This window comes from Pseudomonas sp. GP01-A4, from assembly GCF_058780865.1.
In genome coordinates this window covers 1-57291 of record NZ_JBYSWF010000051.1, presented here as the reverse complement: position 1 = coordinate 57291, position 57291 = coordinate 1, and the positions used below count along the sequence as shown (strand labels likewise).

The following is a 57291-nucleotide window of genomic DNA, read 5'->3' as shown; positions in this document are numbered from 1 at the left end:
GGCCTGGGTGGGTTGCTGGGCCACGGGTTCGAGCTGGTCGAGGGTTTCCTTGATCTTCAGCAGTTCGTTGCCGTCGCGGGCGCGGAAGTAGCGGCCGCCGGTGGCCTCGGCGATGGCCTTGAGGGCCGGTTCGTCGAGGTCGAGGCTCGGGTTGACGCCGAGGATGCCCAGGGAGCCGGTTTGCTCGGGGTCTGCGCCGATGCCGATCGGGTAGATTTTCACGCCTTCTTCGGCGGCCAGGCGGGCGGCGGTCAGCGGGTCGATTTCGCCGGCATTGTTGGCGCCGTCGGTGACCAGGATCAGCACCCGGCTTTGCGCCGGACGCTGGCGCAGGCGCTTGAGGGCCAGGCCGATGGCGTCGCCAATCGCGGTGTTTTTACCGGCGATGCCAATCCGTGCCTCATCCAGCCAGGTGCGCACGGTGCGCCGGTCAAAGGTCAGCGGCGCTTGCAGATAGGCCTGGCTGCCGAACAGGATTAATCCCACGCGATCACCTTCGCGGCCCTCCAGGAAATCTCCCAGCAGGTGCTTGACCAGGCTCAGGCGGCTGACGTCTTCGTCTTGCCATTGCATGTCGGGGAAGTCCATCGAGCCGGAAACGTCCACCGCCACCAGCAAGTCGCGGCCGCTGGCTGCAATCGGCAAGGGTTCGCCGAGCCATTCCGGGCGGGCGGCGGCGGTCAACAGCAGCAGCCACAGGAACACAAACGGTGCTTGCTGGCGCCAGCCCGGCAGGTTGACCCGCGCGCGGCGGCGGGCCAGGCCTTCGAGGTCGCTGAGGAAGCTGACTTTCAGCGCCGGTTCGCCGCTGTCGGCCACCGGCAGGATGAGGCGCAGCAACCAGGGCAATGGCAACAGGGCAAAGATCCACGGCCAGGCGAACTCAAACATGTTTGCGAATCCAGGTATCGACAGCCTGGGTCAGACCGGCGATGGCCTTGTCGTCGAGTTTGCATTCGGGCTTGTAGGCGCCTTCCACCAGCACCATCCAGCGGGTCAGGCCGGCGGCGGGGCAGCGGTTGTCGAGGAACGCCAGCCACTTGCGGCCATTGAGGGTGTGGCTCTGGCTGTAGGGGTAGTCGTTGCGGCACAGGCGCTTGAGCAGGCCGTTGAGCTGTTGCAGCCAGGCACCGGCCGGTGCGCCGTCGTAGGGTTTGGGCATCAGGGCCAGTTCGGCGAGGGCGGCGATGCGCAACGGGTCCAGGGGGTGTTCGGCACGGGCCAATGGGCGCTTGGCTGGCAGGAAACGGCGCAGCCACCACAGGCCCCAGCCCGCCAACGGGATGATCAGCAGCAACAGCCACCAACCCGGCGCCGGCGGCCAGAAGCCGATCACTGGCGGGGCGATCAGGGGTTGCAGTTGGTCGAGGCTGCTCATTGCTTTTTAACCGGGCGTTGCGGGTTCAGGTATTCGCGCAGTTGCTCGACCATTTCACCCTGGGTACTCAAGGGCATCAACAGCACCCGCAGCTTTTGCGCGAGCAGTTCCCAGCGTGCGCTGCGGGCTTCGGCCTGGGCCTTGTAGGCCTGGCGCAGATCAAAATTCAGGGTGTCCAGTTCCAGCTGTGCGCCGCGCTCGGCGAAGCGCAGCAGCCCGGCGGCGGGCAGGGCGTGGTCCAGCGGGTCGGACACCGGCAACAGCAGCAGGTCGCAATGCCGCGACAACAGGCTCAGCTGTTGCTCGGCGCCTTCGGTCAGGGCGCGCTCGTCACAGATCACAATCACCAGGCTGCCCGGGCGCAATACTTCCCGGGCTCGGCGCAAGGCCATGCCGAGGGCGTCGGCTTCGGGGCGGCGTTCGGTGTTGAGGCTCTGGTTGACCCGTACCAACCGGTTGAGCAATTGCAGCAGGCTTTGCTTGCTGCGCCGGGGTTTGATTTCGTAGTGCTCGCTGTCACCGAACACCAGCCCGCCGACCCGGTCGTTATGGCCCAGCGCTGCCCAGCCGATCAGGCTCGCCGCCTGGGCCGCCAGCACCGATTTGAACATCTGCCCCGAGCCGAAAAACAAGCGGCAGCTTTGCTCCACCATGATGAAGATCGGCCGTTCGCGCTCTTCATGAAACAGCTTGGTGTGTGGCTCCTGGGTGCGTGCAGTGACGCGCCAGTCGATGGTGCGCACATCGTCGCCGGCCTGATACACCCGCACCTGGTCGAAGTCGACCCCGCGCCCGCGCAGTTTCGAGTGGTGCAGGCCGATCAGCGGGCTGCGCTGGCTCGGCGTGGAAAATAGCTGCACTTCCCGCACGCGATGACGCATCTCGATCAATTCGCTCAGGGTGACACGGGTTCCATCGCCAGCGTTCATGGACGTCAAGCGACGGCAACGACGTCGAGAATGCGTTGCACCACGCGGTCCTGGTCGATGCCGGCCGCTTCGGCCTCGAACGACAGAATGATGCGGTGGCGCAGCACGTCGAACAGCACCGCCTGGATGTCTTCCGGGCTGACGAAATCGCGGCCGGCCAGCCAGGCGTGGGCCCGGGCGCAGCGGTCCAGCGCAATCGAGCCACGAGGGCTGGCGCCATAGGCAATCCATTCGGCCATTTCCGGGTCGAACTTGGCCGGTGTGCGAGTGGCCATGACCAGTTGCACCAGGTATTCCTCCACCGCATCGGCCATGTACAGGCCGAGGATTTCCTTACGCGCGGCGAAGATCGCCTGCTGGCTGACGCGCCGCTCGGGCTTGGTTTCACCGTTGAGGGCTTCGCCACGGGCCTGCTGCAGGATGCGGCGCTCGACGGCGGCATCGGGGAAGCCGATTTTCACGTGCATCAGGAAACGGTCGAGCTGGGCTTCGGGCAGCGGGTAGGTGCCTTCCTGCTCGATCGGGTTTTGCGTGGCCATCACCAGGAACAATGGCGACAACTCGTAAGTGCTGCGCCCCACGCTGACCTGGCGCTCGGCCATGGCTTCGAGCAATGCCGACTGCACCTTGGCCGGGGCACGGTTGATTTCGTCCGCCAGCACCAGGTTGTGGAAGATCGGGCCTTGCTGGAACACGAAACTGCCGGTTTCCGGGCGATAGATCTCGGTGCCGGTGATGTCGGCGGGCAGCAGGTCGGGGGTGAACTGGATGCGATGGAACTGTGCCTCGATCCCTTCGGCAAGCTCCTTGATGGCCTTGGTCTTGGCCAGCCCGGGAGCGCCTTCAACCAGCATATGGCCATCGGCGAGCAGGGCAATGAGCAAGCGCTCGATGAGTTTTTCCTGGCCGAGAATCTGCGTTGAAAGAAAGGTTCGCAGCGCAAGCAGCGCTTCACGATGTTCCATCGATGACGGTTCCTGGAGAGGTGAGACTGGGCATTGCGAAAAATGCCAGGCCTGGGGGCGTTACTTTAATGCATCGGAGGGGGTGGAGACTAACGGCGCGGGGGGTATTTTTCGGGAAATGTGGGAAATGTCTGAGGTTTTTTCCGATAGGCGCCTGCCTTTGTGGCGAGGGAGCTTGCTCCCGCTGGGTTGCGCAGCAGCCCCAGCAAGGCTGCCGAGTTTTTCCAGGCAGAACGCAGTTGGCTGGATTGGGGCCGCTTCGCAGCCCAGCGGGAGCAAGCTCCCTCGCCACATTGTGCGGATTTGGCAACTAGGCCCGGATATAGGTCCCGGTGCCCTTGAGAATGTTCTGCAGGGTTTCTTCCACTTCGGCCAGATCCGACTCGGCGGTGCCGTGGGTGATTGCCAATTGATCGTGGCCGCCCAATGCATCGGCATCCGCCGCGCCAATCTCCACCAACAGTGTCGTGGCACTCAGGGTGATCTTCAGCCCGTCCAGGGTCGACGGCTCGTAATCCCAGGTGACTTCCACCTCGTCCTCGTCCGGATAACGGGTCACCATGAACATCTCGCCCTTGTCGCCGTGGCAGCAGAGCATGGCCATGTTGTCTTCTTCGTCATCGCACGGGTTGACGATCAGGTGGGCGGTAGTGAGTTGCAATGGCATGGTTAATCCTGTCTGGGGGAGGGCGAAGCAGGGCAATTGTGCCATTGCGGCGAATTTTGTGCTGCATCGTGTATGAGGGGCTCCTAGCTGTTGCCGGTTTGGTTTTCCAGATCAAAGTCACTTAACAGCGTCAAGATCGACGTTTTGTTAGCCAACTCGCTCCAAGGGCCTTGATCAATGATTGCTCCGTTTGACATGACAATAACCTGATCAAAACGGTGCAGGTGGCGGACATCATGTGTGACGCATATCAATCCGCGTTTGCCGAAGATATCGAACAGCAGATCCCACACAGGCGTAGCCAGTTTTTGTTCAATGGACGCGCTGGGTTCATCGAATAAATTGAATTCCCCGGGCCTGTTGACGAGGCGCAGCAGGGACAGACGCTTTGCTTCGCCTCCTGAAATATTGGACGCGTTTTCGCTGAGGCTGCGGTTTAAAACGATTTCTTCCAGGTTCAGTTGCTCAATTGCGTGGTTCAAGTGTGGGGAGGGGGGGATTCCAAACAGTACGGAGTGATCAAAGTAGCCTTCCAGGAACTGGGGCGACTGGGGGCAATACCTCAGGTACCTCAAATGCGCTTGGGCACTCAGTTCGCAAATGGGCTTGTCGTCGATAAGCAACCTGCTTGTCAGTGAGGGGTTCAAGCCTGCCAGCACTTCCAGCAAGGTAGATTTCCCCGCTCCACTTGGCCCAGTGATGGCAACTGACTGACTTTGGGTAAATTCGATGGCTGTCTTGATGGTCAAGCGGATGGAGCTGGTGTCAGTCACGATGCAGGGATTAAGTATTAACGTTGATTTGGGCTTTAGCGGTATTTCGAGTTGGCCGTTGTCGTCGCCAAAATTTGGTAACGACAGTAGGTGCAGGAGTCGGCGCTGGTCTGCGAGAAATTGATCCAGTACCCGGTAGCCTTCTGTAAGCGCAGTAATGTTGATTAAGAAGCTGCCAGCGATTGAGAATGTCGCAACTAATTGCCCAAGACTAATAACGGGTTGTCCTGAAAGCTGATCCAATACCCCCCAGCCAAGTAGCCCTCCGGTGGCAAGGCTGATGAATAGGATCTTTATACCGTTTAAAAAACCGCCGGAGCTTGTAACTGTTACCGCGGCATTGGCGTATTGGGTGAAAGCTTCATTCAAAGGGTGTGTGGCAGTATGTTCTGCTCCTTCCAGTTTTATAGACTTCCCCGATTTTAAAGTGTTGAACAGAATGGCACCCAGCTCATCTTCTTGTTCGTTGATCCTGTCAATGTGCTTTCTCCGCCATCTTATGATTTTGTGGGCTGTAAAAAGATAGATAGCACTCAGGCCGATCACAGCGAGGAACACTCCGCTACCACCCATATACAAAAAGGCTCCCCCAACAATTAGCAACTCCAGGCACATAGGAAATGCGACAGTGACGAAAAACGTAAGCAATTTTTCGTGAGCCGTGATTCCGCGTTCCACAGACTTTATGAAGTGGCCAATGCGCCATGAGCTAAAGTGATGAAAGTCTTTGTGCAGTAATTGCCCAATCCAATTGATCGAAGCATCTCTTACGATTTGTTGGATTAGCTTGGATAATAGGAATATTTGCGCAGGGTTTACTAAGGCCTGAATGCATCCGGCCAGAATGAAGCCTGCAATCAGTATGAATAAGGTGTTCATTGTTGGCTGGTTGTTGCTAAGTGCGTCTACGACTTCTCCTAGCAGTAAAGGTGGCGCGAGCGCTATAACTTTAAGCCCTATTGTGGTAAGGACGGTAGACGTAAGCAGAGCTGTATGCTGTTTGCATGCTATTTTAACAAGTGTTTGCATTTGGTCGCCTATAGGCATTCTTCGCTGCATTCATACTTATAGTGTAGGGGTGGGGCAGCTGAGTAGAGTGTGCTGGGGCGCTACCAAGTTTCCACTTCTAATAATGTTGAAGCGCTCAAGGCTGGGGATGTAGATTTGTATAACGCTACAGCCGTTGGCAAACTTGGTGAGTGTTCTGAAGAATATTTTCTTTTCGTCATTGGAAAGGCTGTTTTGTAATATTTGCAGCTGATGCGGAACGCTTGCTGAGAATTGTTTGTGTTGATGTTTAATGAGGGGCAGTCTCAAGTTCTTTATTGAGGAGAACTCAATGAGAGGTTTGAGCTTTTCTGAGCTAGACAGCAGCTCCAGGGTTTTCTTGTCCAGCTCCTCTCCTGCAGAGTCATACAGTTCGTTTGCTTGGAATTGCTCCGTCACCGCTCGCTGCAAAGCTACGTTAACGTCCAGCGAGCAACCTGAGCCAACAGATGCAATATGTAGATCGCCTGCGCCCGCTCTGGGGAAAGCTGCTGCAAAATAAACGCCTAAAAAATCTTTAATGACCACGATCTGGAGACGTTGGGCAGATTTTATTGCATACGGATTGTTATGTAGTGCCATCGCAAGGAGGGATGTGGACGGGGAGTATAAATTTATGGGTGGGCCGATTTTGCAAATTGCCATATAAAAAAGCGATAGAATGTGTCGCTCAATGACTTCGAGAATGCCGTGCAAGAGGGCCTCGTCTTCCGTACATCCGAATGCCATACCTGAATTGGATGAGTAGCGGGCTAGAAAATTTAAGTGAGAGTTTCCTTTGGGATGTTTGTTTTTGGCGATGGCTGGGCAGAGGAGCGCGTGTGGGACTAATAATTTTTCCTTTTTATCAAGGGTTGTGAGCGTTAAGCATTCAAGAGGCTCCTTGATTTGAGAGCAGTTGAAGAGTAAGCCATCGATTTTTGCTGGCGCTTGTGCAGCAACTGCCTTGCAGTGACACGTCGTAATACCAAGGGCGATTGGTTGGCCCGCGATAAGGTGTTCTAAGCTTTCAGCGAGTGCTCCAATAAGTGATTCGGGCCCTTTGCCTGCGCCCGATGCGACTAGTTGGCTATTTGCGTCGTACAGTTCCGTTGTCGCTACTAGGTTTTCTTTGTTTGCATACTGCGTAATCGCAGTTAGGCCAAGGTTATGAATGGTCTCTTTTATTTTTGATAGAGCATTGGTTGGGCTTAGTTCTCGCTCTGACATGCTTGCCTCGTTATTTTTGAATGCCGAAAGGATTTCCTTTCGGCATTTTTTAGCGGGTGCTTCATTTGTATGGAATGTCAGTTTGTGAGTGTGGCGAAGAAGTGGACCTCGGTCGCTAGTAAGCTTTCGGATGCGCCTGCGTTTTGCGGAAAGCCAGTCGGGATGGTTATTTCGGAGCGTTTATTACCCATTTCAATCACCTCGTTTCTATTTTGAATGAGAGGCACTCGATAGTGAGTTCCCCACTTGCGCGTAATTTCGCAAGTGATCAATTAATAGCAGTGGCCCTACCTCGATTCAATTGGTGTGAAGGCGCGAGCGTCCTGTGTTTGTGTAGGAATTATCTCGTCGGGGCGTGGGATGATAGTTGTCTATGTTTGATTTTTTGGCTTAGCTGCGGTTGTACGCAGCTGTTTCAATGGTTTGTGATGTTTATGGTTTTGTGAGAGGTAGGCAAACTAAGAGCGGTTCGACAAATCACTCATTTAGCTTTTGATGTGATTGGGAGTTCAGCCTCTCTATTGGGAAGGGGGCGACCACCGAGAATTTACCCTGATGATTCACTTTCTCAGGAGGCGTGCGGCATGCTGGCGAAAATGCGGCGAATTTTGTGCTGCATCGTGTGTCAGACCTTGAGGCATGACCTGGCGGGCAATATCAGTCATTTCCGGTACTCGGCGCCCCGGGATTTCTCCGAAAACACCCGGTTGCCCAAGTCGCAACCCGCCGGCAGCGTGCCGATGACCGAATATGTCGCAGCGTCGCAAGCAGCTTGCTTCCTACACTCGTTAAGCTGCGCAACGGATGTGCCTCGCCAGGAGTCTGACCTGCCCGTCGTACCGTCACCTGGCAAGGTGCGCATCTTATGGAAGTTGAATGTGACCTCATTGTCTTGTCCAGCTTCACCCACCTGTCACTCTGAATTCGTTACTGTAGACCGCGAACAGAGCTGACGGTCTCCCCGCAAGGGGATAACACGCGACGCTTCCATCAATAACAAGCCCAAGCGGAGTACCACAGATGGCGTTCTTCACCGCAGCCAGCAAAGCCGACTTCCAGCACCAACTGCAAGCGGCACTGGCGCAGCACATCAGTGAACAGGCACTGCCACAAGTGGCGCTGTTCGCTGAACAATTCTTCGGCATCATTTCCCTGGATGAACTGACCCAGCGTCGCTTGTCCGACCTGGCCGGTTGCACCCTGTCTGCCTGGCGCCTGCTTGAGCGCTTTGATCACAACCAACCGCAAGTGCGGGTCTACAACCCCGATTACGAACGTCATGGCTGGCAATCGACCCACACCGCGGTCGAAGTGCTGCACCACGACCTGCCATTCCTGGTGGACTCGGTGCGTACCGAGCTGAACCGCCGTGGCTACAGCATCCACACCCTGCAAACCACCGTACTCAGCGTGCGTCGTGGCAAGAAGGGCGAACTGCTGGAAATCCTGCCCAAAGGCACCCAGGGCGAAGACGTTCAGCAAGAATCGCTGATGTACCTGGAAATCGACCGTTGCGCCAACGCCGCCGAGCTGAGTGTCCTGAGCAAGGAACTTGAGCAGGTACTGGGCGAAGTGCGCGTTGCAGTCGCCGATTTCGAACCGATGAAAGCCAAGGTCCAGGAGCTGCTGGCCGGTATCGACGCCAGCCCGTACGTGATCGACGGCGAAGAAAAAGCCGAGATCAAGAGCTTCCTGGAGTGGCTGGTGGGCAACCACTTCACCTTCCTCGGCTACGAAGAGTTCGTGGTACGTGACGAGGCGGACGGCGGTCATATCGAATATGACGCCAACTCGTTCCTCGGTCTGACCAAACTGCTGCGCCCGGGCCTGACTACCGACGAGCTGCGCATCGAAGACTACGCGGTGAACTACCTGCGTGAGCCGGCCGTGCTGTCGTTCGCCAAGGCTGCACACCCAAGCCGCGTGCACCGCCCGGCCTACCCGGACTACGTGTCGATCCGCCAGATCGACGCCGACGGCAAGGTCATCAAGGAATGCCGCTTCATGGGCCTCTACACCTCCTCGGTGTACGGCGAAAGCGTGCGGGTGATTCCTTACATCCGTCGCAAGGTGACGGAAATCGAGCGTCGCTCGGGCTTCCAGGCCAAGGCGCACTTGGGCAAGGAACTGGCTCAGGTGGTCGAGGTGCTGCCCCGTGATGACCTGTTCCAGACCCCGGTGGACGAGCTGTTCAGCACCGTGATGTCGATCGTGCAGATCCAGGAACGCAACAAGATCCGCGTGTTCCTGCGCAAAGACCCGTACGGCCGTTTCTGCTACTGCCTGGCCTACGTGCCGCGGGACATCTATTCCACCGAAGTGCGCCAGAAGATCCAGCAAGTGCTGATGGATCGCCTGAAAGCCTCGGACTGCGAGTTCTGGACGTTCTTCTCCGAGTCCGTACTGGCTCGCGTGCAGTTGATCCTGCGGGTAGACCCGAAGAACCGCCTGGACATCGACCCGCTGCAACTGGAAAAAGAAGTGGTGCAGGCCTGCCGCAGCTGGCAGGACGACTACTCCAGCCTGGTGGTGGAAAGCTTCGGCGAAGCCCATGGCACCAACGTGCTGGCTGATTTCCCGAAAGGTTTCCCGGCCGGCTACCGCGAGCGTTTCGCCGCGCATTCGGCCGTGGTCGACATGCAGCACTTGCTCAGCCTGACCGAAGCCAACCCGCTGGTGATGAGTTTCTACCAGCCGCTGGGCCAGGTTTCCGGCCAGCGCGAGCTGCATTGCAAGCTGTATCACGCCGATACGCCGCTGGCGCTGTCCGATGTGCTGCCGATCCTGGAAAACCTCGGCCTGCGTGTCCTGGGTGAATTCCCGTACCGCCTGCGTCATGCCAATGGCCGCGAGTTCTGGATTCACGATTTCGCGTTCATCGCCGCCGAAGGCGTGAACCTCGATATCCAGCAATTGAACGACACCCTGCAGGACGCATTCGTGCATATCGTGCACGGCGATGCCGAAAACGATGCGTTCAACCGCCTGGTGCTGACGGCCGGCCTGCCATGGCGCGACGTGGCGCTGCTGCGTGCCTACGCCCGTTACCTGAAGCAGATTCGCCTGGGCTTCGACCTGGGTTACATCGCCAGTACCCTGAACAACCACACCGACATCGCCCGCGAGTTGACCCGGTTGTTCAAGACCCGTTTCTACCTGGCGCGCAAGCTCACCGCCGAAGACCTCGAAGACAAGCAGCAACGCCTGGAACAAGCGATCCTCACGGCCCTGGACGACGTTCAGGTGCTCAACGAAGACCGCATCCTGCGTCGCTACCTGGACCTGATCAAGGCCACCCTGCGGACCAACTTCTACCAGGCTGACGCCAACGGCCAGAACAAGTCGTACTTCAGCTTCAAGTTCAACCCGCACGCGATTCCTGAGCTGCCCAAACCAGTGCCGAAGTTTGAAATCTTCGTCTACTCGCCACGGGTTGAAGGCGTGCACCTGCGCTTTGGTAACGTCGCTCGCGGCGGCCTGCGCTGGTCTGACCGTGAAGAAGACTTCCGCACTGAAGTATTGGGCCTGGTAAAAGCCCAGCAAGTGAAAAACTCGGTAATCGTGCCGGTGGGCGCCAAGGGCGGTTTCCTGCCGCGTCGTCTGCCATTGGGCGGCAGCCGGGACGAGATCGCGGCCGAGGGCATCGCCTGCTACCGCATCTTCATTTCCGGCCTGTTGGACATTACCGACAACCTGAAAGACGGCGCCCTGGTGCCACCGTTGAACGTGGTGCGCCACGACAACGATGACCCGTACCTGGTAGTAGCAGCGGACAAGGGCACTGCGACCTTCTCCGACATCGCCAACGGCATCGCCATCGACTACGGCTTCTGGCTGGGTGATGCGTTCGCTTCCGGCGGTTCTGCCGGTTACGACCACAAGAAAATGGGCATCACCGCCAAGGGCGCGTGGGTGGGGGTGCAGCGTCACTTCCGTGAGCGCGGCATCAACGTCCAGCAAGACAGCATCACCGTAGTGGGCGTGGGCGACATGGCCGGCGACGTGTTCGGCAACGGCCTGTTGATGTCCGACAAGCTGCAACTGGTCGCGGCCTTCAACCACCTGCACATCTTCATCGATCCAAACCCGAACCCGGCCAACAGCTTCGCTGAACGTCAGCGCCTGTTCGACCTGCCGCGCTCGGCCTGGACCGACTACGACACCAGCATCATGTCCGAAGGCGGCGGTATCTTCTCGCGCAGCGCGAAGAGCATTGCCATCTCGCCACAGATGAAAGAACGCTTCGACATCCAGGCCGACAAGCTGACCCCGACCGAACTGCTGAATGCCTTGCTCAAGGCACCGGTGGACCTGTTGTGGAACGGCGGTATCGGTACTTACGTCAAGGCCAGCACCGAGAGCCACGCCGATGTGGGCGACAAGGCCAACGACGCCCTGCGCGTCAATGGCAACGAGCTGCGCTGCAAGGTGGTGGGCGAGGGCGGTAACCTCGGCATGACTCAGCTGGGTCGTGTGGAATTCGGCCTCAATGGCGGCGGTTCCAACACTGACTTCATCGACAACGCCGGTGGTGTGGACTGCTCCGACCACGAAGTGAACATCAAGATCCTGCTCAACGAAGTGGTGCAGGCCGGTGACATGACCGACAAGCAGCGCAACCAGTTGCTGGCGAGCATGACCGACGAAGTCGGCAGCCTGGTGTTGGGCAACAACTACAAGCAAACCCAGGCCCTGTCCCTGGCTGCCCGCAAAGCCTTCGAGCGCGTGGCCGAGTACAAGCGCCTGATGAGCGACCTGGAAGGCCGTGGCAAGCTGGACCGTGCCATCGAGTACCTGCCGACCGAGGAGCAGCTCAACGAGCGCGCCGCTGCGGGCAAGGGCCTGACCCGTCCGGAGCTGTCGGTACTGATCTCCTACAGCAAGATCGACCTCAAGGAAGCGTTGCTCAAATCCCTGGTGCCGGATGACGACTACCTGACCCGTGACATGGAGACCGCTTTCCCGCCGAGCCTGGTGGCGAAGTTCTCCGAAGCCATGCGTCGCCACCGTCTGAAGCGCGAGATCGTCAGCACCCAGATCGCCAACGACCTGGTCAACCACATGGGCATCACCTTCGTTCAGCGCCTCAAAGAGTCCACCGGCATGAGCCCGGCGAACGTGGCGGGCGCCTACGTGATCGTGCGAGACATCTTCCACCTCCCGCACTGGTTCCGTCAGATCGAAGCCCTGGACCACCAGGTCTCGGCCGACGTGCAACTGGAGCTGATGGACGAGCTGATGCGCCTGGGCCGCCGTGCCACGCGCTGGTTCCTGCGCAGCCGTCGCAACGAACAGGATGCGGGGCGTGATGTTGCGCACTTCGGTCCACACCTTGCCGCGCTGGGCCTCAAGCTCGACGAACTGCTGGAAGGCCCGACCCGCGAAGGTTGGCAGAACCGTTACCAGGCTTACGTCGAAGCCGGTGTGCCGGAGTTGTTGGCGCGCATGGTTGCAGGCACTACCCACCTGTACACCCTGCTGCCAATCATCGAAGCCGCCGACGTGACAGGCCAGAGTGCGGCAGACGTCGCGAAGGCTTACTTCGCCGTCGGCAGCGCCCTGGACTTGCCGTGGTACCTGCAGCAGATCAGCAGCCTGCCCGTGGGCAACAACTGGCAGGCCCAGGCCCGCGAAGCCTTCCGCGATGACGTGGATTGGCAGCAACGGGCGATCACCATTTCCGTACTGCAAATGGCCGATGCGCCAGAAGACATGGAAGCCCGCGTGGCCCTGTGGCTTGAGCAGCACCAGGACATGGCTGATCGCTGGCGCACCATGATGGTGGAGATTCGTGCTGCAGTCGGCACGGACTACGCCATGTACGCGGTAGCCAACCGTGAGTTGCTGGACCTGGCGATGAGCGGTCAATCGGTGCTGTAACTGGCTTGATTGAGCGGTAAAACCAAAAGCCCGGTATCGAAAGATATCGGGCTTTTTTGCATTTGATTATCGGCGTGTTATCTCAACTTGTGGCGAGGGAGCTTGCTCCCGCTGGGCTGCGCAGCAGTCCCGTTTTTGGGGCCGCTGCGCGTCCCAGCGGGAGCAAGCTCCCTCGCCACAGGTTAAAACAGTGTGATCAATTGCTGCGTAGTAGCTTGGCTTCCAGATGATCCAGATGCCGGGTCATCAAGTTGACGGCTTTGCCGGCATCGCCATGCTCCACCGCATCCACAATCGCCCTATGTTCCTGCCATGCGCAATACGTGCAAGCCTTGGCCTCAAACTGCGCAATCGCCAATGAGGTCAGCGGCACCAGGCTGTTGAGAAACTGTGCCAGCGGCGCGTTGCCCGCAATTGCCGCCAATTGCAGGTGAAATTCCCCGGAAAGGCGAATCGCCGGCCCGCGCTCGTCACGCTCGATGCAGTCGCGCTCCCGTGCGATCAACTCCCGCAGTTGGCGGATCTGCGCCGGTTTCGCCTGGGCACACGCCAACTGCACCACGGTGATTTCCGTCAGGCGTCGCGCCTCGAGAATCTGCTGGGTCTGTTGTGCATCCGGTGCCGCCACCTGGGCGCGGTGGTTGGGCCGCAGGATGATCACTTGCTGGTGCGACAGCCGCGCCAGCACCCGGCGAATCACGCTGCGGCTGACGCCAAAACTTTGCCCGAGGCTCTCCTCGGTAAAACGGCTGGCGGGGGCGATGCGTTGCTCAAGAATGGCGTCGAACAGTGCCGGGTAGATGTCGTCCACCGAGAGTTTCGGCTTGCCCACCAGGCGCAACGGCGTAAAGGGGAAAGGGGTGTGCAGGGCGTGAGCGGTCATGCGCGGTCTCCTGGAAGTCAGCTACCCAGATGGTCATCCGGGATGTTCAAGCGAATGCCCATGCGCAAGCCTTCCTGCAGGATATGCCGGCGCATTTCGGCGCTGGCCAGGGCGCTGTTCTTGTTGCGGATCGCCCGCACCACGGCGTCGTTTTCCTGCAAGCGTTCCGCCAGGTGTTCGGGGGAGTTGCGCAGTACCTGGGCGCTTTGCTTGAGGGCGTTGCTGGTTTGTTGCACCACGTTCTGGAAGATCGGGTTGGAGGTCAGGGCGAACAGTTCTTCGTGGAACGCGATGTAGGCGTTCATCCCGGCTTCGCTGTCGCCGGCGTCGAGGGCTTCGCGCATGTCCATCAGGGTCAGGCGCAGTTGCCCGACTTCCTTGCTGCTGATGGATTGCGCCACTAAACCTACGATAAAGGGCTCGAGGGTGTAGCGCAGTTGCAGGATGTCTTCGAGGCTGGCGTCCGCCACGCCGCTGTCCTGGGCCTGGGATTCGCTGAGGGTGGTTTCCAGCACCACCACGCCCTTGCCGGGCATGGAGCGTACCAGGCCGAGGGTTTCCAGCACGATCACCGCTTCGCGCAGGCTCGGGCGGCTGATGCCCATTTGCTCGGCCAGTTCACGCTGGCCGGGCAGCATCTCGCCGCGCCGCCACTGACCCCTCGCCAGGGCGGCGCGCAGTTTTTCTACCACTGAATTGACGACGGTTGACGAGGTGATCACGTGTGGCTCCCTTTAAATTGGACTGTCTGCTTCGTGTGGCGAGGGAGCTTGCTCCCGCTGGACTGCGCAGCAGGCCCATTTTTTGGGGCCGCTTCGCGCCCCAGCGGGAGCAAGCTCCCTCGCCACAGGGGGTGAGTCTGTCTCATCAGAACTCTTGGTGGGCGGGCAGCACCGGCTTCTTGGCCTGGAAGGCATACCCTTGTTGCCCGTCCAGCACCTTGTTGGCGCGCTGGATATCGATGTCTTTTTCCCAGCGGGCGATGGCAACGGTGGCGACGCAGTTGCCGATCAGGTTGGTCAGCGCCCGGCCAATGCCCATGAACCAGTCCACCGCCAGCACCAGCACCAGGCCCACCACCGGAATCGCCGGGATTGCGGTGAGTGTCGCCGCCAGAATCACCAGTGCCGAACCCGGAATCCCGTGGGCGCCCTTGGAGGTGATCAGCGACACCAGCAGGATGGTCAGCAGGTCGGTCATCGACAGCGGTGTGCCGGTGGCATTGGCGATAAACACGATGGCCAGGGTCAGGTAGATCGAGAAACCGTCGAGGTTGAACGAGTACCCGGTCGGAATCACCAGGCCCACGGTGGAGCTGCCAATGCCAAGGTGTTCCAGTTTACGCATGATCTGTGGCAACACGGCATCGGAGGACGCGGTGCCCATCACGATCAACAGTTCTTCCCGCAGGTACTTGAGCAGCGGCATCATCCGCAGGCCCGACAGGCGCATCACCAGCCCCAGAATCACCGCGACGAACAGGAAGCACGTAAGGTAGAACAGGCCCACCAGGCTGCCCAGGTGTTGCAGGGAATCCAGGCCATACGTGCTGGTGGTGAAGGCGATGGCGCCGAACACGCCGATGGGCGCCAGGCGCACGATCATGCCCATGATGCGGAAGATCACGTGGCTCAGCTCGTTGATCAACCGCGAGATGCCGGAAGCGGCTTCGCCCACCAGGTTCAGTGCGCTGCCGAACAACACCGAGAACAACAGCACTTGCAGCACGTTGTTGTCCGCGAAGGCGCCGATCACCGAGTTGGGGATCAGGTCCATCAGGAACTGGCTGGTGCCCTTGATGTGTTGGCCGCGGTCTGCCAGTTCATTCAGGCCGGCAGACGACAGTTGCTCCAGGTGGATATTGGCGCCGGTGCCGATCCCGGTGCTGAAGGCCATGATCAGGCCGATCACCAGGGCCACGGTGGTCAGTGCTTCGAAGTAGATCACCGACTTGAGGCCGATGCGCCCGACTTTCTTCAAGTCGCCGGCACCGGAAATACCGCTGACCACCACGCAGAATACGATCAGGCCAATCAGCATTTTGATCAGCTTGATGAAGCCGTCACCCAGGGGTTTGAGTTGCGAGGAGAATTCAGGGAGGGCGAGGCCGCAGATTATGCCGATCACCAGGCCAATCACGACTTGCAGGAAAATCGAACGCGAGCACCATCTGAGCATGGGAAGGATCTCTATTCGGTGCCCTGGTGGGTCCAGGGCTTAATTGTTGTGGTCTGACCGGTATGTCCAGTGCGGGGCCAGTCTACGCTCGGTTTTTTTCAAGTCGCAAGTAAATATTACGCGGATGGCAGGTCCCGGTCTGACCAGTTGGTCCGCAAGGTTCGTGCTTGAGCGGTTGGCGGCCCGGAATTTTTTTCGCTTATCATCCCGGGCTTGGTTCACAGGGTGAGTTATGGATATTCCAGGATTGATCACGGACGCGGCGGGCGTCACCAGCTGTACGTGGCGCACGGCGGCGCCGGAGTACCCGGATTACCACGACCACGAATGGGGCGTGCCGGTGGCCGATGACATTGCGCTGTACGAGAAGATTTGCCTGGAAGGTTTTCAGGCGGGCATGGCGTGGATCACCATCCTGCGCAAGCGCGAGGCGTTTCGCCGGGCGTTCGAGGGCTTTGATTTTCGCCGGGTGGCGCAGTACACCGAGCAGGACATCGAGCGATTGATGGCCGACCCGGGCATCGTGCGCAATCGCGCCAAGATCGTGTCCACCATCAACAACGCCCGGCGCGCCTGTGAGCTGGTGGATGAGACCGGTTCGCTGGCGGCGTGGCTGTGGTCGTTTGAACCGGCCGCCGATGAGCGCCCGGCGGTGGTGGACATGGCGTACTGGACGGCCAACCCCACGTCAGCCGCGTCAACACGTTTGTCCAAGGCCCTGAAGAAACGTGGCTGGAGCTATGTGGGCCCGACCACGATGTATGCGTTCATGCAGGCGATGGGCATGGTCAACGACCACCTTGAAGGCTGTACCTGCCGGCCTCGAATCGAACACCTGCGCCACCACTTCAAACGACCCTGAGCCACTGACTGTGCGCGGTTATAACTGTGGGCGCCGGCAAGCCAGCTCCCACAGGAGGGTGCGGTGGCGCGGGTTAGTGGGGCAGCGGCGTGAGCACGTCGGCCTTGTCATCCATCACCATCACTACCAGCAGTTTCGCCGGTTGGGTCTGGCTGGCATTGCTGGATTCAAAGTGCCGCGAGCCGGCGGGCTCGTAGAACGATTGGCCGACCTTGTAGGTGATCGCCTTCTCATCGTTGACCCGCGAGGTGATTGCACCTTCCAGCACATAGGCCACGGCCGTGCCGGTGTGGCTATGGGGCACGGTGGCCTGGCCCGGGGCGTAGTCCACGGTGAGCATCACGGTTTTCTTGCCGGGGACGTTGGCCAGGGCGTGTTCCTGCAACACGTTGATCTTTTCCTGGTTGTACACCGGGTCGTGGGCAAAGGCGCTTAACGAGGCCAGCAGCAGGGTGGTGCCGAGCAGTACTTTCATGGTGAGGCTCCGAGTGAGTCGAGACCCGTTCACCCTAGGCCCCGATCCGGATTTGACCAATAGCCAATCCGGCGGAAATTCCCTCAGCCAATCTGTCGCAGGATATCCCGCACCACGTCCAGTGCCGGGTCAATGTCCAGGGTTTCGATCGCGCCAAACCCGATCTTCAGTCCCTCGCGTACCGGTGTGTCGTGGAAAAACACGCTCAGCGGATAGAGCCCCACGTCAGCCTCCCGTGCCAATTGGGTAAGCTGCGGAATATTCACCGGCACCTTGCACAGTGCGGCCAGATGGAACCCGGCCACGGTGGGCACCACGTCGAACCACGGCGAGAGGTCCCCCGCCAGGCGCTGCAGAATCCGTTCCCGGCGCCCGGCATATACCCCATGGCAGCGGCGAATGTGCTTGAGCAGGTAGCCTTCGCTGATGAACTTGGCCAGGGCCCATTGCGGCAGGGTGGAGCTGTGCTGGTCGGTGAGTTGCTTGGCCTTGAGCACCGCGCCGAAAATCGCCGGCGGCAACACCGTGTAGCCCAGGCGCAACTCCGGCAGCAGGGTTTTCGAGAAGGTCCCGACGTAGGCGACCACGCCGCGGGTGTCCATGCTTTGCAGGGAGTCGGTGGGGCGGCCCTCGTAGCGGAATTCGCTGTCGTAGTCATCCTCGATCACGATGGCGCCCAACGCCAGCGCACGTGCCAGCAACGCCTCACGGCGCGGCACGCTCATGGGCATGCCCAGGGGGAACTGATGCGACGGTGTCACGTAGATCAGCCGCGTGCCGTCGGGAATCAAGTCGACCCGCAGGCCGTGTTCGTCCACCGGCACGCCCACCACGGTCGCCCCCATGGCGTCGAACATCAGTCGCACCGGGGTGTAGCCGGGGTCTTCCATGGCGACGACGGTGCCCGGTTCCAGCACCACGCGGGCGATCAGGTCGAGCGCCTGCTGGGCGCCGTTGGTGACTACGATGTCGTCTTCGCTGCACCTGACCCCACGGGAAAATGCGATATGCCCGGCGATTGCACTGCGCAGGGCCGGCAAGCCTTCTGGCCGGCTGTAGAAGCCGCTGTCCTGTGAGATACGGCGCAAGGCATCGAGGGTGCAGCGCCGCCATTCATCCTGGGGGAACTGGCTGCGGGCGGTGGCACCGCCGATAAAGTCCCGGCTCGGGCGGGTTTCACGGTTGGGGTGACCCATGGGCGCGGGAAGGGCCTGCCACTTGGCCAGGTTGGCGGCGCAGGCAAGGTCGGCGGCACTTTGCAGGTGTTCGCGGCGCGTGGCCCAGGCGTTGACGAACGTGCCACGGCCGATCCTGCCGACCAACAACCCTTCGTAGGTCAGCGCCGCGTAGGTGTCTGAGACTGTCTTGCGCGACACGCCCAGTTGCAGGGCCAGCAAGCGGCTGGGAGGCAATTGCGACCCGGCCACCAGTTGTCCCGACTCAATGGCCGTGCGCAATTGCTGGTAAAGCTGTTCGGCCAGGTCCTTGCGGCCCTTGATAACGACGTGCAGTTCCATGTTTCATCCAGAGGCAAGCAATCACCCGCAAGATTACCGCAAGTCACCCGCCAGCCGAATCAGGACAGGAAACCACCGTCCACATTCAGCGATACACCGGTGGTGTAGCTCGACGCATCGCTGGCCAGGTACAGCACCGCGCCGGCCATCTCGCTCGGGTCGGCCACGCGCTTGAGGGGGATCTGCGCCAGGGCCATTTTCAGGATCGAGTCGTTCTTCACCAGTGCCGAGGCGAACTTGGTGTCGGTCAGGCCCGGCAGCAGTGCGTTGCAACGAATGCCGAACGGCGCGCATTCCTTGGCGAAGACTTTGGTCATGTTGATCACGGCGGCCTTGGTCACCGAGTAGATGCCCTGGAACACACCCGGCGAAATCCCGTTGATCGAGGCCACGTTGATGATGCTGCCACCGCCGTTTTCGCGCATCAGCTTGCCGGCTTCCACGGACATGAAGAAGTAGCCGCGAATGTTCACGTCGACGGTCTTCTGGAACGCGCCCAGGTCGGTGTCCAGCACGTTGCAGAACTGCGGGTTGGTGGCGGCGTTGTTGACCAGGATATCCAGGCGGCCGAACTGTTCGCGGATCGCGGCAAACACGTTGGTGATCTGTTCCATTTCGCCGATATGGCAGGCAATTGCCGTGGCCTTGCCGCCGTCGGCGATGATCGCGTCGGCCACGTGCTGGCAGCCGTCGATCTTGCGGCTCGACACGATCACGTGGGCGCCTTGCTGGGCCAGCAACTTGGCGATGGCCTCACCGATACCGCGGCTGGCGCCGGAAACGAAAGCGATCTTGCCGTCGAGGTCGAACAGTTGGGTCTTGGACATGGTTTTTCCTTGAAGAGGGTCAGAGGGAAGACTGTTTGATGACATTCAGGCTCATCTGCTCAAGCAGCTTGTTCATGTGAATGAACTGCGCAAAGCGTTTGTCCTGGGTCTGGCCATGGAAGAAGCGGTAGTAGATCTGCTGCACGATGCCGGCCAAGCGGAACAGGCCGTAGGTGTAGTAGAAGTCGAAATTGTCGATCTGGATCCCGGAGCGTTCGGCGTAGTAGTCGACGAACTGGCGGCGGGTAAGCATGCCGGGGGCGTTGCTCGGCTGGCGGCGCATCAGTTGCACCGGGGCCGGGTCGGCCGCTTCGATCCAGTAGGCGAGGGTGTTGCCCAGGTCCATCAGCGGGTCGCCGAGGGTGGTCAGTTCCCAGTCCAGCACGCCGATGATCTGCATCGGGTTATGCGGGTCGAGGATCACGTTGTCGAAGCGGTAGTCGTTGTGGACGATGCTCGAGGTGGGGTGGTCGGCCGGCATCTTGTCGTTGAGCCAGGCACGTACCGCTTCCCAGCTTGGGGCGTCGGGGGTCAGGGCTTTTTCGTAGCGGTCGCTCCAGCCGCGAATCTGCCGCTCCACGTAACCTTCGGGCTTGCCCAGGTCGGCCAGGCCGCAGGCGCTGTAGTCGACCTGGTGCAGCTCGACGAACTTGTCGATAAAGCTTTTGCACAAGGCTTCGGTTTTCGCCGCGTCCAGGCCCAGTTCCGGCGGCAGGTCCGAGCGCAGGATGATCCCGTTGACCCGCTCCATCACGTAGAACTCGGCACCGATCACTGACTCATCGGTGCAGTGCACGTAAGCCTTGGGGCAGTACGGGAAACCGTCCTTGAGCTGGTTGAGAATCCGGTATTCGCGGCCCATGTCGTGGGCGGACTTGGCCTTGTGGCCAAAGGGCGGGCGGCGCAGCACGAATTCCTGGCCGGGGTATTCCAGCAGGTACGTCAGGTTGGAGGCCCCCCCGGGGAACTGGCTGATTTTGACGCTGCCGCTCAAGCCCGGGATATGGGCCTTGAGGTAGGGATCGATGAGGCTGGCATCAAGTTCTTCGCCGGGGCGAATCTGGGTCGATTGGTCATTAAGCGCCATGCTTATCCCTTCTGCTTATTCTTAAGGCCTTGGACTATTGGCTAATCTAATGCGCGCGGCCGCCAAGCCACAAGGTTGGGGCGGCTTAATAGGTTAGCGTGTTGGCCGATGATCAGCGGGCTTGATGTGCTCAGATCACCAGAACTGCGCGCCCGCCGGGGTTGCAGGACAGGTTGGCACCGATTTCGACTTTTGCCAGGTCGATGCCCAGGCCGGCGAGCAGGTTATTGACCAGCGGGTCGAGGAGCGGGCTGAGCAGTCCGGAGATGATGCCGCTGAGCAGATTCAGTACGCCGGTGACCAGGCCGACCACCAGGTTCAGCACCAGCCCAATCAGTCCGCCCTGTGTCGGTGGATGGTTGATCAACTGGATGCCATTGAGGGTGTTGCTCAAGCTGCCCACCACGTTGTTGGAACTGAAACTGAAGTAGTCCGGGGGGCTTTTCACCTCGGGCGGCGACAGGTAAGTGTGGTTCCGGACGGTCTTGGCCACGCTGCTGTCGATCTTCAGGCTGATGCCACCCACGCCATACGGTTGCCGGGGATCGCAGACACCGTTGCTACAGGTCTTCACCCCAAGGTCGAGTAATGGGAATTCGTCAACGTTCAGTGGTGCTGTGGAGGAAAACAGGTTTTTTGGGTCGATCTGGCCCACCATCAGCCTAACCGCCGAGGTGGTACCGAGCACCGACAAGGCTTTGTCCGCAGGCCCGTTGCAGCGATATCCGGTGACCGTGCTGCTGCCGCTGGCGGCTTCCAGTGCTACATCGATTTGCTGGCCGATTTTGGGGTCAAAGGAGCTGCCTAACAAGATGCCCACCAGCGCCGTTACCCCGCCCAGTAAATCGTTCACCGCGCCGATTGCCGGCAGTTTCACCGAGATCAACGTCCTGACTTGCGCGGTCCTGACGTAGATCGGCTGGGTGGCGATCAGCTTGGGGTTACCTATGGCGGAAACCTGTGCCGGTTCAATGACCTTGGTCTTGACCGTGATATTCAGCAGTCCCAGCACATCCACCGGCAGCTCCACCGCGACCGCGTTGTACTTGTTCGACAGTTGCACAAACCCCTGGATCAGGTTGAACAGTTGCAGGTTAACGTCCAGGGCGCTCTTGTCGGTGCCGTTCTGGATGGTCAGCAGGTCGCCCAGGTGCAGGATCTTGGTGCCGGGCGCAATCAGCTTGATCGCTTCCAGGTTATTGATCACCACCTTGACCGCATCGCCCCCCAGCTTGAGTACATCTATCGCGGCCTGGATCAGATCGCCGACGCTGGCGTCGGTCTTGAGCAACTCGTCGTAGTTGCCGGCGCTGACCTTCAATTGAATCGCCAGCGCGTCCAGGTAACTGAGCAGGTTGATATCGGTATTGATCAGGCCCTTCCAGCCCACCGCGTCGAGTTGCAATTTGCCCCCCAGCAGTCCGCCGATCAACGCATTGAGTGCGGCGGACTTGGTGCTGTCCACGGTCAGCAAGGTGCTGCGGATGGTCAGTACGGCCACCGGGGGCGCGGGCACGGCGGCCACGGCCACTGCCTGCAACCGGATGGTCGGCTCGAAAGGGCCGGTGGAGAGCAGCATGAACAGGCGGTTGGCGATACTGGTGACGACGCGGTGGGTGGCGATGACCTGGATCGCATCGGACCTTGAGGGATTGGGGCTGAAGGCGCGCATGAAGTCAGCCCCGGTGACCAGGGTGCCGCAGGTGGTCGCCAGGGTACGGTCTGCGTTGAGCGGGAAATCATTGCGGGCTGCGCTTTGGATCGCGAATTGCGCGGCGTTGGTATTCGGCGTCACGCAAGCGCCGCCGCGGGTGACCACTTCCAGGGCCGCGGTGTCGGCAACCCGTTGCAGCTTGCGCTTTTCCAGGTACAGCCGGCCGCTGTCGACCACCAGCAACAGGAACAACAGTGCGACCCCCAGGGTCATCGCACCCATCAGTCCTATTGCACCGCGTTGGCGGGCCGAGCCGGGTCCTTGGCAAACCATCCTGCGTTCCTTCGCCGATCCAGTACCGGCATCCTGAATATCCCCTCAGGCAGTGTAGTCAGGTTTTGGAGAAGTTATGGCTATTGGCCATTATTTTCGCGGAGGCAGTGCTACGGGCGTCAGCACAGGGCGGCCGGCAAAGTATTCCAGCAGGTTGTCCGCCACGCGCTGCACGGTGTCATGGGCGGCTTCCGGCGACAGGCCGGCGACGTGGGGCGTGAGCACGGTATTGCTGAGGCGCTTGAGCGCGTCGGGCACGTTGGGTTCATCGTCGAACACGTCCAGTGCCGCGCCGCCAATGCGCCGTTGCTCCAGGGCGGTAATCAGGTCGGCGGTGACCACCACGCTGCCACGGCCGATGTTCACCAGGAAACCGTTGGGCCCCAGTGCGTCGAGGGCCTGGCGGTCGATCAAATGTCGCGTGCTGGCGCCGCCCGGGGTGGCCAGGATCAGGAAGTCCGAGGCCCGCGCCAGTTCCACGGCGGTGGCGCAGTAGGTGTAGTCCACATCTTCGCGGGGCTGGCGGTTGTGATAACTCACCTCCATGCCAAAACCCAGGGCGGCCCGCTTGGCGATTTCCAGGCCCACGGCCCCCAGGCCGAGAATGCCCAACTGTTTGCCGGCCAGGGAAGGGCGCATTATCTTGGGCCATTCGCTGCGCCGTACTGCTGCGTCCGCCCGGGGAATGTCCCGCACCAGGCACAGCAACAACGCCATGGCGTGGTCGGCCACCGACGGCGCATTCACCCCGGCGCCATTGGTGACCACGATTCCACGGTTGCTGGCGGCTTGCAGGTCCACGTGTTCATACCCGGCGCCGATCACGCAGATGATCTCCAGCAGCGGCAGCGCGGCGATTTCCTCGGCGTACAGGCCCAGCGGGCCACGGGTAAGCACCGCCTGGACCTGCCCGCCGTGGGTCTTGATGGCCTTGGCGCGTTCGGCCGGGGTGGGCGCAAGAATCACGTGAAAGCCATTGCCTTCGATGATCGGCAGGTAGTCGTTGATGGTTTCAACCAGGACCAGAACGGTGACGGGCATCGGAAGGTTCTTCCTGAAGGATTAGAGGCTTGGATTATGCGGGATTTGTAGTCCCGATCGTTTCTTTACCGCAGAAAAATTTCATTTCTCACCAGCCTAATCTGATTTTCCAGACCGCTCGTCCCAGTCCTTTTTACTGCCGCAGACTTCGACGACTTTCCTTAGCAGAGACGTCATGGATGCATGTTCCTGCCACCCCCGAAATCGTCGAGTGGACCCCTTATGGCTACAAGCACAGCCCATCAAAAAACCTAGCTTGGGAAGATATTGTCAGCAGCACCCGATACGGCCCGGCCAAATACAAGCCCGGTATAAATATTGAAAAGCTTGAGCGAGAAGCCTATAAAAATGGAGTGCCAAGCACTCATGCAAAACCCTGGAAACTCAGGGAGTACCCGCAAGTCATAGGTGCCAGTGATGGCAAGCCCAGTTACTGGGTTCGAATTGAGTCAAGCGCGGGCGTCATACATGGTCATCCGGTTTCCGAGCAGGAATTCAGGAGGTTAACAAGTTGATCTCACTAGGCTTTATTGACGGAAACGTCACCCATGATGATCTCTCCATCTTGCAGGATGGGGCGATGGAGAGTCAGGTTCACCTGTTGAAAGAGGACATGCTTCAGGTTGAATACGCCGGTGGGCTTATATTGGATGTCGGCTGGTACCCCTCCTTCGATACCCATGGTGGGTTCCGCATCAATGTAATAAGAAATTACGACTGGGACCGTCCAGTGATTGCGTTAACGGCGCACGCAGCCGGTGATCTGGTGGAGCAACTGGCTGTTGCGCAGAGCGCGATCAATGGCGAACTGCGCAACGTATTGAGAACCTCGGCTTAGGTAAAGCTCCAGGCTTTAGAAGCAGATATCGTCAGCTTTCACACGCTGCACAAATGCCCCGGCCAAGGTTGCGTTATGGTGCTCGATAATCGATGCGGCCGATAACGCCGGAGTGTCCATGCAAGTATGGGCATCCTCCGGCAGCAGCACCGAGAACCCCAGCTCCACGGCCACTCGGCACGTCGTGTCGATGCAGTACTGGGTTTTCATCCCGACGATCACCAGTTCATTCACCTGTGCCGCCGCCAGTTGCTGCGACAGCTCGGTGCCGAGAAAACAGCTGGGCCGGGTTTTATTGAAAACCGTGTCGCGAGCTTCATCAACCTCCAGTGCTGGCCATAGTTGCCAAAACGGGCTGCCCACCTCGATGGGCGAACCCGCAGGGCCGGTGTGACGTACAGCGAAAACCGGCACGCCAGCGTGTCGGGCGCGCTGAATCAGCTGGTTGATGTTGTCGAGTACGCGCTCGCGTTCATAGGGTTTTTCCGGGCCGTCGTACAGGCCGACCTGCATGTCGATGACCAACAGGGCGGGGCGCTTGTTGTCAGGCATGGTACTGCTCCTTGTGGTTGCCGAATGGGCGGAGCAATAAAAAGGCCCCGTCCATTGCTGGCGGGGCCTTGGGTAAATCCGGGTGGCTTAGGTTGCGCGCCACTCACCGCTACCACACGACCCGCCGGGAGCGGTCGTGGTGGTACGGGTGAGGGCCAGCTGGAAAATGTTCATGGGCCGATCATGCTGGCGCTGGCGTTTGCCTGTCAACGCGTCAGTCGAGGTTTTTTTGCGGGATCAGCAGATTTCTGGCTGCTTCGAGGAATTCATCAGACAGGCTGTTTCCCTTGGTCGCACGGGCGAGGGTAATTGCGCCTACCATCATCGCGTACTGGGCAATGGCGGCCTGGCGGTCACCCTCAGGTGTGCCGGTCGCCTGGGTAGCGCTCAGGATCCCCACGGATGCCTCAAAGCCTTGGATAAAGCTCTGCTGCAGCGGACTGTCGACCGCTTCGTGACATATCTCCCCGGCAAACGCCGCTACCGGGCAACTGTCCCCGGGGTGGTCGCGATTGGCCGCAGACAGATAAGGATCGATCAATGCCAGGCGTGCAGTCTCGGGGTCGGGGCTCTGCTCGACCCTGGCCTGCCAGCGCTCGCTCGATTGTTCGAATGCCCGGTTGCAGGCTTCCGTGGCCAGCGCCTCGCGGGACTCGAAGTGCCCGTAGAAACCGCCATGGGTCAGCCCGGCGGCGGCCATCACGTCCGACACGCTGATGCCATGGATGCCCCGTTCACGAAACAGCCGCGTGGCGGCCTCGACGATGATTTCGCGGTTGAGTTCGGCTTGTTTGCGGGACACGCGTGGCATCGAGGGCTCTCTGGATCAGGTGGTGGCAGGGATGGGTGGCATCATAAAACGTTTAGCTGGCGTACTGCGCGATCCCGTTGCCGAACGACCAGTTTTCCTTCTTGACCTCCACCAGGCTGATAAACACATCTTCCAGGCGCACCGCCAGTTCACGGTTCAAGCTCTCGGCGATGGTCTTGTACAACAGCTTTTTCTGCTCGGTGCTGCGGCCTTCATTCAGGGTGATCTGGATGATCACCAGGTTGTCGGTGCGCTGGATGCCCAGGTACTCCGGGTCATAGATGAAGTGGTGTTCATCGTGCTCGGTGAGGATCTGGAAGTTGTCGTGTTCAGGCACGCCGATGGCCGTGTGCATGGCGTTGTAGATCAATACGCCGACGCGCTTGGCGTAGGTGACGTCGGGGTTTTTCCGAAGGTCGATGCGCACGATTGGCATGGCAGGTAGTCCAGTGAGGGGCGTGCTTTAAAAATACATGACGTGATGAATTTATAAAATAGATTTCTTATGAAATGTAAAATTGACCCTGCCGGAAACGTCTTCAATCCTCTGCACTGCACAACCATTCCTCAGCTAAGTCTTTGCTTCTTCAAGCGAATCCCGGACAATCGCGCCCCTGTTTCGGTCGTGGCGCTGCCTGTCAGGTTTTTCTGACTCGTCTCGACTGAGTGAATGCGGAGATCCGAACGGATGAATGATCAGGCCAATAGCGTCGACGAACGCTACGCAACGACACCTGCAACCCTCACAAGCTGGAGCCGCCAGGACACCACCTGGATGCTCGGCCTGTTCGGTACGGCCATCGGCGCCGGCACCTTGTTCCTGCCGATCAACGCGGGCCTTGGCGGCTTCTGGCCGTTGGTGATCCTCGCGCTGCTGGCATTCCCGATGACGTTTTTCGCGCACCGTGGCCTGACCCGCTTTGTGCTCTCGGGCCGTGAAGGCTCGGACATCACCGACGTGGTCGAAGAACATTTCGGCCTCAAGGCCGGCGCCGCGATCACCTTGCTGTACTTCTTCGCGATCTTCCCGATCCTGCTGATCTACAGCGTGGCGCTGACCAACACCGTCGGCAGCTTCATGGAGCATCAACTGCACATCGCGCCGCCGCCGCGGGCGATCCTGTCGCTGGTGCTGATCCTCGGCCTGCTGGCCGTGGTGCGGTGTGGCGAGCAGGTGATCGTCAAGGCCATGAGCCTGATGGTGTATCCTTTTATCGTCGCCTTGCTGTTCCTCGCCGTGTACCTGGTGCCGCACTGGAACGGCGGCATCCTCAGCACCGCCAGCACCGTTCCGGCCCCGTCGGCGCTGCTGCATACCCTGTGGCTGGCGATTCCGGTGATGGTGTTCTCGTTCAACCATTCGCCGATCATCTCGGCCTTTGCGGTGGACCAGAAGCGCCAGTACGGCGAACACGCCGAGGAACGCAGCTCGCAGATCCTGTCCCGGGCACACATCCTGATGGTAGTGATGGTGCTGTTCTTCGTGTTCAGTTGCGTACTGACCCTGTCGCCGGCGCAACTGGCCGAAGCCAAGGCGCAGAATCTGTCGATCCTGTCCTACCTGGCGAACCACTTCAGCAACCCGACCATCGAGTTCGCCGCGCCGCTGATCGCGTTTGTGGCGATTGCCAAGTCGTTCCTGGGCCATTACATCGGCGCCAGTGAAGGCCTCAAGGGCCTGGTGCTCAAAAGCGGCCGTCGCCCGGCTGCCAAGACCCTGGACCGCATGACGGCTGCCTTCATGCTGGTGGTGTGCTGGATCGTCGCGACCCTCAACCCTAGCATCCTCGGCATGATCGAGACCCTGGGCGGGCCGATCATTGCGTCGATCCTGTTCCTGATGCCGATGTACGCGATCCGCAAGGTGCCGGCGATGGCCAAGTACCGTGGCCAGGCGTCCAACGTGTTCGTGACGGCGGTGGGCCTGGTGGCGATTACCGCGCTGATTTATTCGCTGGTGTCCTGACAGCACCCGGTTTCAGTGCAATGATCACGGCCAATTCGCAGACAGCGGATTGGCCGTTTTTTTTGCCAGGGAATTAGGGATTGAACACCAAGCCTGAGAGCGACACCACGCCGAACCGTGCACAAGACTTGCTGGCCGGCCTGTCCATCGCCGGCCTGTTGCTGCCCGAGGCCGTGGCCTATTCCAGCATCGCCGCGTTGCCGCCCCAGGCGGGCGTGATCGCCTTGTTTGCCGGATTGTTGTGCTACGGCCTGTTTGGCACCAGCCGCTTCGCGATTGTCTCTGCCACATCGTCCTCGGCAGCGGTGCTGGCGGCGGCCACGGCAACGCTGGCGGGGGATGACCCGGCACTCAGGCTGAGCCTGGCAATGGGCCTGGTACTGGTGACGGGGGCGTTTTTCCTGTTGGCCGGGATGCTCAAGCTGGGCGGGCTGACCTCGTTTATCGCCAAGCCGGTGTTGCGTGGCTTTGCCTTTGGCCTGGCGCTGACGATCATCCTCAAGCAGTTGGCCAGCGTGGTGGGCGTGCACCTGACCGACAACAACCTGATTCGCTTCCTGCCCCAGCTCCTGGAGCAACTGCCGCGCTGGAACTGGGCCGCCGCTGCCGTCGCGGGCGTCGCGTTGCTGCTGCTCTGGCTATGCGCGCGAGTTCGGCGCCTGCCGGGCGGGTTGCTGGTGGTGATCCTCGGGATTGCCGCCGGCCAGTGGCTGGATCTGCAGGCCCATGGCGTGGCGTTGATCGGCGTCATCGACCTGCGTCTGGAACTGGCGCATTTGCCGGTGTTGCCGTTCGCCGACTGGCTGCGCCTGGGAGAGTTGGCGTTTGCCATGGTGATGATTCTTTACGCCGAGTCCTACGGCTCCATCAGCTCCTTCGCCCTCAAGCATGGTGATCGCGTGTCATCCAACCGTGACCTGCTGGCGCTGGGGGCCGCCAACCTGCTGTCCGGGCTGTTCCAGGGCATGCCCACTGGCGCCGGGTATTCGGCGACATCGGCCAATGAGGCGGCGGGAGCCAACTCGCGGCTGGCGGGCGCCGTGGCGGCGCTGGTGGTGTTGGCGATCGTGCTGACGGTGCTGCCGCTGGTGGCATTGACGCCGGAGCCGGTGCTTGCCGCCATCGTCATTTACGCCTTGGGCCGTGGCTTGAGCCTGCAGCCCCTGGGCCGCTATTTCTCCTGGCGGCGCGACCGGTTGCTGGTGATTTGCGCGGTGGCGGCGGTGTTGGTGCTGGGGGTGCTGGATGGGTTATTGGTGGCGGTCGGGATCAGCGTGGTGTTGATGTTGCGCCAGATGTCGTCGGCGGACGTGCGCGAGTTGGGGCGCATTGACGGTGGGCATGATTTTGTCGACTTGCTGCATCACCCGAGCGCTGAACGGATCCCCGGTGTGCTGATCGTGCGGCCCAGTGAAGCGCTGTTCTTCGCGAATGCCGAGCGAGTGTTGGGGGCGGTGTTGAGCCTGATGCGGCACGCTACGTTACCGGTGCACACGGTAGTGCTCAGCCTGGAAGAATCCCCCGACCTGGACGGCACCAGCATCGAGGCATTGCAGGCATTTTTCGTACAGGTGCGAGGGGAGGGCAAATGCCTGGTGCTGGCCCGCGTACGGCATGAGGCGCAGGAGGTGTTGCAGACGCTGCCTGAGGCGTGTGCTCCCCAGGTATTGATCAGCGGCTTGAGTGTTGATGGCGCGGTGCAGTTGGCGTTGCAGCCAACTGCCTGAGCCCGACATTAAAACGCCTCGGCGCTGAGCCCCACTTGGGCGAGGTAGCCGTGCAGTTTCTCAACGTCTGTGAAGATCGCGCCGACGTAGCCATCGGGGCGCACCAGCACCCATTCGCCATGGTCGAGGTTGTAAGCGTCATTGAACTGTCGCTGATCATCCACCAGGTCGCCGCCCGGCCCGAAGCGATGGATATGCAGCCCGGCGGCAGGCTTCAGTGACCCGCGTTCCACCTCATAGCCCAGCAATGTCCAATGCGCGCCCTGGAACAGCTTGAATAGCCGGGACGAATGGCCGCTGGCGTCCCGCACGGTTGCATCGGGCGCCCGGTCACCGGCGAGCAAGCGGCCTTCTCGTTCTGCCGGTTGCACTGCGAGCGAGGAGTGGGGATACCCGATATCGAGTTGGTGCACCTCGCGGCCGCGGCGCATGTTGCCCTTTTTCATTCCGTCCAGCAGCCTGGTCGACAGGCCGAGCATCGAGGCTGCCACAGGCCGTCGCTCTTCCTCATAGGTGTCGAGCAACGCTTCGGGCGCATCGGCCGTCACCGCCGCCAGCTTCCAGCCCAGATTGTAGGCATCTTGCACGCTGGTATTGAGGCCCTGGCCGCCGGTGGGTGGGTGGATGTGCGCGGCATCGCCGATAAGAAATACCTGTCCTACGCGATAGTGATCGGCCAGCCGCGCATTCATCGTGTAGGCCGACGCCCAGGAGACAGAGTCGATATGAATGTCCTGCCGACCCGTGCGCTCTGCCACCATGTTCATGAGCCCCTCAGCGCTGAGGTCAACTTCTGTGTCCAGCGGAATCGGCGCCTGTATCTGAAACAGCTCGGTCCCCGCCAATGGGCAGATTGCGACCTGCATTGTCATGCACTCAGTGCTGAACCGGTGCCAGTAGTCACGCGACAGGCCGGTCATCAGCACATCGGCTACGATGGCACGGACCCCGAGGGTCTGCCCAGGAAATCCGAGGTCCAGCGTGCGGCGTACCACACTGCGGCCGCCGTCTGCGCCAATGAGCCAACGTACACGCAGTGTCTGTTTGCCTTCGTTGCCGACCAAATATGCGGTCACGCCGTGGCTGTCCTGCTCGAAGCTGACTAACTCGCAGCCAAACGCCGGGCGGTGCCCCAATTCCAGAAGGCGCTCGCGCATCACCTGTTCGGTGAGGAACTGCGGCAGCATCATAGGCTGCTGATAAGGTTCGGCTGACGTTGGCGCCGAGAGCTCGATAACCTCGGCGTCGATGTGGCTGCCATCTTCGTTGTATCGCCGCTCGGGCGGGTAGACGTCGCCCGCAGCGGTGATCCGGTCGAGAATGCCGAGGTCTTCGAATATTTCCAGGGTGCGGGGTTGAATACCCTTGCCCCGCGAGCCGTGGAACGGCGCGGGGGATTTTTCGATCAGCCGGAAGGAAATGCCTCGTCGCGCCAGGTCGATCGCCAGGGTCAAACCGGCCGCACCGGCACCACAAATCAGAACGTCGACTGCGCATTGCTCTTTCATCTGGACTGCCTTTATATGTAATATGCACATATATTTGAGCAAGGAAGATTCCGTGTCAACAGAAAGCGTGCAAAATACACCTATAGGTCTTCAGATTCGCGAGCTTCACGGGGCGCTGATTGAAATTGTCGGTGCCATGAACCGGCCGCAGCGCGACGAAGTGATGGTCCGGGAGGCGGGTATCGCCCTTGATCGGGCACTTTTTCCGCTGCTGGTGCTGGTGGAGCGGCTGGGGCCGATCGGCGTTGTGGAGCTGGCCGACCGCGTGGGACGCGACTACACCACGGTCAGCCGCCAGGTGGCGAAGCTGGAAAGCCTCGGTTTGGTCGACCGCCAGGAAAGTGCCAAGGACCGCCGGGTTCGCGAGTCGGTGATCACCCCGCAGGGCAAGGCAATGACGGATCGGGTGGATGAGGCACGTACGCGAATGGGGATGGCCATTTTCGCCACCTGGGAACAGCAGGACATCGACGACCTGGTGCGACTGATGGGCAAGTTTGCCGCCGACCTCAACGACGATGCGCTGGTCACTCTGACGCTTGAGAATCGATAGAAAAGCCGGGCAAAAAAATACCCCTCAATGAGGGGTATTTTTAAACGACTTCCAGCGGTTACCGGCGGCGGAACAACGGCAACGGTTCATCCGTCGCGGCCTGGTACGTCACCGAGAAATCCTTGAGGCTTTCCAGCGCTTCATACGGGTCTTTATCCGCGCGCAAGGCGAAGGCATCGAACCCGCAGCGGCGCAGGTAGAACAACTGGTCGCGCAGCACATCGCCAATCGCCCGCAGCTCGCCCTTGTAACCATAACGGTCACGCAGCAGGCGGGCGTTGGAGTAGTTGCGACCGTCGGTGAAGGCCGGGAAGTTCAGGGCGATGACCTGGAAGTGCTCCACGTCATCACCGATCTCTTCGGCTTCTTCATCGGCGTCCAGCCATACACCCAGGCCGCCGTCGCGGGCCTTGAGGGCGTGAGCGTGCTCGCGCCACAGGGCCAGTGGCACGATCAGGTCGTCGCAGTTGGAGATGCCATCGAAGCTCGCGTCCTTGGGCAGCAGGTGCCAGGTTTCGTCGAGGACTTCGTTGTTCTTAATGATTCGCTGCATAGACGCGCTCCTTGAACAGGTCAATGCCGATGCGCTGGTAAGTGTCGATGAAACGCTCATCTTCGGTGCGCTGTTCAACGTACACGTCGATCAGCTTGCCGATCACGTCAGGCATGGCTTCCTGGGCGAAGGACGGGCCGAGGATCTTGCCCAGGCTCGCATCGCGGCTGGCGCTGCCACCCAGGGACACTTGGTAGAATTCTTCGCCTTTCTTGTCCACGCCCAGGATGCCGATGTGGCCGACGTGGTGGTGACCACAGGCGTTCATGCAACCGGAGATGTTCAGGTCCAGCTCGCCGATGTCGAACAGGTAGTCCAGGTCGTCGAAACGGCGCTGGATCGATTCGGCAATCGGGATCGACTTGGCGTTGGCCAGGGAGCAGAAGTCGCCGCCCGGGCAGCAGATGATGTCGGTCAGCAGGCCGATGTTGGGCGTGGCAAAACCCTGCTCGCGCAGCTCGCCCCACAGGGTGAACAGTTGAGACTGTTCAACGTCGGCGAGGATGATGTTCTGCTCGTGGGAGGTGCGCAGTTGGCCGAAGCTGTAGCGCTCGGCCAGGTCGGCGACGCCGTCCAGTTGCTTGTCGGTGATGTCACCCGGTGCAACACCGGTAGGTTTCAGCGACAGGGTCACGGCCACATAGCCCGGCTTTTTGTGGGCCAGGGTGTTGCGGGTGCGCCAGCGGGCGAAACCCGGGTGCTGCGCATCGAGCTCGGCCAACGCGGCGTCCTGATTGCTCAGGGCCTTGTAGTCCGGGTCGACGAAGTGTTTGGCAACGCGGTGCACTTCGGCGTCGGTCAGGGTGGTCTGGCCGCCGCGCAGGTGTTCCATCTCGGCGTCGACTTTCTGGGCGAACACCTCGGGGGTCAGCGCTTTTACCAGGATCTTGATCCGGGCCTTGTACTTGTTGTCACGACGGCCGTAGCGGTTGTAGACCCGCAGGATCGCGTCGAGGTAGCTCAACAGGTCCTGCCACGGCAGGAATTCGTTGATGAAGGCACCCACTACTGGCGTACGACCGAGGCCACCGCCGACGAGCACACGGAAGCCCAACTCGCCCGCCGCGTTATGCACCGGCTCCAGGCCGATATCGTGCACTTCGATGGCGGCGCGGTCCGAGGTCGAGCCATTGATGGCGATCTTGAACTTGCGCGGCAGGTAGGCGAATTCCGGGTGGAAGGTGGTCCATTGACGGACGATTTCACACCATGGGCGGGGGTCGATCAGCTCGTCAGCGGCAACGCCGGCGAACTGGTCGGTGGTCACGTTGCGCAGGCAGTTACCGCTGGTCTGAATGGCGTGCATCTGCACGGTGGCCAACTCAGCCAGGATGTCCGGCACGTCTTCCAGGGCCGGCCAGTTGAACTGAACGTTCTGGCGAGTACTGATGTGGGCATAGCCCTTGTCGAAGTCGCGGGCAATCTTGGCCATCATGCGCGTCTGACGGGAAGTCAGTTGGCCATAAGGCACGGCAACCCGCAGCATCGGCGCAAAGCGCTGAACATAAAGGCCATTTTGCAGGCGCAGAGGGCGGAACTCTTCTTCGCTCAGTTCACCTGCCAGATAGCGTCGGGTCTGATCACGGAACTGCTTGACGCGGTCCTCGATGATGCGCTGATCGTATTCGTCGTATACGTACATATAGGTCCTGTTCTCGGCAAATCTGCGCGCACGGCCGCGCACTCCCAACGGAGCCGGCGCACGATACCAGTTTGCGTTTATGCGCAAAAGTGATGTTTGAGTATATGCAAATAACCAAATGGCCTAATGAGAACGGTTATCGCGATACCCACATTTGTCATGCGGGCAATCATGAACTTTACTGTGCTCGTGTCTTTGTGCAATCACCTATAAAACCGACAAGAGGCGATGCTATGAGCAATCCGACCAAAGCCCGCAAAAGTGACAGCAGTGTCGATGCGTGGGCCATTCTGTTCTTGATTATCCTGGTGGTTTCCACTGCCGTGTTCTGGGTCAGCCATCAATAAAAGGGCGTTATCGAGCCTTGTTGTCGACAATCGGCAATTAGCCGAGATTGACCGGCCTGATGCCATTATCATGGGCCGTCATTCCGAAGGGCTCAGGCAACGATGTTGAAGGTTCTCTGCAAGTGCTTGCTGGTGCTGAGCATGCCGTTCTGGGCCATCGCCCAGGCGACGTCGGTGGTGTTTCTCAACCCTGGCAATTCGACCGAGACCTTCTGGGTCAGCTACGCGCAATTCATGCAGGCCGCCGCCAGGGACCTCGGCCTGGATTTGCGTGTGCGCTATTCCGAGCGCAATCCCGAGACCACGCTGGTGCAGGCCCGTGAAGCCCTGCAAGGCGCCGAGCGCCCGGACTACCTGGTGCTGGTCAACGAGCAGTACATCGCCCCACAGATCTTGCGCCTGGCCCAGGGCAGCGGGGTCAAGCTGCTGATCGTCAACAACGCGCTGACCGCGGACCAGACTCAACTGCTGGACGCCGGCAAATACCCTGACTGGATCGGCAGCATGGTCGCCGACGACGAACAGGCGGGCTACTTGATGCTCACCCAGTTGTTGCGCCTGCATGGGCCTGTCGCCCCCGGCCAGACCCTCGACCTGATCGCGTTCTCCGGGGCCAAGACCACTCCCGCCGCGCAACTGCGCGAGCAAGGCTTGCAGCGCGCCCTGGCGGATCATCCGCAGGTGCGCCTGCGCCAGTTGGTGTATGGCGAGTGGAGTCGCCAGCGCGCTTTCGACCAGGCCACGCAGTTATTCAAACGCTACCCGCAGACCGCGCTGGTGTGGGCGGCCAACGATGAAATGGCGCTGGGGGCAATGGATGCACTCAAAGGCAGCGGGCGCACGCCGGGCACGGACGTGTTGTTCAGCGCGGTCAACAGTTCGCCCGAAGCGTTGCAGGCGCGCCTTGAGGGGCGCCTGAGTGTGCTGGTGGCCGGGCATTTCACCCTTGGCGGCTGGGCGATGGTGGTGCTGCATGACGATGCCCGCGGCCTGGGCATGGCGCAGTACGGTGGGCGTGAGCGCAAGCTTGGGCTCTTTCGATTGATTGATCCGCCACAAGCCTCGCGCCTTTTAGAGATGCAGGGGCGCGAGGACTACGGCGTCGACTTTCGAGCACTGTCAGCCCAGGGCAAGCCAGCCACCTATCGCTACCCGTTCAGCCTGCAACTGCTGATGCATTGACCGGCTTCAAACACCGGCCAGGTGCAGCACCAGCTTGACGATGCCAAACAGGGTCAAGGCAAACACGGCGGTAAACACAATACCCAGGATGACAAAGTGGCTGGGCTTGCCATGGGTAAAGTCGCGGGCGCGATTCTTCCCGCTCTGCACCCCGAAGGCGGCTGCCATCACGCTGTGAAGCATCTGCCAGAAAGTCGGTGGCTTGTTGTTGGAATCGTCCATAAAGGCCTCGCGGTAGGGATCAAACCCATGGATGAGGATAGCCAAGTTCCCGCAAAACACCGGCTGTAGCTATCTACCGCCCTGGCGGTTGGCCCGTTCGCTGTACTGGGACTCCTTAACAGAGTCATCAGGAAGGAGCGCATGCCAACCTTACCCGCCCCGACAGAGCAGGGGCTACACACCGCATTGATCAAGAACAGCTTGCCCGGCTGGATTGCCCGCAGCGCGGCTGCGGACATCCGACGCTTGAAGCCGGGCCTGCTGCCCGGGCGCGTCCCCGAGGATGCACCACCTGCCTGGCTCAGTAACGCGCCCCAGGGGTTGCGCCAGGCATTCGCCGACAGCCAGTTGGCCAGTCGCCGCGCCCACGAGCGGCTGGCCAAGACTCTCGACGGCCTCAAGGGCATCACCGAGTTCGCCCAGCCGCTGCTGGAAGACGCCTGGCGCAAACGGTTCGGTGAGGTACCGGACGTCCACAAGCACCAGTTGCATTACCTGCGTTACCGTCAGGTGCCGCAACAGCATTCGCTGTTGCAGGCAGCATTGCTCAACTTTGAAGGCAATGAAGACTTTGCCGATATCGCCCTTGAGCAAACCAGCGCGCTGGCCCCCGAAGGGGCGTTGTTCACCGAGTACTACGGCGAAATTCTGAACGACCATTCACGCCGGGCCCGCTATCGCTACCGCGAAAAGCTCGCCGTCACCCCGGACCAGTTTGCCGCGCTCTGCCGCACGCTGGACCTGGGCCGGCAATACCAGGCGCATTTGCAGCAGGTGTTCGAGGACGCGGGCACCAAGGCCGTAGTGCGCGAGCAGATGATCGAGGCGCACAAGAAACTGCTGGCCGTCAGGCTGCACACGGCGCGGATGAAGAACGAAGTCAGCGAAAGTGCCTATGCCATGCTCAACGCCTTACTGGCCGGTACCGAACGGCCGCAGTTGGATGGCAAGCCCGTCGCCTGCAGCCAATTGGCGATTCTCGGCTGCAAGTTGGGTGAAGTCGTACTGATCGGGCCGGGCGTCGGCGCGATGGCAGATGCCCGGCAGCCGTTGGGCTGGGGCACTGTGCTGGTGCCTGGCGCCTCGCTAGGGGAGTTGCTGGTGCCGGCCGCGGCCGACCAGCGGCTGGTGGCGTGGATCCCCGGTGCGCCGTTGTGCCCGCTCAAGGAATACCCGTCGATAAAGGCGTTCGAGGCGGAACTGGCGATCAACCTGCGCTCCCCGGAGTATCAGCGGCTGTTTGCCAGCCTGGTGCCGCAAGACGAAGCCCCGGCTTTCCTGCAACGACTGAAGACCAAGCTCTTTACCTTCGAGTGGAACTCCAGAGGCTACATGGAGCAGGTCTACGACCCGAACATCAACCTGGCGCGCCGCGAAAGCCTGATCAGTGGCGAGCTGTTCGGAGCGCTCTATGACAACCACCTGCAACGCCTGAAAGATAACGCCAGAACGCTCGCCGTACCCACCGCCGAGGCGGATCGCAAGGCTGCCCAGGAACGCCACGAACATTGGCTGAGTATTGGCTTGAATGTGCTGAACGTGGCGGCCTTTGTCGTGCCCGGCCTGGGGGAGGTGATGCTGGCGGTTACGGCTGTGCAGCTGGGCCTGGAGGTCTACCATGGCATCGAGGCGTGGAAGGAAGGCGACATGGATGCCGCCTGGGGACATCTGGAGTCGGTGGCGCTGAACGTGGCCTTCATGGCCGCCCTCGGCGGTTCGACGGCCCTGGCCGGTCGCGCGCCAAAAATCCAGGTGTCCCGCTGGGTGGATGGCCTGGTACCGGTCAAACTGCCCAGTGGTGAGGCTCGGCTGTGGAAACCGGACCTAGCGCCGTACCGCAGCGAGGTGGTGCTGGCCCCGGCTCTCAAGCCCAATGCCCGGGGCCAGTACGAGACAGGCGGCAAGATTTATGTGCGTATCGGCGAAAACCTGCATGAAAAGGTCTTCGACAGCCGAATCCGCAAGTGGCGGATCAAACACCCGGAAAATCCCGAGGCTTACCAACCGATCCTTGAACACAACAACGCCGGTGCCTGGCGGCATGTGCATGAGCAGCCCTTCAAATGGGACCGCCTGACCCTGTTGCGACGACTGGGGCCCGCCACTGAAGAATTCTCTGATACGACACTGGGCATTATTGGGGATATCAGTGGGGTCCAGGATGACGTGTTGCGCAAGGCGTATATCGAAGGCAGGCCGCTGCCCGCCGTGCTGGCCGATACCCTGGAGCAGTTCCGCAGCCAGCCAGTGGCGGATACGGCGCCGCTGGCTGGCGAAGAGGCGGTGCTGCAACGGCGCTTCCCTGGATTGTCGAGGCGAGCCATCCAGGAAATTCTTGATACCGCCAGCGAACAGGAGCGCTTGCAACTGCGCAGTCAGCGTGGAGCCTCGGCGCGCCTGGACAATGCCGCTCGCCGCGCAGTCCAACAAGGCCGCCTGAGCCGTGCCCTGGCGGGGCTGCATCGTCAGGCCGACGCCGGTGCCGACACTGACCGCCTGGCCCTGCATTGCCTGCAACACTTGCCGGGCTGGCCCACCAATCTGCGCCTGGAAGTGCGCTTTCAGGCTGTCGAAGGACCGTTACTGAACAGCATTGGCCCGCAAGATGCGCCGCTGCGCAGATACCTGGTCAAGCAGGGCGAAGCCTTCCAGGCCTACGACGAGCGCGGTGTCGCGCTGAACAGCCGGACCACCGGGCGGCGTAATTTCTTCCAGTCCGTCGTGCATGCGATCCCCGCTGCGGCCCGACCTGGCCTGGACATGCCCGTGGCGACCCTGGACCGGGAACTGCAACAGGCGGTGGCCAGTTATGCCACCCGCCGCCGTAGCCAAATGTCCAATGTGCTCGGCCTGCGCGCACCGCGTTCGCGACCCGTGTTGACGGGGGCGGGGGGCGTCCTGGGTTACCCGTTGAGCGGTCGGGGCAAAGGCTTTGACGTGGATGCATCGCTGACGGCGAGGGTGCAGGCGCTCTATCCGAACCTCAACGCCGGGCAGGCCAGCGATTTTGTCCTGAGCCGATTGCAGGCCGGTGAAAGCGCCCAACAGATCTTCACCCTGCTGGGAAACCGCCAGCGTGAGTTCGACCTGTTGCAGGCAGAGCTTGATCAGTGGACCGCCGCTGCAGCCGGGCAGGCGGGCGGGGCCAGCCAGCAACAACGGGTAGCGGCTGACATCATCGGTTGCTGGCGCCAGGGCATTTACCGCGAGCGGCCGCCCCAGAGCATTCTGTCGTTGGGCAGCGTGACGGACCTTCCGCGCCTGAGTGCAGACTTTTCCCATGTGCAGGCGCTGAGCGCACATGCCGAGCTTTTGTTGGGTGATCAGGGCGTGCGCCTGGCCGATCAGTTTTCCCGGGTGCGACACCTTGAGGTGTTTTTTGACGCAACGCCGGGCACCGGACTGGTCGACGGGCTGAACCGCTTCGTCGATCTCAACCAACTGACGTTGAATGGTCGGGACGTGGCCTATTCGGTCCCCTTCATTCAACGCCTGGGGGCAATGGAGCGCTTGCGCAACCTGTCCGTCGCGGGGCTTTCGCAAAACCTGGACGTCAGCCCCCTCACGCACCTGCGCTCGTTGCGCATGGAGGGCTCGGTGCAGGAGTGGCCACAGGGGGTGACGTCACTTGAGCACCTTGAGAGGCTCGACCTGTGGCGAACAAACATCCGTTCGGTACCCCCGTCGATGCTCATCGGGCATGAACGATTGTGGCGCGGCCTGAACCTGCGGTGGGCCGCGTTTGACCGCCGGGAATTCATGGCGGTGTATGAACATGTGCGGGGCAATCCGGCTCACCTGCTCAATGAGCAAGCCCTGGTGCAGGGTTACTGTGAAGGCGTGATGGACCGCTTGAAAAATGTGCACTGGGGGTTTGGCATAGACGTTGTCTCTCAGTTCCGGCAGCAGGGTCTGACCACTGAACAGATACTGGCTCGCACTCACCAGGTACTCGACGAACAGCTCGCCCTGAGCCGGGACCTGCAGGAGTGGGCGGCCAGGGAGTTGCGGGTTGACCGCCGGCAGGTGGATGTCTTTTACCGCCAGCGCGCCGCCGAGCGGCTCCTGGACAGTTGGCGTGAAGGCCTGGGGCCGCGGCTTGCGCCGTCGGGCATGTCGGCGCGCTCCAACCTGCCGACCGCCACACTGAACCTGTCGGGGGGCGTACTGGGCGACTTGCCCGGGTTGCCGGCGGCCGCGTTCGCCCATGTCAAACAGGTCAACCTGAGCGGCACCCGGGTTTCCATTGAGGCGTTGAATGACTTTCTCGGCGCATTCAACGCCATTGAAGACTTGAACCTCAGTGCCAGCAACCTGGCACAGCTGCCTTCGGCCCTGGACAACTTCACCGCCCTGCGCCAGTTGGATCTTTCCCACAACCAACTGAGCATCATCCCGTCCATCCAGCAACGCTTGAGCCGCCTGACGGCTCTTGAAACCCTGGACTTGCAATACAACCGTGTCGCGAGCCTGGATCTGCGTGGCCTCAACGCCTTGCGCCACTTGAACCTCAGCCGCACTGGAATCACCGAATGGCCCGAGGGTGTCCTGGACTTGCCAGTCCTGGAGAGCCTGGACCTGAGCCACAGCGCTATCACCCGGGTGCCCGCCCAGGCGCTCACCGGCCACGACACGCTGATGCTCAAGAGCAACCTGCGGGGTTGCCGACTGACTGCCCGGGCCTGCGCCGACATCCTGGCCTTTGCGCAACGCACCCTGCGGGAAAATCCATTGGGCCTTGATGTGGAATTACTGCCGTTGGTGGGGCCGGAAATCTACCTGCACAAGCCGCTGGGCATTCCCCAGGAACAGCTGCGCATCGGCCGGACCGGCGGCGATCCGGAGTATTTCCCGGTCAGGGTCACCGACGACCCCGGCCAGTTGCTGTTGCCCCTGCACGTCGAGAACGTCGACGCGCAAGCACGCCTCACTCCGGCGGCGCGCCTGCAACAACTGGATCCTGCCTTGAGCAGTGCCCAGGCGGTGGCGCGCATTGATGAATGGCTGGCCGCCGGCCTGGGCGCCACCGGCGTCGACACACGCCTGGTGCAGTTGCACGCCGAGCATCAACGCTTGAGCCGGGTGTTGAACAGTTGGATCGACATCGAGGGTTATCGCGAGGGGGGCGGCTGGGTCAGTGCCCTCGACCGTCGTCGTGCCGCCGGCCGGCTCCTTGAAAGCTGGCGCCACAACCTGCGTGCCCGGCCCGAGGTGCCGCCGGTGGACGGGCGCGAGGTACTGGACCTGTCCGGGTTGTATCTGGGCGACCTGCCGACGTTGCCGGCTTCAATGAGCCACGTCAGCGTGCTCGACCTCACCGAGGTGAAGCTGACGGAGCAGGGGTCCAATGGGTTCCTGGGCAGTTTCCCCCACCTGCGCCGGCTTGTGCTCAACAAGAATGGCCTGGCGCACCTGCCCGAGGTGATCAACCAATACACGGCGCTGACTCATCTCGAAGCCACCTACAATGATTTGCGCGACGCTGTGGAGCTACAGGCACTGCTCGGCCCATTAAGTGCGCTGGAATGGCTCGACCTTGGCGAAAACACCCTGGCCAGCCTGGATGTCAGCGGCCTGCGCGGGCTGACAAACCTGGACCTGCACAACAACCTCCTGGAGGAATGGCCGGCCGGGGCATTGGAACTGCCGCGACTGCGCACCCTCGACCTCAGCAATAACCAGATCGAGACCATCCCGGACGATGCCCTGTTACCTCGCCACAACCTCCTGATGAGCAACACCAACCTGACGGACAACGGGCTGGAAGAACGCGTGTTCGAGCGCCTGAGCGACTTCCTCGAGGAAACGGGGTTCGGCCTGGGTTATACCCGGGAGCAAATTGATCGCGAGCTCGATGGCTTCCTCCTCAGTACCAGTCACGAGGAAGCGGATCTGAGCGGTGAGCTGCATCCGGAGCTGCTGACGCCCGCAGCACAGAAGGCCCAGTGGTTTGCTGGCGTGGCGGCCGACTCCAGCAAACACGCAGTCTGGGAGTCGCTCAAGAGCGCTGACGACAGTGAGGATTTCTTCTACATCATTTCCCAGCTGAAAAACGCCCAGGACTTCATCACCGACCGCCCTGAGTTGACGCGCCGGGTATGGGAGGTGCTGGAGGCCGCCGAGCAACGTCCGGCGTTGCGTGAGCAACTGTTCGGCAAGGCTCGCGGCATGCGGATCAACGCGACCTGCGGTGACGGTTGGATCCTGCTGTTCAGCGACCTTGAAGTCAGTGTCTATGAGTTCAAGGCCCTGGAAACCGTGGAGCCCGGAAAAGAAGGCGCGGCGCTGTTCAAGCTGGCCAGAAGCATGATCCGCCTGGAACAGACTGAAGCCACCGCCAGCCGCGTGGTCAGCCTAAAGCCCAGTGTTGACCCGGCGGAAATTCGCCTGGCCTACCGCATCGGCCTGGCCCAACGCCTGGAGTTGCCGCGCCAGCCGTCCGGCATGCTGTACCGCAACCTTTCCCAAGTGAAACAGGCCGATATCGACCAGGCCTACGCCAGCATCATCGCCCGGGAGGCGACCGAGGCGTTCACGGCCGATCTGGTCACGCGCCAGTACTGGGTCGACTACGTGCAGAAGCAATACGCGGCTGACTTTACGACGCTGGCTCAGACCCAGGCCCGCGAGGCTGAAGCCCTGGAGGATCGCTATCCGGCGTTTGGTGCGCAGTACGAGGCGCAAGCCGTGGTCTTGGCCAAGCAAAGGATTGAGCAACGCCAGGCCCTGCTGATTCGCCTGTCCGAGCGGGAGAGAGCAACACTGAGGCTATAACAGCCTGTGCCCCGGCGGCAGGTCCGGAAACGGGCCTGCCGCGTCTCAGTGGTCGTTACCCAGGTTCGGCGCCAAGGTGCACAAAAACATTTATCTACCTGCGAAGGCGCTCGCCTGTTCGCTGTACTGGGCCTCCCAAAAGCGTTCTCAGGAAGCCGCACATGTCTACTCCACCTAATGCCCTCGCGGACGAAAGCTTGCACACCGCCCTGATCAAGGCACGTCTGCCCACGTGGGTTGCCCACATGGCCCCCGTCGATGTGCGCCGGCTCAAACATGGACTGTTGCCCGGCAGGGAGCGGCCTGCCACCAAGGTCCCGCTCTCGCCCGCATTGAACAAGGCACTCGATGACAGTCGCAAGGCCAGCCGTCAGTCCCGCGAAGCCTTGGCCAAGGGCCTTGGCGCGCTGCAAGGCATTGTCGAATTCGCCCAGCCCAAGCTGGAAGCGGCGTTGCGCGAGGCGATGGGCGAGGTCCCGGACGTCAACAAAAACCAGCTGCATTACCTGCGGTATCGCCAGGCCCCGCAGCAGCATTCGTTGTTGCAGGCAGCGCTGCTGAACTTCGAGGGCGATGAAGACTTCACCGATATCGCCCTCGAACAGACCAGCGCCCTGGCGCCGGAAGGTGCGCTGCTGACCGAGTACTACGGCGAGGCGCGGGCGGATGGCTCGCGTGCGGCGCGTTATCGCTACAGCGAAACCCTGTCGATGACTCCACAAACCTTTTCCACCCTGTGCCGCACCCTGGACCTGGGGCAGCAATACCAGGCCCACCTGGCGCAGGTGTTCGATGCCGCTGCCACTCGGGCCGTGGTGCGGGAGCAGATGATTCGCGCGCAAAAAGACCTGCTGACGGTACGCCTGTATGCCGCATGGGCGCAGGGCGACATCGGTCCGGCGGTGTTTCTCATGTTGCGTGAAGTGCTGGCAGGTACTTCGCGGCCGCTGCTGGATGGCGAGGTCGTACGTTTCGGTCAACTGTCGATCCTGGGCTGCGAGCTGGGGGAGGTGCTGCTGATCGGGCCGGGTGTCGCACCGACCCGGTCCGTGATCCCGCCCTTGTTTCCTGGGGCAGGTGTGAGCGGGCTGCTTCCCGTGGCGCCTGATACGCGGGTGGTGGCCTGGATTCCGGGCGCGCCGCAGTGCCCGCTCAAGGAATACCCGTCTATGCAGGCGTTCGACAAGGAACTGGCGGTGAACCTGCGCTCACCTGCCTATCAGCAGTTGTTTGCCAGCCTGGTACCTCAGCAACAGGCGCCGCAGTTCCTTGAGCGCCTCAAGGAAAAACTCTACACATTCACCTGGAACCCGCGAGGCTACAAGGAGCAGGTCTACGACGAGCAAATCAACTTGAACCGGCGAGAACGGTTGATCGAGGGGGAGTTGTTCGGCGCGCTCTACGAGCGGCATGTACAGCGCCTCAAGGACAATGCCAGAACCCTGGCGGTGCCCACTGCGGAGGCTGATCGAAAAGCCGCACAGGCACGCCATGCTCACTGGTTGAGCATGGGTTTGAACACATTGAATGTGGCCGCATTCATGGTGCCCGGCCTGTGGGAGCTGTTATTGGCGGTCACGGCGATTCAGTTGGGCCTGGAGGTCTATCACGGCATCGAATCCTGGCAGGAGGGCGATATGGATGCGGCATGGGAGCACCTGGAGTCGGTGGCGCTGAATCTCGGGTTCATGGCCACCCTGGGCGGGGCGGCAGCCCTCGCTGGCCGGGCGCCCGCTATCCAGGTGTCGAAATGGGTCGATGGGCTGGTGCCGGTGAAGTTGCCGAACGGCGAAAGGCGCCTGTGGAAACCCGACCTTGCGGCCTACCGCAGTCATACCGTTCTGGATGCATCACTCAAGCCCAATGCCCAGGGGCAATACGCGCAGGGCGGCAAGATGTACGTGCGTCTGGGTGAGGGCCTTTATGAAAAGGCTTTTGATGCGCGGACTCGAAAATGGCGGATCCAGCATCCGAACAATCCGGCTGCGTACCAGCCGATCCTCGAGCACAACCAGGCGGGTGCCTGGCGCCATACCCATGAACGCCCACTGGAATGGGACCGCCTGACCTTGCTGAGGCGCCTGGGTCATGAAACCCAGGGAATCAGCGATGCAACGTTGAGCGCCCTTGGCGACATCAGCGGCATCAGTGATGACCTGTTGCGCAAGGTCCACATAGATGGTTTGCCGATGCCTGCCGTGCTGGCCGATACGTTGCAGTTGTTTCGCGGCGCGCCGCCACAGGCTGTACTCCTGTCCCCCGAGGGCGCAGTGTTGCAGCGCCGCTTTGCTTCTTTGTCCCGAGGCGCGATCAACGAAATTATCAGTACGGCCAGCGATAAGGAACGCCTGCAGATACTCGGCCGAACCGGTGTTGCGCCGCGCCTGGATAACCTGGCGCGGCGTGCGGTACAGCAACGTCGCCTGAGCAGTGCGTTGGCCGGCTTGTACCTGCCGGCGCTCGCCAGCCTGGACAGTGACCGGCTGGCGTTGCATTGCTTGCAGCAACTGCCGGGCTGGTCTCCCACGCTGCGCCTGGAACTGCGCGCCGACAACCCCAGTGGGCGCTTGCTGGCTGAAGTCGGGCCTGAAGACGCGGCAGTGCGCCGTTACCTGGTCAAAAAAGGCGAGACATTCCTGGCTTACGACCTGCAGGGGGCTCCTCTTAACAGTCCGGTCCCCGGCAGTCGTAATTTCTACCCATCAATCGTCCATGCCTTGCCCGTAACCCTGCGCCAGTCACAGGGTTTGCCGCTGGCCAGCGCGGATGTCGATTTGCAGCAAGCCCTGGCGCGGTATGCCACGGCACACCGCCTCGAAATGGCCGCCGTGCTGAAGATACGCGCGCCCATGGCTCGCCCGGCGTTGCGTCTGGCGAGCGGGTTGTTAGGTTATGCCCTGAGCGGCCGGGGTGCGGCCCAGGCACCCAATGCCGCCCTGGCGGCCAGGGTTCGCGATGTTTACCCCAACCTCAGCGATGAGGCGGCCCAGCTGTTTGTGCAAAGTCTGTTGCAGGCCGGCCAGCGCCCCCCACAGATCTATGAGTTGATTGGCAACCGCGAGCGCGAACTGACCCGGTTACGCATGACCCTGGATCAGTGGGTGACGCAAAACAGTGCTCAGGCGGGGGCACAACATACGGCCGACACCCTGATCAATTGCTGGCGCGAAGGCGCGTACCGGGGCTTGAAACCCCATGCCTATCTGTCACTGGGCAAGGCCGGTAACTTGCCGGCGCTGGATGCTGATTTTTCCCATGTGCGAGGGTTGGGTGTAAGCGGTGAAACCTTGGCGGACACGCAGGGCGTCAGGCTTGCGCAGCAGTTCCCCAACGCCGAAGTCCTGAATGTGTTCACCGAGCCCGCCCATGTCGAAGCGATTGCCACGGGCCTTGGGCTGTTTCCCAAGCTTGAAGAGTTGTCGATCGACGGCTGGGGCCTGACCTACTCGCCGGTCTTTTTGCAACGCCTTAACACGTTAAGCCAGTTGCGCCGGTTGGCCCTGACGGGCGCGCTGGAGGCATTGGATGTCAGCGGCTTGAAACAGCTGCTTGCCTTGCGGGTGGCGGGCGCCCTGAAAGAGTGGCCGGTAGGTGTTCTGACGTTGGACAAACTGGAGACGCTCGACCTGTTGGCGACCGGGATAAATACCATGCCGGCGGCAATGCTTGAGGGCCACGAGCGCCTGTGGCGTGGCCTTACCCTCAACTGGGCAGCGTTTGAGCGACGTGCGTTCATGCCGGTGTATCAGCACGTGAAAGGCCACCCGGGGCATTTGGTGGATGAAGTGCTGATGGTGGACGCTTATTGTGAAGGCGCGTTGCGACGCCTGAAAGACAGCGACCCGGCGTTTGCGCCCAGTGCCTTGGCGTACCTGCGGCGCCATCGGTTGACCAGTGACGCCAAGTTGACCCGTGTGCACGCCTTGCTGGATGAACATGCAACCTTGCAGCAGGCGCTGGAAGAGTGGCAGGGCAGGGAAGTGGAGGTCGACCGGCGACCGGTGGACCCGCTCAATCGTCAACGTGCGGCAGACAAGCTCATGGCTTACTGGCGCGATGGCCTCGACCGACGTTTTGCCTCCCCCCGTGAGGTGGCCGGGCCTTCTTCGCCAGCCGCCTCCGAGGGGGTCATGCTGGACCTGTCGGGTACGGTACTGGGGGATTTGCCGCCGATGCCGGCCGCAGCTTTTGCCCACGTGCAGCGCTTGAACCTCGCAGGCACCCGGGTTTCAGTGGCGGCATTGAACGATTTCCTCCTCCAGTTCACCCAAATCCACGGCCTGGACCTGAGCCGCAGCAACCTGATTGACCTGCCGGCGTCCCTGACGCAGTTGAGGTCTCTCAAACAGCTGGACCTGGCGCACAACCAGTTGACGATCACTGAGGCGATACAGCAGCGCCTCAGCGCCCTGGTCACGCTTCGAGGGTTGAACCTGGATTACAACCGTGTGGGTACCCTGGATGTCAGCGGGCTCAACCAGCTGCGCAGCCTGAACCTGAGCCACACCGCGACCACCGCCTGGCCGACAGGTTGGCTGGCATTACCCGAACTGCGTCAAGTGGATCTGAGCTACAGCGCTATTACCACGATCCCCCAGGCTGCACTGACCGGCCATGACCTGCTGATGCTCAGCAGCAACGTGCGTGGCTGTCGCCTGACCTTGCCGGCCTGTGCCGACATACAGCGTTTTGCCCTGCGTACCTACCAGGACAATCCGTTGAACGTCGCACCGGCCATGCTGCCGGTTTTTGGCCCGAGCTTTTACCTGGACAAACCCTTGGGCATTCCCCGCGAAGGGCTGGCGGAGGGCAGAACGGGGGGCGATCCGGAATACTTTCCCCTGGAGGTCACGGACAGTCCCGATCTGCTCCTCGCGCTGGAGGTAGAGGTGCCCAACAGTGAAGTTCGGCAGACACCTGCGCAGCGTCTGCAACAAATAGACCCGGCGTTGTCCACGCGCGATGCGGTACGGCGCATTGACGAACTGCTTGCCAGTGGCCTGGGCGCACTGGAGGTCGAGGCATGCCTGGTTCGGTGGCGCACGGGCTACCGGGGTATGGTGCGGGTGTTGAACGACTGGATCGATATTCGCGGTTATCGCCAGGGGGGCGGCTGGGTCAGCGCGGTGGACCGTCGTCGCGCGGCCGACAGGCTCATCGACAGCTGGCGCCATACGTTGCGGGCGCACCCCGAGGTTGCGCCGGGCGACGGGCGCGAGGTCCTTCAATTGAACGACCTGTATCTGGGTGACCTGCCGGCGTTACCCGAGCCGTTGGCCCATGTGAGGGTGTTGAACCTCAACGCAGTCAAGCTTACTGAGCAGGGCTCCAATGCGTTCCTGCGGGCGTTTCCCAAGCTGCGTACCCTGACTCTCAACAATAATGGCCTGATGAGCCTGCCCGACGCCGTCGGCGAATGCTCGATACTCACCGAGCTGCGCCTGAGCCATAACGAACTACGCTATCGCAGCGAGCTGCAGGGCCAGCTCAATCGGCTGACCGCGCTGGAGCGCCTGGACCTGAGTGAGAACGTCCTCGATTCTTTGGACATCAGCAGCCTGCCTCAATTGCAGTCATTGGAACTGCGCGGCAATAACCTTCTGGCGTGGCCGCAGGGTGTCCTCCAGGCTGCGCAGTTGCGCCACCTGGACCTGCGCAGCAACCGTATCGAAACCATCCCTGAAGACGCGTTGCTGCCCCAGCACAGCGCTCTGATGTGGGGCACGGACCTGTCCGATAACCTGCTGTTTGAGGAAGATCTTGCACGCTTGCGCGTCTACCAGCAGCAGACCGATTGTGGCCTGGGATTTTCCGCCGAGGAACTGGAAGACGCACTGGAGGGGTACCACAGTACCGATAGCAGCTCCGGGTCGGACATCCACCCTGAACTCTTGACCCCGGAACAACAAAAGGCCCAATGGTTCTCGGGTATTGCCGCCGATTCGGCCCGCCACCGGGTATGGAGCGTGCTCAAGCAGGCCGAAAACAGCGAGGATTTTTTCTACATCATTTCCCAGTTGAAGAACGCCCAGGATTTCTTGCACGACCGCGCCGACCTGACTCGCCGGGTGTGGGCGGTGCTTGAGGCGGCGGAGCAATACCCGCACTTGCGCGAACAACTATTTGGCCAGGCCCGGGCGATGCGGGTAAGGGCTACCTGTGGTGACGGCTGGATCCTCCTGTTCAGTGATCTTGAAGTCAGCGTGTATGAGTTCAAGGCCCTGAGGGCCCTCGCACCCGGGCAGGAAGGCACCACGCTGTTCAACCTGGCCCGGCGCATGATCCGTCTCGATGAAGCGGAGCGCATTGCTGGCGAGGCGATCAACCGCAGCCCTGGCATCGACCCGGCGGAAATTCGCCTGGCCTATCGCATTGGCCTGGCCGAGCGCCTGGATCTGCCTCACCAACCGTCCACCATGCTGTACCGCAACCTGTCCCGGGTGACCCAGGCCAACATCGATCAGGCGTATGCCGCCATTATGGCCAGAGAGAGTACTCCGGTGTTTATGCAAGAGCTGGTCAAGCGCCCGTACTGGGTCAGCTACTTGCAGAAGCTGTACCCGGAAGAGTTTTCGGTGTTGGCCCAGGCGCATCAGGTCAAGGTAGATGCCCTCGAGGAGCTTCACCCGGACCTCAGCGCCCAATACCTGAGCGAAGTCGCAGCCTTGGACACCGAAAACCTTGCCGAGCAACAGGCACTGGCGCTCAGGCTTTCGGGACGGGCGAGGAGGGATCTGGGGATCTGACCCGGGCGCTCAGCCGGCTGGACGCCCGGGCCAGCGCGCCACAACTTAGTTGTCGTAACCCAGGTTCGGCGCCAGCCAGCGTTCGGTCACGCTCAGGTCCTGCTCCTTGCGGGCGGTGTAGCTGGCGACCTGGTCCTTGTCGATCTTGCCCACCGCAAAGTACTGCGCCTGCGGGTGAGCGAAGTACCAGCCGCTGACGGCCGCTGCCGGGAACATCGCGTAGTGCTCGGTCAGGAACACGCCGCTGCGGCCGGCGTGCATCTCCTGGGCTTCAGGGTCCAGCAGTTGGAACAACTGGGCCTTCTCGGTGTGATCCGGGCACGCCGGGTAACCCGGGGCAGGGCGGATACCGCTGTACTGCTCCTTGATCAGCGCTTCGTTATCCAGCACTTCGTCCTTGGCGTAGCCCCAGTGCTCTTTACGCACCTGCTGGTGCAGCCACTCGGCGCAGGCTTCGGCCAGGCGGTCGGCCAGGGCCTTGACCATGATCGAGTTGTAGTCGTCGCCGGCGTCCTGGTAGGCCTTCGCCACTTCTTCAGCGCCGATGCCAGCGGTGGTGATGAAGCCACCGATGTAGTCGGTTACGCCGCTGTCCTTGGGTGCGACGAAGTCGGCCAGGGAAAAGTTCGGCTTGCCGTCGGTCTTGATGATCTGCTGGCGCAAATGGTGCAGCCTGGCAATCGGCTGGCCGTCATCGCCGTAGACTTCCAGGTCATCGTCCTGCACCTGGTTGGTCGGCCAGAAACCGAACACCGCGCGGGCGCTGATGAGTTTTTCGTCGATCAGCTTCTTGAGCATTTCCTGTGCGTCGGCGTACAGCGCCGTCGCCGCTTCACCCACCACTTCATCGGTGAGGATGCGCGGGAACTTGCCGGCCAGGTCCCAGGAGATGAAGAACGGTGTCCAGTCGATGTACTCGGCCAGGATGTTGAGGTCGATATTGTCCAGCACCTTGGCGCCGGTAAACGTCGGCTTGACCGGCGTGTAGCTGTTCCAGTCGAACTGCGGCTTCTTGGCGATGGCGGCCGGGTAGCTCAGGCGCTCGGTGCGCGCGCTGCGGTTGGAGGTGCGCTCGCGCACGTCGATGTATTCCAGGCGGGTTTTCTCGACGAATGCCGGCTTCAACTCCTTGGACAGCAATTGCGTCGCCACGCCCACGGCGCGGGAGGCGTCGGTGACGTAGATCACCGCGTCGTTGCTGTATTTGGGCTCGATCTTCACGGCCGTGTGGGCCTTGGAAGTGGTGGCGCCACCGATCATCAGCGGCAGGTGGAAATCCTGGCGCTGCATCTCGCGGGCGACGTGCACCATCTCGTCCAGGGACGGCGTGATCAGACCCGACAGGCCGATGATGTCGCACTTCTGTTCCTTGGCCACCTGCAGGATTTTCTCGGCCGGGACCATCACACCCAGGTCGACGATGTCATAGCCGTTGCAACCCAGCACCACGCCGACAATGTTCTTGCCGATGTCGTGCACGTCGCCCTTCACCGTGGCCATCAGGATCTTGCCCTTGGCTTCCGGCTTGTCGCCTTTTTCCAGCTCGATGAACGGGATCAAGTGGGCCACGGCCTGCTTCATCACCCGGGCGGATTTCACCACCTGGGGCAGGAACATTTTGCCGGCGCCGAACAGGTCGCCGACGATGTTCATGCCGGACATCAGCGGGCCTTCGATCACTTCGATCGGGCGCGCGAACGACTGCCGGGATTCCTCGGTGTCTTCGACGATGTGGGTGGTGATGCCCTTGACCAGCGCGTGTTCCAGGCGCTTGTTGACTTCCCAGCCACGCCATTCTTCGGTCTCGGCTTCCTTGACGCTGCCATCGCCCTTGTACTTGTCGGCAATGGCGAGGAGGGCGTCGGTGCCTTCCGGGGTGCGGTTGAGCACCACGTCTTCCACCGCGTCACGCAGCTCGGCCGGGATCTGGTCGTAGATCTCCAGCTGGCCGGCGTTGACGATACCCATCGTCAGGCCGTTGCGGATCGCATACAGCAGGAACACCGAGTGAATCGCCTCGCGCACCGGGTTGTTGCCGCGGAACGAGAACGACACGTTGGACACGCCGCCGGAGGTCAACGCATACGGCAGCTCGTCGCGGATGTAGGCACAGGCGTTGATGAAATCGACGGCGTAGTTGTTGTGCTCTTCGATACCGGTGGCGACCGCGAAGATGTTCGGGTCGAAGATGATGTCTTCCGGTGGGAAGCCGACTTCATTCACCAGGATGTCGTAGGAGCGTTTGCAGATTTCTTTCTTGCGTGCTTCGGTGTCGGCCTGGCCGGCCTCGTCGAACGCCATCACCACCACCGCCGCGCCGTAGCGCTTGCACAGCTTGGCGTGGTGAATGAACTGCTCCACGCCTTCCTTCATGCTGATGGAGTTGACGATGCCCTTGCCCTGGATGCACTTCAGGCCGGCTTCGATCACTTCCCACTTGGAGGAGTCGATCATGATCGGCACGCGGGAGATGTCCGGCTCGCCGGCAATCAGATTGAGGAAGGTCACCATGGCCTTCTTCGAATCCAGCATGCCTTCGTCCATGTTGATGTCGATCACCTGGGCACCGGCTTCCACCTGCTGCAGGGCGACTTCCAGGGCTTCGGTGTAGTTGTCTTCACGGATCAAGCGGGCGAAGCGGGCGGAACCGGTGATGTTGGTGCGCTCGCCGACGTTGACGAACAGCGAGCTGCGATCGATGGTGAACGGTTCCAGGCCCGACAGGCGGCAGGCTTTCGGAATGTCCGGGATCGGGCGCGGTGCGTAACCGGCCACGGCCTTGGCGATGGCTTCAATATGGCCCGGGGTGGTACCGCAGCAACCACCGACGATGTTCAGGAAGCCGCTCTGGGCGAATTCTTCAATGACCTTGGCGGTTTCCGACGGCAGTTCATCGTACTCGCCGAATTCGTTGGGCAGGCCGGCGTTCGGGTGGGCGGAAACGTGGGTGTTGGCCTTGTTCGACAGCTCTTCCAGGTACGGACGCAGCTCGCTCGCCCCCAGTGCGCAGTTCAGGCCCACAGACAGCGGCTTGGCGTGGCTGACCGAGTTCCAGAAGGCTTCGGTGGTCTGGCCCGACAGGGTGCGGCCAGAGGCGTCGGTGATGGTGCCGGAGATCATGATCGGCAGTTCGACGTTCAATTCTTCGAACACGCCCTGTACGGCGAAGATCGCGGCCTTGGCGTTGAGGGTGTCGAAAATGGTTTCGATCAGGATCAGGTCGGCGCCGCCTTCGATCAGGCCTTTGGTGGCTTCGGTGTAGTTTTCCACCAGCTCATCGAAGGTCACGTTGCGGTAGCCGGGGTTGTTTACGTCGGGCGACAGCGAGCAGGTACGGCTGGTCGGACCGAGCACGCCGGCGACGAAACGCGGCTTGGCCGGGTTTTCCAGGGTCTTGGCGTCGGCGATCTTGCGCGCCAGGCGCGCGCCTTCTACGTTTAGTTCGTAGGCGAGGTCTTCCATGCCGTAGTCGGCCATGGAAATGCGCGTGGCGTTGAAGGTGTTGGTTTCCAGGATGTCGGCGCCGGCATCCAGGTAGGCTTTTTCGATGCCGCCGATCACGTCCGGACGGGTGATCACCAGCAGGTCGTTATTGCCCTTGACGTCGCTCGGCCAGTCGGCGAAGCGTTTGCCACGGTAGTCCTGCTCTTCCAGTTTATAGCTCTGGATCATCGTGCCCATGCCGCCGTCGAGGATCAGGATGCGTTCCTTGAGGGCTTGGTGGAGGGCTTGCAGACGAGCGCTACGATCGGGCATGGGACTACTCTGGTCAGGTATTACGGAGGGCGAAGATCATAACAAACCTGTGCGCTTTTAGAGCATGTGCTGGGTTTGCATGAATATCGCTCATGTTGGCGGGGGCGTTACATCGGTAGAATCGACGGGTTTTTCACTGCACGCATTGAATCGGGACCGGAAACATGTCACTTCGCCTCATCGTCAGCGCCGCGTTTGCGCTGTTCGCCCTTACCGCACAGGCAGAAGGTCCCGCCCCGGCGATCTCTTATACCCGTGACATCCAGCCGATCTTCACCGAGAAATGCGTGGCCTGCCACGCCTGCTACGACTCGGCCTGCCAGCTCAACCTGGGCAGTGCCGAAGGCGCCGCACGTGGCGCGACCAAGGTGCCGGTGTACGACGGCGAGCGCAGCCAGGCCAGCCAGCCCACCCGTTTGTTCTATGACGCCTTCGGCAAAGCCGCCTGGCAGCAAAAGGATTTCTACTCGGTACTCGACGCCCAGGGCAGCCAGGCCGCACTGATGGCGCGCATGCTGGAGCTGGGGCATAACGCGCCGCTTGCGCCCAACGCCAAGCTGCCCGACGACATCGTGCTGGGCCTGAGCCGCGAAAACACCTGCCCGATGCCGGGGGAGTTCAACGCCTACGCAGGTAACCACCCGAAGGAAGGCATGCCCCTGGCCGTCACCGGCCTGACCGACCAGCAGTACCAGACCCTGCAACGCTGGCTGGCCTCCGGCGCACCGATCGACGAACAAGGCCTGGCCCCGAGTGCCAAGGAAGCCTTGCAAGTGCAGCAATGGGAAAACCTGTTCAACCAGCCCGGGGCCCGGGAAAGCCTGGTGGCGCGCTGGTTGTTCGAGCACCTGTTCCTTGCTCACATCTACTTTGAAGGCGGCGAACCGGGGCATTTCTTCCAGTGGGTACGCTCGCGCACCCCGAGCGGGCAGCCGATCGACCTGATCAACACCCGCCGCCCCAACGACGACCCGGGCACCCAGGTGTACTACCGCCTGTGGCCGGTGCAGGGGGTGATCGTGCACAAGACTCACATCACCTATCCGTTCAGCGCCGAGAAGATGGCCCGGATCAAGTCGCTGTTCTATACCGATGACTGGCAGGTGCAAGCCTTGCCGGGCTACGGGCCGGGCCGGCGTGCGAACCCGTTCGAGACCTTCGAGGCGATTCCGGCCAAGGCGCGCTACCAGTTCATGCTGGATAACGCCGAATACTTCGTGCGCACCTTTATTCGCGGGCCGGTATGCCGGGGCCAGATCGCCACGGACGTGATCCGCGACAACTTCTGGACCCTGTTCCAGGACCCCGACCACGACCTGTATATCACCGATGCCCGCTACCGCGGCCAGGCCACGCCGTTGCTGGCGATGCCGGGGCAGATTGACGATGTGGGCAGCGTGCTCAGCCTCTGGCTCAAATACCGCGACAAGCGCAACGAGTACGAAGCGTTGCGCCGGGACAGCTATGCCGACCTGCCGCCGCCGAGCTGGTCGAGCCTGTGGGCGGGCAACGACAACGCCTTGTTGAGCATCTTCCGTCACTTCGACAGCGCCTCGGTGACCAAGGGCTTGATTGGTGAAGTGCCGCAAACCCTGTGGCTGTTCGACTATCCGCTGCTGGAGCGCACCTACTATCAGTTGGCGGTGAATTTCGATGTGTTCGGCAACGTTTCCCATCAGGCCCAGACGCGCCTGTATTTCGACCTGATCCGCAACGGTGCCGAGCAGAACTTCCTGCGCCTGATGCCGGCGGATTCGCGGGATGACTTCCTTGACGATTGGTACCAGAACAGCGGCAAGGTCAAGCTGTGGCTGGACTATGAAGCCATCGACGATGACAAGCCCACGGGCCTCAAGCTCGATGAAAAGGACCCCAAGCGCGACTTCGCCAACCAGTTGCTGACCCGTTACGGTGACCTGAACGCCAGCCCGGACCCGATCAACCGTTGCGTCAGCGCCTATTGCTCGCGTCCGGGCATTGACCCTGCGTTGCAGGACGCCGAACAGGCCCTGAGCCGCCTGACCAACCGCCCGGCGGCGGGGCTCAAGGTGATCGACCTGTTGCCGGAAGCGACCATGCTGCGCATCGAAACCCGCAGCGGCAAACGTGAGATGTACAGCCTGTTGCGCAACCGCGCCCACAGCAACGTGGCCTTTATGCTCGGTGAGGCTTATCGCTATCAGCCGGGCCTGGACACCGTGACCATCTATCCCGGGGTGCTGAGCAGCTACCCGAACTTCATGTTCAACATTCCGGCGCAGCAAGTGCCGGAGTTTGTCGCTGCCATGGAGAATGCCAAGGACGCGAATCGCTTCGAGAAGATTGTCGACCGCTGGGGCATCCGCCGCAGTCACCCGCAGTTCTGGCAGTACTTCCACGACCTGTCGCAGTACATCCGCGAAACCACGCCGGTGGAAGAGGGCGTGCTGGACATGAACCGCTACGAGAATCTTTGATCGACCTTTGACCGTCGACGGCTGTCCCAAGCCATAGGCACCTGAATAACCGGTGTCGAGGGTTGGGAGAGTGGGTCGACGATGTTGATTTCAGTACAGGCACTGCGCGCCCTGGCGGCCTGGACCGTGGTGGGTCATCACTTCATGCAGATTTTCTTTGGTTTCCAGGCTGATTCGGCGCTGGGGCATCTGTTTGTCGACAAGGGCGCGGCGGGCGTGGATGTGTTTTTTGTGATCAGCGGCCTGGTGATCTTCCTCTCCACCGAGAACAAACAGCTGCCGCCCTGGCGATTCCTGCTGTATCGCCTGCTGCGAATCGTCCCGGCCTACTGGTTCTACACGCTGTTGATGGCGCTGCTGGTGGTGTTTGCGCGGCCGGTGTTGCCGGACCAGAGCGTCGATGCGGCCCATGTGTTGATGTCCTTGCTGTTCATACCTTCGGAAAATCCCGGTGGTTATGGGGTGTACCCGACCTTGAACGTCGGCTGGACCCTGAACTACGAGATGCTCTTCTACGTGCTGTTTGCGTGGGCGTTGCTGTTTCGCCGGCAGTGGCGGGTGCTGGTGGTGGGCGCGTTGTTGTTCGCAGTGTGCCAGGCGTGGACTTCTTTCGGCTGGATCAGCGATTTCTATCGTTCGGACATCGTGTATGAGTTCCTGCTGGGGATAGGCATCGGCATGCTCTACCGCAAGGGCTGGATTCGCCCCGGGCTGTGGCTTCCATTACTGGGGATTGCGGGGGCATTGTTGGCGATCTATCACTGGCCGGCATCGCCGCGGGCCCTGACCTGGGGCTTGCCGAGTGCGGTGCTGGTGGTGGCCTGTATCTCGATGGAACGCTATTTCGAGCGCAGCCGGCTGCTCAAGGTGATGGGGGATTGTTCCTACTCGGTCTATCTGATGCACGTGCTGGTGCTGTCGGCGGGTGGTTTTGTCGCCCAGCGTTATGGGGTTAACGCCTACGTGATGCTCGGCGTGTGCGTGGTGCTGATCGCCCTTGGGTCGCTGGCCAGCTACCACTGGCTGGAAAAGGGCAGTTATCGTCGGCTCAAAGGCTGGTTCGATGGCGACGAACGGTTGGTTCTTTCCCGACAAAAATACTAGGACTTTGTACCTCGGTAATAATTTGGCGTAAACTGCCGGCAAGCCTGCGAGGAGTTTCCATGACCGCCATAACCATTACCGACGCCGCCCACGATTACCTGGCTGATCTGCTGTCGAAGCAGAACACCCCGGGCATTGGCATCCGCGTCTTTATCACCCAGCCCGGCACCCAGTACGCTGAGACGTGCATTGCCTACTGCAAGCCGGGAGAAGAAAAACCTGAAGATACGGCGTTGGGGCTGAAAAGCTTCACCGCGTATATCGATGCGTTCAGTGAAGCGTTCCTTGACGATGCGGTGGTTGATTACGCCACTGATCGCATGGGTGGCCAACTGACCATCAAGGCGCCGAACGCCAAGGTGCCGAATGTTAATGCGGATAGCCCGATTAACGAGCGCATCAACTATTACCTGCAGACCGAGATTAATCCTGGGTTGGCCAGCCACGGTGGTCAGGTGAGTCTGATTGACGTGGTTGATGATGGTATTGCTGTGTTGAAGTTTGGTGGCGGTTGCCAGGGCTGCGGCCAGGCGGACGTGACCTTGCGTGAGGGTATTGAGCGTACGCTGCTTGAGCGGGTTCCGGAGCTCAAGGGTGTGCGGGATGTGACTGACCATACGCAGAAAGAAAACGCCTACTACTAAAGGGTGTTCGCTGCGGATGTGAAAAACGGCGCCCCGTGAGCGCCGTTTTTTTATGGTTTGGATTCAGTGGGTTGCGTTAGGGTTGTGAGGTTTTGGGTTAGGTATGTTGTGTACATATCCGTTATTTAGGTAACGGCGGCTTATGGTTCCGCTCTTACAGCGGGTCACTTTTGGCAAACGCCCCAAAAGTAACCAAAAGGTCTTT

The 57291-nt window shown here is 61.1% G+C and carries 37 protein-coding genes; 13 read left to right on the top strand and 24 right to left on the bottom strand.

What is annotated here, in order from left to right:
• The 7 genes from AC3WKX_RS24500 to AC3WKX_RS24470 form a co-directional block, all read right to left on the bottom strand.
• Nucleotides 1–891, bottom strand: an 891-nt coding sequence (locus tag AC3WKX_RS24500) for a vWA domain-containing protein (RefSeq protein ID WP_102651254.1), incomplete at its 3' end; no start/stop codon positions are given.
• A complete protein-coding gene (locus tag AC3WKX_RS24495; RefSeq protein WP_102604670.1) occupies nucleotides 884–1378 on the bottom strand; it encodes a DUF4381 domain-containing protein in 495 nt (164 codons plus the stop codon). The genes AC3WKX_RS24500 and AC3WKX_RS24495, both read right to left, overlap by 8 nt.
• The gene (locus AC3WKX_RS24490; RefSeq protein ID WP_003218540.1) at nucleotides 1375–2307 is read right to left on the bottom strand and encodes a DUF58 domain-containing protein; all 933 of its coding nucleotides are present in this window, start codon (nucleotides 2305–2307) and stop codon (nucleotides 1375–1377) included. Before AC3WKX_RS24490 ends, AC3WKX_RS24495 begins: the two co-directional genes overlap by 4 nt.
• Before the next feature lie 5 nt (nucleotides 2308–2312).
• Nucleotides 2313–3272 (bottom strand): AAA family ATPase, encoded by a 960-nt coding sequence (locus AC3WKX_RS24485; protein WP_003218556.1) that lies wholly within the window; start codon nucleotides 3270–3272, stop codon nucleotides 2313–2315.
• A 310-nt stretch (nucleotides 3273–3582) separates the two neighbouring features.
• Nucleotides 3583–3939, bottom strand: a complete 357-nt coding sequence (locus AC3WKX_RS24480; RefSeq protein ID WP_003212949.1) for a hypothetical protein — start codon at nucleotides 3937–3939, stop codon at nucleotides 3583–3585.
• Between the two features lie 83 nt (nucleotides 3940–4022).
• Nucleotides 4023–5741: an ATP-binding cassette domain-containing protein gene (locus tag AC3WKX_RS24475; protein WP_256579751.1), complete on the bottom strand. Its 1719-nt coding sequence runs from the start codon at nucleotides 5739–5741 to the stop codon at nucleotides 4023–4025.
• A 36-nt stretch (nucleotides 5742–5777) separates the two neighbouring features.
• Nucleotides 5778–6968 (bottom strand): YcaO-like family protein, encoded by a 1191-nt coding sequence (locus AC3WKX_RS24470; protein ID WP_256579750.1) that lies wholly within the window; start codon nucleotides 6966–6968, stop codon nucleotides 5778–5780.
• 1020 nt (nucleotides 6969–7988) lie between these two features.
• On the opposite strand from AC3WKX_RS24470, the gene AC3WKX_RS24465 reads away from it, so the two are divergent.
• Entirely contained in the window at nucleotides 7989–12848 is a 4860-nt protein-coding gene (locus tag AC3WKX_RS24465; RefSeq protein WP_102604668.1) for an NAD-glutamate dehydrogenase, read from the top strand.
• A 196-nt stretch (nucleotides 12849–13044) separates the two neighbouring features.
• On the opposite strand, the gene AC3WKX_RS24460 is transcribed toward AC3WKX_RS24465, so the two are convergent.
• The 3 genes from AC3WKX_RS24460 to AC3WKX_RS24450 form a co-directional block, all read right to left on the bottom strand.
• A complete protein-coding gene (locus AC3WKX_RS24460; RefSeq protein ID WP_102369279.1) occupies nucleotides 13045–13731 on the bottom strand; it encodes a GntR family transcriptional regulator in 687 nt (228 codons plus the stop codon).
• 17 nt (nucleotides 13732–13748) lie between these two features.
• Nucleotides 13749–14453, bottom strand: coding sequence for a FadR/GntR family transcriptional regulator (locus tag AC3WKX_RS24455; RefSeq protein ID WP_003212959.1), 705 nt, complete (start codon nucleotides 14451–14453; stop codon nucleotides 13749–13751).
• Between the two features lie 145 nt (nucleotides 14454–14598).
• Nucleotides 14599–15909: a C4-dicarboxylate transporter DctA gene (locus AC3WKX_RS24450; protein WP_008433031.1), complete on the bottom strand. Its 1311-nt coding sequence runs from the start codon at nucleotides 15907–15909 to the stop codon at nucleotides 14599–14601.
• A gap of 232 nt (nucleotides 15910–16141) precedes the next feature.
• Between AC3WKX_RS24450 and AC3WKX_RS24445 the strand changes: the two genes are divergently transcribed.
• Nucleotides 16142–16771: a DNA-3-methyladenine glycosylase I gene (locus tag AC3WKX_RS24445; protein WP_102604667.1), complete on the top strand. Its 630-nt coding sequence runs from the start codon at nucleotides 16142–16144 to the stop codon at nucleotides 16769–16771.
• Nucleotides 16772–16844: 73 nt separating this feature from the next.
• Here AC3WKX_RS24445 and AC3WKX_RS24440 read toward each other — a convergent pair whose 3' ends face one another.
• The 6 genes from AC3WKX_RS24440 to AC3WKX_RS24415 form a co-directional block, all read right to left on the bottom strand.
• The gene (locus tag AC3WKX_RS24440; RefSeq protein ID WP_003210770.1) at nucleotides 16845–17246 is read right to left on the bottom strand and encodes a cupin domain-containing protein; all 402 of its coding nucleotides are present in this window, start codon (nucleotides 17244–17246) and stop codon (nucleotides 16845–16847) included.
• A gap of 83 nt (nucleotides 17247–17329) precedes the next feature.
• A complete protein-coding gene (gene pdxR, locus AC3WKX_RS24435) occupies nucleotides 17330–18763 on the bottom strand; it encodes a MocR-like pyridoxine biosynthesis transcription factor PdxR (RefSeq protein WP_102604666.1) in 1434 nt (477 codons plus the stop codon).
• Between the two features lie 59 nt (nucleotides 18764–18822).
• Nucleotides 18823–19590, bottom strand: a complete 768-nt coding sequence (locus tag AC3WKX_RS24430; protein WP_003210776.1) for an SDR family oxidoreductase — start codon at nucleotides 19588–19590, stop codon at nucleotides 18823–18825.
• A 19-nt stretch (nucleotides 19591–19609) separates the two neighbouring features.
• Nucleotides 19610–20677, bottom strand: coding sequence for a phosphotransferase family protein (locus AC3WKX_RS24425; protein ID WP_003210778.1), 1068 nt, complete (start codon nucleotides 20675–20677; stop codon nucleotides 19610–19612).
• Nucleotides 20678–20807: 130 nt separating this feature from the next.
• Nucleotides 20808–22664, bottom strand: a complete 1857-nt coding sequence (locus AC3WKX_RS24420; protein WP_102604665.1) for a pilus assembly protein TadG-related protein — start codon at nucleotides 22662–22664, stop codon at nucleotides 20808–20810.
• Nucleotides 22665–22754: 90 nt separating this feature from the next.
• Nucleotides 22755–23705, bottom strand: coding sequence for a 2-hydroxyacid dehydrogenase (locus AC3WKX_RS24415; protein ID WP_087692887.1), 951 nt, complete (start codon nucleotides 23703–23705; stop codon nucleotides 22755–22757).
• A 29-nt stretch (nucleotides 23706–23734) separates the two neighbouring features.
• On the opposite strand from AC3WKX_RS24415, the gene AC3WKX_RS24410 reads away from it, so the two are divergent.
• Together AC3WKX_RS24410 and AC3WKX_RS24405 are read left to right on the top strand one after the other, a co-directional pair.
• Entirely contained in the window at nucleotides 23735–24220 is a 486-nt protein-coding gene (locus tag AC3WKX_RS24410; protein WP_146013708.1) for a hypothetical protein, read from the top strand.
• Complete coding sequence (locus AC3WKX_RS24405; RefSeq protein WP_003210784.1) at nucleotides 24217–24543, top strand: hypothetical protein; 327 nt, start codon at nucleotides 24217–24219, stop codon at nucleotides 24541–24543. The genes AC3WKX_RS24410 and AC3WKX_RS24405 overlap by 4 nt, the downstream gene beginning before the upstream one ends.
• 15 nt (nucleotides 24544–24558) lie before the next feature.
• Here AC3WKX_RS24405 and AC3WKX_RS24400 read toward each other — a convergent pair whose 3' ends face one another.
• From AC3WKX_RS24400 to AC3WKX_RS24390, 3 genes are all read right to left on the bottom strand, one after another.
• Nucleotides 24559–25095 (bottom strand): cysteine hydrolase family protein, encoded by a 537-nt coding sequence (locus AC3WKX_RS24400; RefSeq protein ID WP_102604664.1) that lies wholly within the window; start codon nucleotides 25093–25095, stop codon nucleotides 24559–24561.
• Nucleotides 25096–25309: 214 nt separating this feature from the next.
• Nucleotides 25310–25906, bottom strand: coding sequence for a TetR/AcrR family transcriptional regulator (locus tag AC3WKX_RS24395; protein ID WP_102604663.1), 597 nt, complete (start codon nucleotides 25904–25906; stop codon nucleotides 25310–25312).
• Between the two features lie 52 nt (nucleotides 25907–25958).
• Nucleotides 25959–26342, bottom strand: coding sequence for a tautomerase family protein (locus AC3WKX_RS24390; RefSeq protein WP_003210790.1), 384 nt, complete (start codon nucleotides 26340–26342; stop codon nucleotides 25959–25961).
• A 252-nt stretch (nucleotides 26343–26594) separates the two neighbouring features.
• On the opposite strand from AC3WKX_RS24390, the gene AC3WKX_RS24385 reads away from it, so the two are divergent.
• Together AC3WKX_RS24385 and AC3WKX_RS24380 are read left to right on the top strand one after the other, a co-directional pair.
• Nucleotides 26595–27872 carry a serine/threonine transporter gene (locus tag AC3WKX_RS24385; protein WP_102604662.1) on the top strand — a complete coding sequence of 426 codons (1278 nt, stop codon included), beginning with the start codon at nucleotides 26595–26597 and terminating at the stop codon, nucleotides 27870–27872.
• Nucleotides 27873–27952: 80 nt separating this feature from the next.
• A complete protein-coding gene (locus tag AC3WKX_RS24380; RefSeq protein ID WP_102604661.1) occupies nucleotides 27953–29599 on the top strand; it encodes a SulP family inorganic anion transporter in 1647 nt (548 codons plus the stop codon).
• 8 nt (nucleotides 29600–29607) lie between these two features.
• Here the strand turns inward: AC3WKX_RS24380 and AC3WKX_RS24375 are convergent, their stop codons facing one another.
• Nucleotides 29608–31107: an FAD-dependent oxidoreductase gene (locus AC3WKX_RS24375; protein ID WP_102604660.1), complete on the bottom strand. Its 1500-nt coding sequence runs from the start codon at nucleotides 31105–31107 to the stop codon at nucleotides 29608–29610.
• A gap of 52 nt (nucleotides 31108–31159) precedes the next feature.
• Here AC3WKX_RS24375 and AC3WKX_RS24370 point away from each other — a divergent pair, with 52 nt between their 5' ends.
• Complete coding sequence (locus AC3WKX_RS24370; RefSeq protein ID WP_256579747.1) at nucleotides 31160–31660, top strand: MarR family winged helix-turn-helix transcriptional regulator; 501 nt, start codon at nucleotides 31160–31162, stop codon at nucleotides 31658–31660.
• Nucleotides 31661–31718: 58 nt separating this feature from the next.
• Here AC3WKX_RS24370 and AC3WKX_RS24365 read toward each other — a convergent pair whose 3' ends face one another.
• Entirely contained in the window at nucleotides 31719–32213 is a 495-nt protein-coding gene (locus AC3WKX_RS24365) for a DUF934 domain-containing protein (RefSeq protein WP_003210798.1), read from the bottom strand.
• Nucleotides 32197–33855 carry a nitrite/sulfite reductase gene (locus tag AC3WKX_RS24360; protein ID WP_003210800.1) on the bottom strand — a complete coding sequence of 553 codons (1659 nt, stop codon included), beginning with the start codon at nucleotides 33853–33855 and terminating at the stop codon, nucleotides 32197–32199. The genes AC3WKX_RS24365 and AC3WKX_RS24360 overlap by 17 nt, the downstream gene beginning before the upstream one ends.
• A 449-nt stretch (nucleotides 33856–34304) precedes the next feature.
• Between AC3WKX_RS24360 and AC3WKX_RS24355 the strand changes: the two genes are divergently transcribed.
• Nucleotides 34305–35384, top strand: coding sequence for an ABC transporter substrate-binding protein (locus AC3WKX_RS24355; protein ID WP_102604658.1), 1080 nt, complete (start codon nucleotides 34305–34307; stop codon nucleotides 35382–35384).
• Between the two features lie 6 nt (nucleotides 35385–35390).
• Here AC3WKX_RS24355 and AC3WKX_RS24350 read toward each other — a convergent pair whose 3' ends face one another.
• Nucleotides 35391–35606 carry a DUF2970 domain-containing protein gene (locus tag AC3WKX_RS24350; RefSeq protein ID WP_008432997.1) on the bottom strand — a complete coding sequence of 72 codons (216 nt, stop codon included), beginning with the start codon at nucleotides 35604–35606 and terminating at the stop codon, nucleotides 35391–35393.
• Nucleotides 35607–35747: 141 nt separating this feature from the next.
• On the opposite strand from AC3WKX_RS24350, the gene AC3WKX_RS24345 reads away from it, so the two are divergent.
• Both AC3WKX_RS24345 and AC3WKX_RS24340 read left to right on the top strand, forming a co-directional pair.
• A complete protein-coding gene (locus AC3WKX_RS24345; protein WP_256579746.1) occupies nucleotides 35748–42380 on the top strand; it encodes an NEL-type E3 ubiquitin ligase domain-containing protein in 6633 nt (2210 codons plus the stop codon).
• Nucleotides 42381–42541: 161 nt separating this feature from the next.
• Nucleotides 42542–49126 (top strand): NEL-type E3 ubiquitin ligase domain-containing protein, encoded by a 6585-nt coding sequence (locus tag AC3WKX_RS24340; protein ID WP_102604657.1) that lies wholly within the window; start codon nucleotides 42542–42544, stop codon nucleotides 49124–49126.
• 45 nt (nucleotides 49127–49171) lie between these two features.
• Here the strand turns inward: AC3WKX_RS24340 and metH are convergent, their stop codons facing one another.
• Entirely contained in the window at nucleotides 49172–52882 is a 3711-nt protein-coding gene (metH, locus tag AC3WKX_RS24335) for a methionine synthase (RefSeq protein ID WP_102604656.1), read from the bottom strand.
• 164 nt (nucleotides 52883–53046) lie between these two features.
• On the opposite strand from metH, the gene AC3WKX_RS24330 reads away from it, so the two are divergent.
• From AC3WKX_RS24330 to nfuA, 3 genes are all read left to right on the top strand, one after another.
• Entirely contained in the window at nucleotides 53047–55338 is a 2292-nt protein-coding gene (locus AC3WKX_RS24330; RefSeq protein ID WP_102604655.1) for a fatty acid cis/trans isomerase, read from the top strand.
• Between the two features lie 81 nt (nucleotides 55339–55419).
• Nucleotides 55420–56442: an acyltransferase family protein gene (locus AC3WKX_RS24325; RefSeq protein ID WP_102604654.1), complete on the top strand. Its 1023-nt coding sequence runs from the start codon at nucleotides 55420–55422 to the stop codon at nucleotides 56440–56442.
• A 59-nt stretch (nucleotides 56443–56501) separates the two neighbouring features.
• Nucleotides 56502–57086, top strand: a complete 585-nt coding sequence (nfuA, locus tag AC3WKX_RS24320; protein WP_003210817.1) for a Fe-S biogenesis protein NfuA — start codon at nucleotides 56502–56504, stop codon at nucleotides 57084–57086.
• Nucleotides 57087–57291 lie beyond the last annotated feature (205 nt).

Coding starts and splice junctions, on each gene's coding strand:
- AC3WKX_RS24495 (WP_102604670.1), bottom strand. CDS start 1,378: ATGAGCAGCCTCGACCAACTGCAACCCCTGATCGCCCCGCCAGTGATC.
- AC3WKX_RS24490 (WP_003218540.1), bottom strand. CDS start 2,307: ATGAACGCTGGCGATGGAACCCGTGTCACCCTGAGCGAATTGATCGAG.
- AC3WKX_RS24485 (WP_003218556.1), bottom strand. CDS start 3,272: ATGGAACATCGTGAAGCGCTGCTTGCGCTGCGAACCTTTCTTTCAACG.
- AC3WKX_RS24480 (WP_003212949.1), bottom strand. CDS start 3,939: ATGCCATTGCAACTCACTACCGCCCACCTGATCGTCAACCCGTGCGAT.
- AC3WKX_RS24475 (WP_256579751.1), bottom strand. CDS start 5,741: ATGCAAACACTTGTTAAAATAGCATGCAAACAGCATACAGCTCTGCTT.
- AC3WKX_RS24470 (WP_256579750.1), bottom strand. CDS start 6,968: ATGTCAGAGCGAGAACTAAGCCCAACCAATGCTCTATCAAAAATAAAA.
- AC3WKX_RS24465 (WP_102604668.1), top strand. CDS start 7,989: ATGGCGTTCTTCACCGCAGCCAGCAAAGCCGACTTCCAGCACCAACTG.
- AC3WKX_RS24460 (WP_102369279.1), bottom strand. CDS start 13,731: ATGACCGCTCACGCCCTGCACACCCCTTTCCCCTTTACGCCGTTGCGC.
- AC3WKX_RS24450 (WP_008433031.1), bottom strand. CDS start 15,909: ATGCTCAGATGGTGCTCGCGTTCGATTTTCCTGCAAGTCGTGATTGGC.
- AC3WKX_RS24445 (WP_102604667.1), top strand. CDS start 16,142: ATGGATATTCCAGGATTGATCACGGACGCGGCGGGCGTCACCAGCTGT.
- AC3WKX_RS24440 (WP_003210770.1), bottom strand. CDS start 17,246: ATGAAAGTACTGCTCGGCACCACCCTGCTGCTGGCCTCGTTAAGCGCC.
- pdxR (WP_102604666.1), bottom strand. CDS start 18,763: ATGGAACTGCACGTCGTTATCAAGGGCCGCAAGGACCTGGCCGAACAG.
- AC3WKX_RS24430 (WP_003210776.1), bottom strand. CDS start 19,590: ATGTCCAAGACCCAACTGTTCGACCTCGACGGCAAGATCGCTTTCGTT.
- AC3WKX_RS24425 (WP_003210778.1), bottom strand. CDS start 20,677: ATGGCGCTTAATGACCAATCGACCCAGATTCGCCCCGGCGAAGAACTT.
- AC3WKX_RS24420 (WP_102604665.1), bottom strand. CDS start 22,664: ATGGTTTGCCAAGGACCCGGCTCGGCCCGCCAACGCGGTGCAATAGGA.
- AC3WKX_RS24415 (WP_087692887.1), bottom strand. CDS start 23,705: ATGCCCGTCACCGTTCTGGTCCTGGTTGAAACCATCAACGACTACCTG.
- AC3WKX_RS24400 (WP_102604664.1), bottom strand. CDS start 25,095: ATGCCTGACAACAAGCGCCCCGCCCTGTTGGTCATCGACATGCAGGTC.
- AC3WKX_RS24395 (WP_102604663.1), bottom strand. CDS start 25,906: ATGCCACGCGTGTCCCGCAAACAAGCCGAACTCAACCGCGAAATCATC.
- AC3WKX_RS24390 (WP_003210790.1), bottom strand. CDS start 26,342: ATGCCAATCGTGCGCATCGACCTTCGGAAAAACCCCGACGTCACCTAC.
- AC3WKX_RS24385 (WP_102604662.1), top strand. CDS start 26,595: ATGAATGATCAGGCCAATAGCGTCGACGAACGCTACGCAACGACACCT.
- AC3WKX_RS24375 (WP_102604660.1), bottom strand. CDS start 31,107: ATGAAAGAGCAATGCGCAGTCGACGTTCTGATTTGTGGTGCCGGTGCG.
- AC3WKX_RS24365 (WP_003210798.1), bottom strand. CDS start 32,213: ATGCAGCGAATCATTAAGAACAACGAAGTCCTCGACGAAACCTGGCAC.
- AC3WKX_RS24360 (WP_003210800.1), bottom strand. CDS start 33,855: ATGTACGTATACGACGAATACGATCAGCGCATCATCGAGGACCGCGTC.
- AC3WKX_RS24355 (WP_102604658.1), top strand. CDS start 34,305: ATGTTGAAGGTTCTCTGCAAGTGCTTGCTGGTGCTGAGCATGCCGTTC.
- AC3WKX_RS24350 (WP_008432997.1), bottom strand. CDS start 35,606: ATGGACGATTCCAACAACAAGCCACCGACTTTCTGGCAGATGCTTCAC.
- AC3WKX_RS24345 (WP_256579746.1), top strand. CDS start 35,748: ATGCCAACCTTACCCGCCCCGACAGAGCAGGGGCTACACACCGCATTG.
- AC3WKX_RS24340 (WP_102604657.1), top strand. CDS start 42,542: ATGTCTACTCCACCTAATGCCCTCGCGGACGAAAGCTTGCACACCGCC.
- metH (WP_102604656.1), bottom strand. CDS start 52,882: ATGCCCGATCGTAGCGCTCGTCTGCAAGCCCTCCACCAAGCCCTCAAG.
- AC3WKX_RS24330 (WP_102604655.1), top strand. CDS start 53,047: ATGTCACTTCGCCTCATCGTCAGCGCCGCGTTTGCGCTGTTCGCCCTT.
- AC3WKX_RS24325 (WP_102604654.1), top strand. CDS start 55,420: ATGTTGATTTCAGTACAGGCACTGCGCGCCCTGGCGGCCTGGACCGTG.
- nfuA (WP_003210817.1), top strand. CDS start 56,502: ATGACCGCCATAACCATTACCGACGCCGCCCACGATTACCTGGCTGAT.